Here is a 55,215-nt window from a genome sequence, read left to right as displayed (position 1 = left end):
GCGTTCGGCGGGCGGGAGGACCAGGACGCCGGCCCGGGTGGCGAGGGTGGCCACCAGGGTTTCGGCGGTGCGGAGTTGGCCGTGCGGGAAGCCGGACTGCGCGGCCTCGCCGAAGCGGGCGGGACCGCCGCGCTTCGGGAGGTGCGCGGCGGCGGTGGCGGCGCGCCAGCGGGCGGGGGTGTCGCGGGGGCCGATCACGGCGTCTCCCCCGGCGGCGGCCAGGGCGGCGACCCAGTCGACGCCGTCGTCCAGGGTGTTCCACAGCCCGGCCAGTACGCCGCCGGGGGCGAGCACCCGGGCGATCTCGGGGCCCGCGGTGTCCAGGTCGAACCAGTGCAGGGCGTTGCCCGCGAGCACCGCGTCCACCGACCCGTCGGGCAGCGGGATCTCCTCGGCGCTGCCCGCCAGTGCCCGCACCCCGGGCAGTGCGCGGCGCAGTTCCGCCAGCATCGCCCGGTCCGGCTCGACCGCCGTCACCTGCGCCCCGGCCGCGACCAGCCCGGCCGTCAACTTGCCCGTCCCGGCGCCGAGATCGAGCACCCGCGCGCCGGGGGCCCCGGCCAGCGCCCACGCCGACGCGGCGGGCGCGTAGTCCGGCCGGTGCTCGGCGTACGCCACCGCGGCCGGACCGAACGACGAGGCGTGGCGCTGCTGTTCGTCCTGTTCCATGCCGAGAACGCTAACCGGCGGCCCGCCGACCGTGCCGCCCTCCACCTGTCGTGCACCATCAATTCCCGTTTCCTCCGGGCCGGTTCGCCCGATGGAGTGCCGGGGTGGTGTCAGCGGCGGTCCTCGCGGGGGCGCTCCCAGTCCTCGGGCTCGTCGGGGCCGTACTCGGCCTCGGTCTGCTCGCGGAGCTTGACGGCGCGCTTGTCGGAGGCGGCGCGCTCCTCGGGCGAGAGGTTCTCGGCGGCGGTGCGCATCTCGCCGAGGCGGTCGCCGAGGGCGTGCAGGTAGCGGTCGGACTGGACGACCTCGCGCATGCCGATCCGGCCGGTGAGCACGTCCCGGGCCATCTGCTGGAGTTCGGGGCCGACCGAGTCGTTCTTCGCCAACGTCCGCAGCGCCTTGTGCAGTTCGGCGGCCTGCCGGGGGTTGTCGGCGACGTCGAGCAGTTCGTCGTCGGTGATCTCGGGACCGCCCAGGTCGCCGTCGTCCGCTGCGGCCATGGCCACTCCCTCTGTCTCCGGTACCGGTCCGTACACTTCCGTACGCCTTGCGCGATCATAGACGGACGGCGGCCGCCACCGGCCCCGTACCCCTCAGCCCGCGGCCCGGTGCTCCCCGCCGGCCTCGGCGGCGCTGCCGACCCCGCCGTCGAGCACGTCCCGGGCCATCCGCCGGATGCCGGGGGCGACGGTGTCGCTGGCCGCCAAGGTCCGCAGGGCCTGCTGGAGTTCGGCGACCTGCCGCGGATTGGCGGCGACCTCCACCAGCCCGCCCGGGCCGCCCGGGCCGCCCGCCGGTTCGTCGCCCGGTCCGGGCGTGCCGGTGCGCCGGTGCTGTGCTGCGGCCACGGCCGCTCCCCTCTGCCCTTCCCCCGTCTTCCCCGATGCCCGTTCCCGACCGACATCCCGCGAACGATCTTACGGCCGGGCGGAGTTGACCTGACGATCGTATATCCCGGCCCATTCGGAGGTAATGACTTCCCCAAGACCGGACCATGATCTCCCCTATTCCCGCGCTTTCGGCTCCCCCGGGCCGGGGCCGCTCAGATCGCGCCCCCGAGCCGGGCCGCGGCCTCCGCGCTGGGGGCGCCCCAGCGGGCGGCGCCGGCGGCCAACCGGGCGCGGACACCGCGCAGTTCGTGCCGGACCAGGGCGGGCAGCGGGGCGCCACCGGTGTCGAGCAGCGGGGCGAGGGCGGCCAGGGCGGCCTGCGGGTCGTCGGCGCACAGGTGGCAGTCCGCGACCCGGACGGTCAGCATGGCGCGGGCGGACGGGAGCCGCCCGTCGCCGAGCAGGTCGAGGGCGGCCCGGGCGGCGGTGAGGGCGCGCCGGGCGAGCCGGGGGTCGCCGGTGGCGGCGGCGAGGTCGCGCAGGGCGGCGGCGGAGCCGGACTCGACCCGCAGCCGCAGGGCGGCGGGGGCCAGCCAGGGGACGCCGGACTCGCGCTCGGGGGCGGGCGGCGCGGGGCGGTCGAGGTGGTGGTGGGCGGCGGCGAGGTGCCGGACGGTGGCGCGGACGTCGCCGGACAGGCCGGTGGCGCGGGCCTCGCCGAGCCGGGAGAGCGCGTCGGCCCAGGGCCGGCCGGGGGCGGCCCGGGCGATCTCGCGGGCGTAGTCGCCGGCCGAGACCGGGTCGGCGTCGAGCAGGCCGAGGACGGCCATGTCGCTGAGCGCGGCGACCTGGGTGGCGGAGTCGCCGGCCAGCGCGGCCCAGCCGAGGGCGCGGTCGTAGCAGGCCATCGCGGTGGCGGGGCGGCCGCCGTGCAGGCGGAGGCTGCCGGCGGCGTGCGCGTACTCGGCGGCGAGCCGGGCCAGCACGCGGCGGTGCCGGGCGGGGGCGTCGGCGAGCCGGGCCACGACGGCGCGCAGGGTGCCTTCGAGGACCGCCCCGGGCTCCGGTCCGGGCCCGACCTCCCCGCACCCGCTCTCCTCGTACCGGTCGGCCGCTCCCGTCCCTCCCGCCGCGTCGCGTTCCCGTACGGCGCTTTCGGCGCTGTGCAGTTGGGCGCCGAGGACGGCGGCGAGGGCGTGCACGGTGTCGACGTCGAGCGGCGCGGCGGGGTCGGCGCAGAACGCGGCGTGCAGGGTCGCGGTGGCGTCGGGGGGCGGGAGGCGGCAGCCGGCGGCGGCGTGCAGCGGGCACTGCAGGTCGTGGTCGGGCAGCCGGTCGGGGGCGCCCCGGCCGGGGGCGGGGGCGGGCGGCGCGGGGCGGGTGCCGGCCGGCAGTGGGGGGCGCAGCAGGTGGGCAGGGAGGGCGGGGCGGTCGCCCTCGGCGCTCTCGGCGCGGCCGTAGCTGCGGGTCAACTCGCCGCTGGTGCCGAGGACTTCGTCGAGGTGCCGGACCAGGCGGGGGGTGGCGCGGCGGGCGCCGTGCTCCAGTCGGCTGACGGCGGTGTGGTCGTAGCCGACGGCGGCGCCGAGTTGGGCCTGGGTCCAGCCGGCGTGCCGGCGCCAGCGGCGCAGCAGCGCGCCGAACTCCTGCCAGCTGCCGTCCTCGGCCGCGATCCGGTCGGGCATGCCAAGCATCGCCGACACCTCCCCGAAGGCTCCGGTCCGTCCGTCACTCCGCATCGAGACGGTACCCAACCGAAGTGCGCCCCGTACATGGGGTGGTCTGTACCTCTTCTTTGCCATCTCCCTTGCTCCGGCCCTTGTCGGACCCCTCCCGGGGCCGTTCCGCTCCCTCCCCGCCCCCTTTCTGACGGTCCGCCAAGTCGCTTGGAGATCCAGCTCTTTGACGGAACTTGCCATTCGGCCCCGGGGCCTGTCCGGTCCGTTGACCGGGCCATGGCGACGGTGTGAGGGTTCCGGGCACCCCCACATCCGAGGAGCTGAGGAGCTCTGATGAAACGCAGATTGCTGACCGCCGGCACCACCCTGGCCGTGCTGGGAGGCATGCTCGGTGGTTTCGCCGGCCAGTCGGCCGCCGCCCCCGCGCCGTCCCCGCTCGCACCGTCCCCCCTGGCGGCCGCCGTGTCGGCCGCCGACCTGGCCGCTTCGGCCGGTCTCGACGCACTGGCGAAGGGACCGGACGAGAGCTACGAGCGCCGCTCGGTCACGCCCTTCCTGAACGGCCTGTACTCGGTGTCCTACGAGCGCAGCTACAAGGGCCTGCCGGTGGTCGGCGGCGACGCCGTGGTGCTCGCCGACAGCCAGGGCAAGGTGCGCAGCGTGCAGAACGCGGCCACCGGCCCGGTCGGCGTGCCGACCAAGGCCAAGGTGAGCGCGTCGGCGGCCGAGCGGACGGCCCGCGGGCAGTTGGCGAAGGTCGACTCCGCCGAGGCCCCGCGCCTGGTGGTCCGGGTCAAGGACGGCAGCTCGCGGCTGGCCTGGGAGTCGGTGCTGACCGGCTCCACCGAGAAGGCGCCGAGCCACCTGCACGTCTTCGTGGACGCGGTCACCGGCGAGGTGGCCGACAGCTACGACGACGTGGCGGCCGGCACCATCAACAGCAAGTGGAACGGCCCGGCGGGCCTGACCATCAACACCTCCGGCTCGGCGGGTTCGTACTCGCTGCGCGACAGCACCCGTCCGGGCCTGCAGTGTTCGGACTACTCGTCCGGCCAGGTGTTCACCAAGTCCTCCGACTCCTGGGGCACGGGCAGCCCGTCCTCGAAGGAGACCGGCTGCGCCGACGCGATGTTCGCGGCGCAGAAGGAGTGGGACATGCTCCGCGACTGGCTGGGTCGCAACGGGCACAACGGCAACGGCGGCAGCTGGCCGGTCAAGGTCGGCCTGAGCGACGTCAACGCCTACTGGGACGGCTCGACCATCTCGATCGGCCACAACAACGCGAACGAGTGGATCTCCTCGATCGACGTGGTGGGCCACGAGTTCGGCCACGGCATCGACCAGTACACCCCGGGCGGCGCCAACAACGAGGCGGGCCTCGGCGAGGGCACCGGCGACATCTTCGGCGCGCTGACCGAGGCGTACGCCAACGAGCCGTCGCCGTACGACAACCCGGACTACACCGTCGGCGAGATGATCAACCTGGTCGGCAGCGGTCCGATCCGGGTGATGTACAACCCGTCGCAGGTGTCCGGCAACCCGAACTGCTACTCCTCCTCGATCCCCAGCACCGAGGTGCACGCGGCCGCCGGTCCGCTGAACCACTGGTTCTACCTGCTGGCGGAGGGCTCCAACCCGGGCGGCGGCAAGCCGACCAGCCCGACCTGCAACTCCTCCAGCGTCACGGGCGTCGGCATCCGCGACGCGGGCCGGATCTTCTACGGCGGCATGCTGCTGAAGACCAGCGGCATGACGTACAAGAAGTACCGGACCGCGACCCTGACCGCGGCCAAGAACCTGGACTCCACCTGCAACCTGTTCAACCGCACCAAGGCGGCCTGGGACGCGATCAGCCTGCCCGCGCAGGCCGGTGACCCGACCTGCAGCGGCACCCCGGCGAACGACTACTCGCTGGCGCTGAACCCGTCCTCGGGCAGCGTCCAGGCGGGCAGCTCGACCAGCTCGACGGTCTCCACCGCGGTCACCTCGGGCTCCGCGGCGAGCGTCTCGCTGTCCGTCGGCGGCGCGCCCAGCGGCACCACGGCGACGGTCTCCCCGTCCACCGTGCAGTCCGGCGGTTCGGCGACCCTGAACGTGAACGTCGGCGCGAACACCCCGGCGGGCACCTACACCCTGACCGTGACGGGCTCCGGCCCGGCCACCCACACCGCGCAGTACCAGCTGACGGTGACCGGTGGCGGCGGCAACCCGGGCGGCTCCGCCCCGGACATCAACGTCGCCAACGTGCAGGCGCACCTGAGCCAGCTGTACACCATCGCCCAGCAGAACGGCGGCAACCGCCGGGCCGGCACCGCCGGCTACAGCCAGTCGCTGGCGTACGTCAAGGGCAAGCTGCAGGCGGCGGGCTACACCGTCTCCGAGCAGACCTGCACCTCCTGCACCTACACCTCCAACAACCTGATCGCCGACTGGCCGGGCGGCCCGTCCGACCAGGTCACCATGTTCGGCGCGCACCTGGACTCGGTCTCGGCCGGCCCGGGCATCAACGACAACGGCTCCGGCTCGGCGACCCTGCTGGAGAACGCGCTCGTCCTGGCGCAGCAGAACCCGACCATGAGCCGGCACGTCCGGTTCGCCTGGTGGGCCGGTGAGGAGCAGGGCCTGCAGGGCTCCAACTACTACGTGGGCCAGCTCTCCTCGGCCCAGCGCTCGGCGATCAAGGGCTACTACAACTTCGACATGGTGGCCTCCACCAACGCCGGCTACTTCATCAACAACGTCAACTCGGCGACCTCCGCGCCACTGAAGGCGTACTGGGACTCGCTGAACCTCCAGCCGGAGGAGAACGTCGAGGGCCAGGGCCGTTCCGACGACTACTCCTTCCAGCAGGCCGGCATCCCGACCTCGGGCTACGCGGCGGGCGCCAGCGACACCAAGTCGTCCTCGCAGGCCGCCAAGTGGGGCGGTACGGCGGGTCGTTCCTACGACTCCTGCTACCACTCCGCCTGCGACACCACCTCCAACATCGACGCGACGGTCCTGAACCGCAGCGCCGACGGCGTGGCGTACGCGATCTGGAAGACCTCGGTGACCACGACGGTTCCCACCAACGACTTCAGCGTCTCGGTGAACCCGTCCACCGGCACCGTGCAGGCCGGCGACTCGGCCACCGCGACGGTGTCCACCGCCACCACCTCGGGCAGCGCGCAGTCCGTCTCGTTCTCCGCGAGCGGCGCTCCCGCCGGCGTCACCGTCTCCTTCAGCCCGTCCAGCACCACCAGCGGCGGCAGCACCACCCTGACGGTCGCCACCTCCAGCTCCACCCCGGCCGGGACCTACAGCATCACCGTGACCGGCTCCGGCGCCTCCGCCACCCACACCACCAGCTACAGCCTGGTCGTGAACGGCGGCGGTGGCGGCAACACCACCTGGGCCGCGGGCGTCGCCTACAGCGTCGGCGACCAGGTCACCTACAACGGCGTCAGCTACCGCTGCCTGCAGGCCCACACCTCGCAGAGCACCTGGACGCCGGACGTGGTCCCCGCCCTCTGGCAGCGCCTGTAACCGCCAGGAGCAGGAACCGGATCAACCGCATCACCGATTGAACGACCCGCGGGGCGGGTGCGCAGCGGCAGGTTGGGGGACAGGCCGCCCGCGCACCCGCCCTTCGGCGTGCACCCGCCCCGCCGGCCCCGCCCGACGCCCCGTCGGCTTACGTCGCGCACATGTTCGGTACCCGTACCATGACTGCCGTTCCGGGGGCGGCCGCGCCTCCGGCAGGCCGTCGGGGGGAACCGTTGTCCGCTTCAGCCACCGCCTCGCCGTCCGGGGCCGCGGAGGGCGCGGCCGGGGACCGCCCGCGCCGGGCCCGCTCCCGGGGCCGCTCCCGGGGCCGGGAACTGCTCACGGTCGTGCTGGTCGCGCTGCTGCTGGCCTTCCTGATCAAGACCTTCCTGGTGCAGATGTTCGTGATCCCGTCCGGCTCGATGATGGGCACCCTGCAGAAGGGCGACCGGGTGGCGGTGGACCGGCTCAGCCCCTGGTTCGGCGAACAGCCGCACCGCGGCGAGGTGGTGGTCTTCCGCGACCCGGGCGGCTGGCTGCCCGGGGAACAGCCGTCCGGGGGCTTCGCGGGCGCGGTCCAGGACCTGCTGAGCGGGATCGGCCTGGCCCCGGCCGCCGGCGAGCAGGACCTGATCAAACGGGTGATCGCGGTCGGCGGCGACACCGTGGAGTGCGACGCGGGCCGACCTCTGAAGGTCAACGGGACCGTCCTGGCGGAGCCGTACCTCTACCCGGGCGCGACGCCCTGCGACGACTACCCCGTCGGCACCCTGACCGTCCCGGCCGGCCACCTCTGGGTGATGGGCGACCACCGCAACGACTCCCGGGACTCCCGCTACAACCGGCTCCACAACCCGGCCGGCGGCTTCGTCCCGGTCGACCACGTCGTCGGCCGCGCCCGCTTCGTCGTCTGGCCCCTCCCCCGCTGGGCCTCGCTCCCCGTCCCCGCCGCCTTCGCCCGCCTGGGCTGACGGTCCGTCAGCGCCACCGGTAGGAGTCCCCCACCGGCGGGAGCCGCCGCGTCCCCGGGCCGGGGGTCGCGCCCAGCACCGCCCCGACGTCCGGGTACAGGTGCACGCCCCGCGCCCGCGGCACCGGGAGCCACACCACCTCGGTGCCGCCCGGATCGTCCAGTTCGACCGCCGAGGTCCGATCCGCCGCGTCCGGCGGCAGGTCCACCGCCCACAGCAGGTGCCTGCGCCGGAAGACCCGCCCGTCGACGGGCCGGACGGTCGCCTGCTCCTGCTCGAAGTGCGGCACCGGGGCGAGCACTCCCGCCGCGAGCACCAGCCCCAACTCCTCCCGCAGTTCGCGCAGCAGCGCCGCCCGCTCCCCCTCCCCCGCACCGACCAGCCCGCCGGGCACCGTGTCCTGCTCCCCGCCGCCCCGCCGACGCCGGATCAGGCAGACCCGCCCGCCCGCCACCAGCAACGCCCCGACCCGCACCGGCACCGTCCGCGCGGCCTCCGTCCCCGTCCCCGTCCCCATCCCTCTCCCTTCCCCGGCGGTTCCCCGCCGGTCCCACCGCGGCCTCCCCGGGCGGCCGCCGGCCGTGCCAGGATCACGCCCCATGGACATCATCGACAGCGGACACTTCCGCCCGGCCGCCGACGGTTCCCCCGACTACGCCGAGCACCTGCGGGTGCCCGCGCTCAGTTTCGGCACCTACTCGCTGCCGGCGGGCTCCACCGACGACCAGTCCCCGCACCGGGAGGACGAGGTCTACGTGGTCACCCGGGGCCGGGCCCGCTTCACCTCCGGCGGGCGCACCGTGGACGTCGGCCCCGGCACCTCCCTCTTCGTCCCGGCCCTGGAGGAGCACCGCTTCCACGACATCACCGAGGACCTGGTCGCCCTGGTCCTGTTCGCCCCGGCCTACAGCGGCCCCCGGCCTGAGGGGCGGCGCGCCCGGGGCGGGCGTGGCCGGGGGCGACCACGGCGTGCCCGGCAGCGGATGCGGCCCGCCCCCGCCCGCCCTCGTCGGGTCCGTCATGACGGGCGGTCCGTTCCCCGGCCGCGTTCCTCCGCGCGGGCCAGGGCGTCGAGGAGCAGGTCGAGGCCGAAGGCGAACTCGTCGGCGTAGGAGTAGCCGGGGCGCAGGACGTGGTCGGCGGCGATCTCGGCCAGGTACGGGTACTGGCCGTCGGCGAAGCCCGCCATGATGGATTCGGCCACGGCGGCGGTCTGTTCGGGGGTGTCGAACGGCAGCGCCTTCTCCTGGAGGGCGAAGCCGTGGACGTAGCTGTCGATCAGCGAGACGGCGTGCGCGGTGAGGGCGAGCGGGAGGCCGCCGCGGCGCAGGCAGCCGAGGACGGCGTCGTGGTGGCGCAGGGTGGCGGGGCCGGGGGTCGCGCGGGACTCCATCAGGCCGACCGCCCAGCGGTGCCGGGCCAGGGCCGCCCGCATCGACTCGGCCCGGCGCCGCATCGCGGGCTGCCAGGGCTCGCCGGGTTCGGGGAGGTCGACCTCGGCGAAGACCAGGTCGACCATGCCGTCGAGCAGGTCCTCCTTGTGGGCGATGTGGTTGTAGAGGGACATCGCCTCGATCCCGACGGCTTCGCCGAGCCTGCGCATGGACAGCGCGGCGAGGCCGTCGGTGTCGGCGAGGGCGACGGCGGCGGCGAGCACCTTGGCCCGGTTGACCGGTGGGCGGTTCGCCGCGGGGGTGGTGCGCGGGGGTGGGGTCACGGCCGGTCCGCCGCCTCTCCGTCGGGGGTGCTGGGCGTTGACGAGCTTACGCCGTAAGTGCTGTACTTACGGCGTAAGCGAGAGGCTTACGCCGTAAGCAGGGAGAGGGGTCGGCCGATGCGGGCCACCGGGGAGCCGGCCGTTGCCGCCGGGCACGCCACGATGACCGCCGTGGTGCAGGAGCGCTACGGGGCGCGGGCGGCGGGAGTGCTGCGGACGGGGCCGCTGCCGGTCCCGGCGGCCGGGCCGGGGCGGGTGCTGGTCCGGGTGCACGCGGCCGGGGTCGACCGGGGGACGTGGCACCTGATGGCCGGACTCCCGTACGCGGTGCGGCCGGTGAGCGGTCTGCGCCGCCCCCGGCTGGCCAATCCGGGCCGGTCCTTCGCGGGCGTGGTCGCTGCGGTCGGCCCCGGCGCGACCGGGTTCGCGGTCGGCGACGAGGTGTACGGCACCGGGCCCGCCGCGTTCGCCCCGTACGTCCTGGCCCGGCCGGACCGGATCGCCCCGAAGCCGGCCGGACTCGGCTTCGCGGCGGCGGCGACCGCCCCGATCAGCGGGCTGACGGCCCTTCAGGCGGTCCGCGACCACGGCGCGGCGGGCCCCGGCCGCCGGCTGCTGATCACCGGCGCGGCGGGCGGGGTCGGCAGCTTCGCCGTCCAGATCGCCCGCTCGCTGGGCGCGCACGTCACCGCCGTCGCCTCGACGGCCAAGCTGGACGCCGTCCGGGCGCTCGGCGCGGACCGCGTCCTGGACTACACCCGGGAGGACTTCCTGGCCGGTCCGGAGCGCTACGACACCGTGGTCGACATCGCGGGCAACCGCTCGCTGCGCGACCTGTGCCGGGTGCTGACCCCGCGCGGGCGGCTGGTCATCACCGGCGGGGAGACCTCGGGCCGGCTGCTCGGCGGCACCGACCGGCAACTGCGCGCCCAGCTCCTCTCGCCGTTCCTCCGGCGCACCCTGGGCACCTTCATCGCCTCCGAACACGCCGACGGGCTACGCGAGTTGACGGCGTTGCTGGAGTCCGGCGCGGTCCGCCCGGAGGTGGCCGCCGTCCTCCCGCTGGCCGAGGCGGCCGCCGCGGTGGACCGGCTGCTCGACGGCGGGGTGGTCGGCAAGCTGGCCCTGTCCGTGCCGCCCGCCGACTGACGCCCCTCACTGCTGACTGCTCCTCACTGCTGACCGCTCCTGCTCACCGCGCCGGGTCGAACTGCAGCCAGCGGCCCTCGGAGACGACCTCGACCACGCCGTCGACCACCTTGATCGCGGTGTGCTCGTCGGTGGCGTAGGCGCGGTGCGGCATCCCGGCGGCCCAGCGCTCCGCCTCGGCGGTGGTGTTCTCGGGGCAGGACGGGTGGTCCAGGTGCGGGAAGATCGAGAAGTCGACCAGGCCCAGCGCCAGGTCGTCGTCCGCCCGCGGCTCCCCGCCGTGCGGGCGCCAGTCGACGAAGGCGTCCCCGACCCGGGGCGTGAGGACCATGCTCCCGGCGCTCAGCCCGACGTAGACCGTGTCCGGCAGCGTCGGGAGCAGCTCGGCCAGGCCGGACGCGCGCATCCAGTGCGCCAGGTACATCGGGTCGCCGCCGTTGACCAGCAGGACGTCCGCCTCCCGGACCCAGGAGACCCAGCGCTCCCGGTCGAGGCCGGGCAGCGCGGTCAGCTCCAGCACGCCGACCGACTTCCAGCCGAGCCCGGTCATCAGGTTCTGCGACTGCCCGCTGACGAACCGCCAGGGGCCGGTCGGGCTCCCGTACGGGCCGCCGTACCCCGCGGTGGGGATGCACAGCGCGGTGGACTCGGCGATCGGCTTGCCCAGCAGGTCGACCAGCGCGCCGCGGATGCTCTCGTTCTGGACACCGGCGTCGGTGAGGAGGAGTTTCATCGCCCCACCGTAGCCACCGCCACCGACAGCGCCCGCCGAGCGCACACCGAGCGCACACCGAGCGCCGGCCGCGTACCGGTCCCGTCCCCGTCGGCCGCCGCGGTCAGTCCAGGTCCAGCCCGTACGCCCGGGCCATCGGCCGCCAGTCGAAGCCGAGTTCGTCGGCCAGGTCGAGCCAGCGGCCCGCCTCGGCGGGGGGCTGCTCGCCCTCGCCGGCCGCCGTCATGACGCCCAGCACGGCGGCGGCGCGGCCGTGGCCGGACTCGGCGGCGCGCCGGTACCAGCCCAGCGCGGTCGGCAGGTCGGCGGGCACGCCGTTGCCGGTGGCGTAGAAGCCGCCGAGGTTGGCCATCGCCCGGACGCTGCCGGCCTCGGCGGCGCGGTGGCACCAGTCGACCCCGGCGGCGGGGTCGGCGGGGCCGCCGACTCCGGTGCCGTACAGCACGTACAGCTCGAACATCGCGTCGGCGTCGCCCGCGCGGGCCGCGCTCTCGTGCAGGGCCCGGCTGCGCACCTCGTCGACGGCGCAGCCGTACCCGGCGCCGTGGAAGAGGCCCAGCAGGTAGGCGGCGCGCGGCAGTTCGCCCGCGGCGTGGGCGGCCTCGGCGCAGGCGAGGGCCTCCGCGGCGGCGGCCGGGTCGGCGGCGCCGGGGCCGAAGTAGAGCGTCTCGGCCCGGTCGACCAGGGCGGCGGGCAGCCGGAGTCCGACGGCCCGGGCGACGGCCCGCTCGACCCGCTCGGCCAGCCGGTCGACCGTCGGGGCGTCGACCGGCGGCAGGCCCATCACGGGGTCGGCGGCCCGGAAGTCCAGGGCGGTGCGGGCCCGGCCGACCGCGGCCCAGAGCGCCCCGACGTCGGTTCCGGCGGTGAGGCGGTCGAGTTCGGCGGTCTTGTCGAGGGTGTCGACCGTCCGGGGGTCGGTGGCGGAGGCGGTGCGGGAGTCCATGCGCGGCACCCTACCGGCGGCCGCCCACAGGCCCGGTCCCCGCCCACCGCCGGGCAGTTCGCACACCCGTACGCCCAGGCCCTACAGTGTGGCCGCCACCGCCGCGCACCGGCCTCCGCCCCCTGCCTCGTCCCCTGCCCCGCTCTCCGCCGACCGTCCTGGAGCCCGCCCGATGAGTCCGACCAGCGTCCCCTGCCCCGCCTGCGCGACCTCCGACCGGACCGTGCCGGTGTCGGTCGCGGTACTCGGCGGGGACACGCCGCTCGACCCGGCGGTGCGGGCGCAACTGGACGTGCCGCGCGAGCCGAAGAGCCTCAGCCCGGGGTCGACCGTACTGTTCGTCCTGGCGGGGCTCCAACTCCTGCCGCTGCTGATGGTGCTGGGCGGGATCGGCGACCCCGACCCGACGGTGCGGAACTTCTCGCTGATCGCCACCCTGCTCGTGCTGGCCCTGGGCATCGGCTTCGCCACCGCCGGCCGCCTGGTGCTGAACGCGGCCCGCGCCCGCCGCCGCGCCCAGGGCGGCTGGCCGCTCTCCTACGACCAGTGGACGCTCGTCCACAAGGTCTGGCGCGCCGCCTGGCTCTGCCGGGCCTGCCAGGTCGCCTTCTTCCCCGCCTGGTCCCTCCGCCCGGACTTCCCGGCCTCCCCCGCCCTGCAACTGCCGCACTTCCAGGACTGGCTGACCGAGACCTCCAAGCAGATCGACCTCGCCGGCGGCCTGGCCACCACCGCCCCCTGACCGGGCCTCACCACCCCAGCCGGCCGGGGCGGGTCAGCCGGCCGGGGACCAGACGCGTTCGACCTGTTGGGTGCCGGTGCGGGTGCGGTAGGAGCGGGTCCACTTGGTGGTGGCGTCGGGCTTGGTGCGGTCGGAGAGGACGTAGTAGTCCATCTGGGCGCGGTCGGCGGTGAGGTCGAGGACGCCGTAGCCGTGCGAGTCGAGGTCGGTCCACTTGACGTGGCGGTTGGCGGACTGGATCGCGGCGGCGGCGAGCAGCGACAGGGTGCCGGGGGCGACCTGGAGGATGTCGTCGATGTTGTCGCTGCTGACCGAGGTGACGACGAACTCGGTGGCGGCGCTGCCGGAGGCCGGGTAGGTGGCGGCCTCGAAGGGCACGTCGCAGGCCCAGGCGGAGTGGATGTCGCCGGTGAGGAAGACCGTGTTGGTGATCCGGTGGTCCTTGAGGTGGCCGAGCAGTTCGCGCCGGTCGTGGGTGTAGCCGTCCCACTGGTCGACGTTGACGGCCAGGCCCTCGCCGGGCAGGCCGAGCAGCTGGGTGAGCGGGCGCAGCAGGTGGTCGGGGAGCGCGAGGAAGGCGACGGGCGAGATCATCACCTCGTTGCCGACCAGCCGCCAGGTGGTGTCGGAGGCCGCCAGTCCGGCTTTGAGCCAGTCGAGTTGGGCCCGGCCGGTGAGGGTGCGGTCGGCGGAGTCGACGGCACCGTCGCCGGTCTTCGCCTGCTGGGAGCGGAACGAGCGCAGGTCGAGCAGGTGCAGGTCGGCGAGCCGGCCGTAGCGCAGCCGCCGGTAGGTGGTGCCGGCCACCGAGGGGCGGACCGGCATCCATTCGAAGTAGGCCTGCTTGGCGGCGGCGACCCGGTCCGCCCAGGCGCCCTCGGTGCCGGGGGTGTGGTTCTCGGCACCGCCGGACCAGGCGTCGTTGGCGAACTCGTGGTCGTCCCAGATCGCGACGGTGGGGACGGCGGCGTGCAGCGACTGCAGGTCGGCGTCGGTCTTGTAGCGGCCGTGCCGGGTGCGGTAGTCGGCGAGCGTGACGATCTCGTGGGCGGGGGCGTGCGGGCGCACCACGGTGCCGCGGGTGCCGTAGGCGCCGGAGGCGTACTCGTAGATGTAGTCGCCGAGGAAGAGGAAGGCGTCGAGGTCGCCGCGGGCGGCCAGGTGGCGGTAGGCGGCGAAGTAGCCGGCCTCCCAGTTGGCGCAGGACGCGACGCCCAGCCGCAGCCGGGCGACGGCGGCGTCGGGGGCGGGGGCGGTGCGGGTGCGGCCGACGGGCGAGGCGGTGCCGCCGGCCAGGAAGCGGTACCAGTAGGCGGTGTCGGGGCGCAGCCCGCGGACGTCGGCCTTCAGGGTGTGGTCGGTGGCGGCGGTGGTGGTGACGGTGCCGCTCGCGGCGAGCACGGTGAAGTCGCGGTCGGCGGCGAGCTGCCAGCGGACCTCGGTGTCGGCGCCGAGGCCGGAGCCGGGCAGCGCCTCGGGGGCGGGGGTGACCCTGGTCCACAGCAGGACGCCGTCGGGCAGCGGGTCGCCGGAGGCGACGCCGTGCAGGAACTGCGGGGCGCTCCCGGCGGCGGCGCTGCCCGCCGGTCCGGCCAGCGGCAGGGCGAGGGCGCCCGCGGTGAGGGCGGCGGCCTGGATGACCCGGCGGCGCGCCGGACGGACGGCGGCACCGGACGGGGCGGTGACGGACGGGGCGGTGACGGACGGGGCGGCGGATGCGGATGCGGATGCGGTGGTGCGCGCGGATTCGGTCACGTCACAGGAGACTTACCCATCGGTAACGCCCTGTCCAGGGGGCGTCCTGACTGTTCGTCAGCCCTTCATCCGGTGAAGCGGGGCCCATCGCCGCCCCTCTTCGGAAGTCATCTCATTTGGATGAAATGGGCAGGCCGCGGGTGTGATGCTCGTGGAGCGGCTGGTGCCGGATGAGTGGTGGGAGCTGTTCCAGTTGGTGGTGCCGCCCGAGCCGACACGTCCGCAGGGCGGTGGCCGGCGGCGACACGGGGACCGCGAGGTTCTGGCTGCGATCGTGTTCGTTGCGACGTCGGGGTGCACCCGGGCCCAGGTGCCACCGCGCTTCGGCCCGTCAGGCCCGACGGCCCACCGGCGCTTCACCGAGTGGAGCAAGGCCGGGTGCGGGCCAAGCTCCATCAGGTCCTCCTGGACGAACTCGGCTCCCGCGGCGAGCTGGACCGGTCCCGCTGCGCGGTCGACCCGGTCAACATGCGCGCCCCGGAAAGAGGGAGCCGACGGGTCCGAATCCTGTGGATCGGGGCAAGTACGGCTCGAAGATCCACTTGCTCACCGAACGTACCGGCCCGCCCCTGCCGCTCGCGATCTCTGGCGCCGACGTCCACGACAGCCAGGCCCTGATCCCGCTCACCGAAGTCATCCCGCCGATCCGCTCCAGGCGCGGTCCCCGTCGGCGCAGGCCCGGCAAGCTGCACGGCGACAAGGCCTACGATCACCGCTTCATCCGCACCTACCTGCGGCGACGTCAGATCACCGCCCGCATCGCCGCAGCCGTCATCTGCTACCGCCGACTTTCCAAATGAGATGACTTCTAAGGGGCGGCGGTCAGCATCTCGTGGACATATTTGGCCATGTCCATGCCGCGTGGCTTTGCCAGGGCGGGCGAGGGCGACCCCTGAGTCACCATCTCGTAGACCACCTGCACGAGGAGGTTGTCGACGCGGAACATCACGTGGACGTACCCGAAGTCCTTGCCCGTCGGATTGAACACGCACAACTCGTCGGCGAAGTCGGGCAGTCGCGGAGCGTGCTCGTAGTGGGAGTTGCGCTCCTCCTCGAAGGCGGCCGATCCGTAGGCGCTCGACGAGAATCGGAATGTCGTAACGTACACGCCGGCGGCCCAAGGACGGTCGAACCAGTAGCCCGGCGTGGACCACTGGCATTCGCGCGACTCGTTACTGGCCAAATTGGCGACGCCGATCGCCGCAGGTTCTTCCTTGCCGGAATCCATATCGGGAACGATCGAGCTTGCCCGGCTCCCCACCTTGTCGCAGATCGCCGGGATGCTCTGGAACCGCACAGTCGGCGTCGGGCTCGGCGTCGGGCTCGGCGTCGGGCTCGGGCTCGGGCTCGGGGTCGGGGTGGCGCTGGGAGCAGCAGGAGTCGCGCTCGGGGACACTGCGGGGCCCGCCTTCCACCCACCGTCTCCGCGGGTCTGCGTGAGCAGGTACGGGAAGCCGACGACCGCCGCGAGCAGGAGGGGCGCCGCCACCGCCACGACTGCCCTGCGCCTGAAGATCGACCTGCTCGGCGGGGCAAGCACTTCGGTGGGCAGCGCTTCCGTCCGCGGCGGATCCTCAAGGGGCACGGTCTCGGCTGCGGCGGCTCGCAGTGCGGCGGCGGCACCGGCCGCGTCGAGGCGCAGGCCGGGATCGCGGTTCAGCAGGCCGTTGATCGTCGGTGTCAACGCTCCCGCGCGGGTCATCGGCTCGGGGTCACGCGTCATGACAGCCGCGAGCACGGCCGCCACATGGTCGCCCGCGTAGGCCGGCCGGCCCTCGACGGCGAAGTAGAGCGTGGCGCCCAGAGACCACAGATCCGCGGCCGGCCCCGGCTCGGCCCCGGCCAGCCGCTCCGGGGCCACATAGCCGACGGTGCCGAGCAGCGCCTTCGTCCGGGGTGCGGTGGCATCGGCGACCGCTGCGATCCCGAAGTCGGTGAGCACCGGTCGGCCACTGTCGTTGAGCAGCACGTTCTGCGGCTTGACGTCGAGATGCAGGACACCCTCGGCGTGCGCTGCCGACAGTGCGTCGAGCAACTGTCCACCGACTTCGGCGGCCTGTTGCCGACTCAGCGGTCCGTTGGCCTTGACTTCCTGGGCGAGGGAGCGCCCGGTGATGAAACGCATGACGATCCACGGCTGCCCGTCCTCCTCCAGGACGTCGTACACGGCCACGATGCCGGGGTGCTCCAGGCGGGCGATCGCCCTGGCTTCGCGCATCGCGCGCGACCGCAGCCTGGCCTGCTCCTCGGTGTTGAAGCCATCCGGCAGATGGAGCGCCTTCAGCGCAACCGGGCGGTGCAGCCTCTGGTCGTATCCCCGCCAGACGGTGCCCATCCCGCCCGTACCGATCGGCTCGGGCTCCAGCACGTACCGACCATCGGCGAGGCTCCGTCGTCCGCTCACGGCCACACCTTACAACGGCCATGACAATAGGGTGAGTTGTCGCGGGACTCCCCGATCAGCAACCCTCACATGGGCCGAGCGGCAGAGCTGCACGAAGGTGTCGTTGCACATGTTTCGGGCCGTCCGGGCCGACCGCGCACCGGCGCTTCACCGAGTGGAGCAGGGCCGGGGTGCGGGCCGAGCTCCACCGCGTCGTCCTGGACGAGCTCGGCGCGCGGGGCGAGTCGGACTGGTCGAGGTGCGCGGTGGACTTGGTGGACATGCGGGCCACGTACAAGGGGGATCCGACGGGTCCGAATCCTGTCGATCGGGGCAAGTTCGGGTCGAAGATCCACCTGCTCACCGAACGCGCCGGCCTACCCCTGTCGCTCGCGGTCTGCGGGGCCAACGTCCACGACAGCCAGGCCCCGGTCCTGCTCGTCGAGGCCATCCCGCCGGTCCGCTCCCGCCGCGGACCCGGGCGCCGCAGGCCCGGCAAGCTGCACGCCGACAAAGCCCACGATCACCGCTTCACCCGCTCCTCCCTGCGACGACGACAGATCCCAGCCCGCATCGCCCGCCGAGGCGGCGACTCCTCCCGGCGCCTCGACCGGCACCGCTGGGTGATCGAACGCACCGTGGCCCGGTTCGGCGCCTTTCGCCGACTGCACCGTCGCCACGAACGCAAGGCCGACCACTTCGCCGCATTCGCCGGCATCGCCGCCACCCTTATCCGCACACGCCGACCCCCCAAATGAGATGACTTCTCAGTACCGGTCGGCGTCGAGCACCGCCCGGACGAACTCGCCGGGCGCCTCCTGCGGGAGGTTCTGGCCGATCCCGTCGATGGTGCGGTGCAGGTAGGGCCCGACGAAGCGGTCCCGGTAGCCGCGGCCGCGGCCGGGCGCGGTGAACGGGTCGAGGGCGGGTTCGAGCACCACGGTGGGCACGGTGATCACGGGGCGGCCGGCCAGTCGGCGCTCGTCGGCGTCGTAGCGGCGCTCGCCGCCGGCCAGGCCCAGCCGCCAGCGGTAGTGCTGGACCACGATCTCGGGGTAGTCGGGGTTGTCGAAGGCGGCGGCGCTGCGGTCGAAGACCTCTTCCTCGAACTGCCAGGTCGGCGAGACCGTCTGCCACACCACCCGGCACAGGTCGCGGCGGAGCCGGCGGTCGAGCAGCGCGCGGCGGCCGCGTTCGGTGGCGAAGTAGTACTGGTACCAGAGGGCGTGCTCGGCCTCCGCGTCCAGCGGGTCGGCCTGCCCCTGGACGTCGGTGATCAGGTAGCCGCCGATGGCCACCAGGGCCTTGACCCGGTCGGGCCGCAGCGCGGCGACGATCGCGGCCGTCCGGGCGCCCCAGTCGAACCCGGCCAGCAGGGCGCTGCTGATCCCGAGCGCGTCCAGCAGGGCGACCAGGTCCTGGGCGACGGCGGCCTGCTGGGCGTTGCGGGGGGTGTGCTCGGAGCGGAACCGGGTGCGGCCGTGGCCGCGCAGGTAGGGCACCAGGACCCGGTAGCCGCGCGCCGCCAGCAGCGGGGCCGCCTCGGCGTAGCTGTGGATGTCGTAGGGCCAGCCGTGCAGGCAGATCACCACCGGGCCGTCGACGGGGCCGCACTCCGCGTAGCAGACGTTCAGGTCCCCGGCGGCGATCAGCTTCAGCGTCCACGGCACGGCCAGGCCGTCCGAGAGCACCCCGCCGTACGAGGCCGCGCGCGGCGAGACCACGTACGCCGGCGGCGGCGGGTAGGCCGCCGCCGGGTAGGCGGGCACCATGTAGGCCGGTTCGGCGTAGCCCTGGCCCGCGTACGTCTGGCCCCCGTACGCCTGGGCGCCGTAGGCCGGCGCACCGTAGGCGGGCACCATGTAGGCCGGTGCCGGGTAGCCCTGGGCCCCGTACGCCGCGGCCGCGGGCCCGCCCGCGTGGCCGCCCGCCATGTGCCCGGTTCCCGCGTGGCCCGGGGCCGCGTAGGCCCGCCCGCCCGCCGTGGCCGTGAACAGCCCGGCCCGGTCCGCGACCCCCGTCGAGTGGAAGCTCCGCCTGTCCATTCGTCCGCCCTCCGCCCATGCCCAGCCGTCCGCTGTTCCGTCAGCAAGGATGCCGCAGCGGGGCGTTGACCAGGATGTAGACGCGCCGATCAGGCATTTCGGGCATACATGTACTCAAACGGTCCAAACCGCCCGCACAGCAGCCCCGCACGGACATTCCGGGTCGAACGGCCTTGCGCCCGAAAGCCTTTGGGAACGGCGGGGCCCGCCGGCGCCCGGGACTCGGCGTCCACGGTCCGCGCGGCGGGCCCTGCCCCCGTACGCCTTTCGAACGGCGGTGCGGTCAGCAGCCGTTGAGGACGTTGGTGAGCGCGGTCTTCTCGGCGCTGTCCACGGACAGGTTGTAGTAGTACTTCACCTGCACCCAGGCGCGGACGTACGTGCAGCGGTAGCCGGTGACCGAGGGCAGCCACTCGGCCGGGTCCTTGTCGCCCTTGGCCTGGTTGACGCTGTCGGTGACGGCGATCAACTGGGGGCGGGTCAGGTCGTTGGCGAACGCCTGGCGCTGGACGGTGGTCCAGGCGGAGGCGCCGGAGTCCCAGGCCTCGGCGAGCGGGACCAGGTGGTCGATGTCGAGGTCGGAGGCGGCGTGCCAGGTCGCCCCGTCGTACGGGGAGTACCAACTGCCGGAGGTGGCGGCGCAGTTGGCGTCGGTCACCACGCCGGAGCCGTCGCGCTTGAGGACGGTCTCGCGGGTGTTGCAGGTGCCGGAGACGGTGATCCAGTGCGGGAACAGGGAGCGGTCGTAGCCGGTGCGGTTCTCGGCCTTGACGGTCAACTGGGCCAGGTAGCCCCGGGCGGTGGCGGCGGAGACCGGGGTGGGAAGCGCGGCCTGGGCGGTGCCGGTGCTCGCGGTGACGGCTCCGAGGGCGAGGAGGGAGGTGGCGGCGACGGCGGCGAAACGGCGGAGGGAACGATTCGGCACGGGACGCTCCTGGGCTCGGCGGAGAAACCTGTCGGAAGGACGTGTCGGCGGTGCGCGAGCCAGACTGGCAGCCCCCGGTCTATGCGGGTAGATACCAAGCCGTGAAGATTGCATGACCGTCACATGGCCATGTCAGGAGGCGGCATGAAGGTTCGTCACCGTCCGAAGCCGCTCCCGGCGGGGTCGGACGGGAGGGCGGCGGTCCGCCGGCACCACTCCGCGAGGGCGTCCAGGTCGACGGGGCGCGCGGTGTCGACCCGCCGGGTCCGGGCCAGCGGGAGCGGGGTCGCCCGGGCCCAACGCCCGTACCACTCCTCGACGTCGGGCGACGCGCCGTGCAGCGGGTGCCGGGTCGGGTGCCGGAGTTCGTGGCGCCGCCGGGCGACCTCGACCGGGACCTCGCACCAGATCTGCAGCGGCCGGTCGACCCCGGCCTCCAGCAGCCCGCCGCGGACGTACTCCCAGGTCTCGGCGGCCGGCCAGGTCGAGTCGAGCACCGCGCCACCGGGCGCGTCGGCGAGCAGCGCCCACATCGCGGCGCTCGCGGCCGCGCCGAGCTGCCGGTTCCACTCCCGCTGCGGCCGCCCGTCCGGCGGCTGCGCGCCGAGGACCCCGGCGTGCGCCTCCTTGATGGCGTCCTTGCTGAACAGCGGCAGCCCCAAGCGGCGGCCCAACGCCCTGGCGAGCGTCGTCTTCCCGGCCGCCGGCATGCCGTTGACGAGGACCACGACCCGACCCGCCCCACCGCCGCCCGGCTCCGCCACCGCGCCCTCCCCCGTCGTCCCTGACACCCTTCCCATCCAAGCAGCCCCGCCCCCGCCCGGTGTCCGCGACCACCTCCGGAACCGGCCTTCGAACCCCCGACGCGGCGCCGCAGCCGCCCCGACCCTCCACCAGGAGAAGCCCGTCGGCAGATGCCCTCGGCCGCCGCCCGGCGTCCGCCACCACCACGGAACCAGCCTTCGAACTCCCGCCCCGGCACCGCAGTCCCCGGCCTCCGGCCGGGAGCGGCCCCGCAGTACGTGCTCCCGGCTGCACCACCACCGCCACCGCCTCCGCCCGGTGTCCGTGTCGGCCCCTAGGGTGGGCGCATGAGTTCTTCCCTCAGCGTCTTCCTGCTCGACCCCCTGGCCACCCGTGCGCTCGTCGGCTCCGGCGACGAGGAGTTGCTCCGGCGTCTCACCGAGCACTTCGGCCGCGACCTGGCCGAGTCGGACGACTGGTTCTCGCACGAGATCGGCAACGGCGCGCCCACCGCCGCCGACGCGCTGCGCGCGGTGGTGCACGGCGGGCCGTACGCGGAGGAGCGCGACTACGCGTTCCAGTACGGCTACGCCTACATGCGCCTGTGCCGGTCGACCGGCCGGTTCCTGAACAACTCCAACTTCTCCCCGTTCCGCGGCGCCTGGCTGGACGCCGTCGACGAGGGGCTGAAGGCGCTGGGGGTCACCGAGGTCTCGGTGGCGGAGTTCGGCTACGGCTTCGGCCTGCCCGCGGGCGTGCCCCGGGGTTACGACTACCCGGGCGGCGGCGAGTGGACGAACCGGGCCTGCCTGGCCGCGCTGGCCCAGTTCGAGCAGGCCGAACGCGAGGGCCGCGCGCCGGAGTTGGAGCCCGACGTGGCCGACGCCGTCTCCGACGTGATCGGCTGGCTGCGCCAGGTCGAGCAGCGCCCCGGCTTCGGCGTCATCGGCTTCGTCTCCTGACCGCGGCCGGTCCCCGCCCCGCCGGCGCCCGCCCCGCCGTCATCTCCCCGCCGTCACCCCCTCGCCGTCACCCCCGCCCGGCTCCCGGCACGTCCTGGGCGTGAGCGGCGGCGAGGAGCTGGTAGCCCTCGCCGTTGGCCCGGATGCCGGCCCGCTCCTCCGCGCTGAGTTCGCGCTTGACCTTGGCGGGCACCCCGGCCACCAGCGAGCCGGGCGGCACCTGCATGCCCTGCGGGACGACCGCGCCGGCCGCGACCAGCGAACCCGCGCCGATCCGGGCCCCGTTGAGGACGGTGGCGCTCATCCCGATCAGCACGTCGTCCTCGACGGTGCAGCCGTGCAGGACGGCGTTGTGGCCGACCGAGATCCGCTCGCCGAGGACGGCGGGGAACGACGGGTCGGCGTGCACGGTGCAGTTGTCCTGGATGTTGGTCAGCGCGCCGACCACGATCCGCTCGGCGTCCCCGCGCAGCACCGCGCCGTACCAGACGCTCGCCCCGGGGCCGACCACCACCTCGCCGACCACCACCGCCCCGGGTGCCACGAACGCACTCGGGTCGACCTGCGGCTTCCGCCCGCCCACCGCCGCGATCAAGGGTTCGGCCACAGTCCGCTCCTCCGCTCCGCGCCCGACCCGCTGCCGGACGGCGCGCCCAGTCTCCCCCACCCCCGGCCGACGGGCGGCCCCTACCCCTGCTTCGCGGGCGGCTGCGCGGCCGTGCCCGGGTGCGGGCCGGGGGTGCCGAGCTGCTGGGCCAGCCAGGGCATCGCCTCCGCGAACGCGCCCGCGGCGAACTGCCAGACGTGCCGGCCGGGTTGCACCACCACCCGGCTCTTGAAACCGGCCTTGCGGGCGGCCGCGTCCAACTGCCGGGCCTGGGCGACGTGGGGGGCCTCCTGGTCGCCGATCTCGAACCAGCCGGAGGCGTTCCGGTAGGCGGCGTGGTGCGCCAGCACCGTCAGCGGGTCGTGCGCCGCCCAGGCCGCGGCGTCGCCGCCGTACAGCTTGTCGATGGTCTGCTGCCGGTCCCCGGTGTTGGGGCCGATGTCGCCGGAGATGTCCTCGAAGTGGCTGAACACGTCGGGGTGTTCGACCACCAGGTCGACCGCGCAGGTGCCGCCCATCGACCAGCCGACCACGCCCCACTTGTGCGGGTCGGCGGCCGTGCCGAAGGTCTTCTCGACGTACTTCGGGACGTCCTTCACCAGGTGGTCCTCGGCCCGCCCGTTCGGGCCGTTCACGCATTCGGTGTCCACCCGGAACCCGCCGGTGGCGTCGGCGAAGACCAGCACCGGGGCGAAGCCGCCGTGCCCGGCGGCGTACGCGTCGGCGGTCCGCACGGCGTTGCCGGCCCGCACCCAGTTGTCGGGGGACGAGAACTCGCCGCCGATCATCTCCAGCACCGGCAGCTTGGGCCGGGCCTTGCTGCGGAACCAGGCCGGGGGCAGGTAGACCAGCTCCTGCCGGGGGCTGAACCCGCCGGCGGCGTCCGGGATGTCGACCTGGACGATCCGGCCGGTGCCGGTGCGGCCGGTCAGCGAGCCGAGCTGGTCCAGCGTCACCTGCTGCGGCAGCGGGTCGCCGCCGATCTCCCCGATCGCGTCGTCCAGGGTCGGGTAGTACCCGGTGGCGGCGTTGAGCGCGTTGGCGCCGGCCAGCAGCGCGAGCAGCGCCGCCAGCGGGGCGAGCGCCCGGCGCCACCAGCGCGCCCCGCGCCACCCGGCCACCAGCACGGCGAGCGCCGCCACCGCGGCGCCCAGCCAGCCCCAGAGGGCGGGCGGCAGCGGATCGGTGACGCCGCCCACCGTGACCACCAGCAGGCCGAGCACGGCGGTCAGCGCGGCCGCCGCCGCCAGCGCCAGCGGGGCCCGGCGCAGCCGCCAGCGGCGCTCGCGCCGGCCGATCGCGGCGAGCAGCGCGACGGCCGCCGCGAATTGGACCGTCCACGGGAACCAGCCCGTCAGCAGCTGCACGTTCATGCCGGAGATCGTAATGACCGCCGCACCGGCCGCTCCCCGGGCTTGACCTGCCCAAGGGCGTCCTGGGACGAAGTTGGTACAAGGAGGGGCTGCCGGGGACTGCTAGCGTCCGCGGGCGGCGGTGGGCCAGCGGTCGAGCGGGAGCGGGCCGCGGGAGCGGATGGTGCGGATGGCGAAGGTGGAGCGGGCGTCGCGGACCGGGCCGATGGCGAGGATGTCGTCCAGCAGGACCTGTTCGTAGGCGGCGAGGTCGGGCACCGCGACCTCGACCAGGAAGTCGGCCTCGCCGGAGACCACGTGGCAGGCGACCACGGCGGGGATCGCGCACAGTTTCTCCTCGATGTGCCGCGAGGTCTCCCGGGAGTGCTGCTCGACCCGCAGCGCGATGAACACCGTCAGGCCCAACCCGACGGCGTCCCGGTCGAGTTCGGCCCGGTAGCCGCTGATCACGCCGTCCGCCTCCAGTGCCTTCGTGCGGCGCAGGCAGGAGGACGGGGAGAGCCGGACGGCCTCGGCGAGGTCGACGTTGGCGGTGCGGCCGTGGCGCTGGAGGTGCTCCAGGATGGCACGATCGATGCGGTCGTACGGAGTGCTCGGCATGTTCTGCACCCTAGCCGTCGAATCCTGGTGGAACATGCCGTTCCGGGCCGCTTCCGGGGCGTAATTCGCCAGCGGATGCCGCGCGTTCGGGGCCATGATCACCTCATGACCGACACCGCAGCACCGTCCCGCCCCCGTCCCGGCTCCGCGTCCGCCGCCGCCTCCCACCTGTCCACGGCCGGGGCCTCCGCCCTCTACATCGGGGCCCTGCTCGGCCCCAGCCTGCTGTTGCTCCCGGGCCTGGCCGCCCGCGCCGCGGGCCCGGCCTCGCTGCTCGCCTGGCTGGCGCTGCTCGGCCTCTCCGGCCTGATCGCCGCGGTGTTCTGCGCGCTCGGCACCCGGATCGGCTCGACCGGCGGCGTCGCCGGGTACACCGCCGCCGGGCTCGGCGGCCGGGCGGGGCGGGCCGCCGGCTGGTGCTTCCTGGCGGGCGTGGTGGCGGGTGCGCCGGTGGTCTGCCTGATCGGCGGCAGCTACGCGGCGGCGGCCCTCGGCGCGGACGAGGCGACGGCCGTGCGGGCCGCGCTGGTGCTGCTGGCCCTGGTGCTGGCGGTCCGGCTACTGGGGGTGCGCACCGGCGCGGGCCTCCAACTGGCCCTGGTCTCGGCCCTGGTGGCGCTGGTGCTGTTCGCGGTGCTGGGCTCGGCCCCGGCCGCGAGGGCCGCGCACTGGACGCCGTTCCTGCCGCACGGCTGGACGGGCGTCGCGCAGGCCGCCCCGCCGCTGATGTTCGCCTTCGTCGGCTGGGAGGCCGCCGCCTCCCTCACCACCCGGCTGCGCGACCCGCGCCGCCAGCTGCGCCGGGTGGTGCTGATCGCCTTCGCCGTCACCTCGCTGCTCTGCCTGGCCCTGGCCGCCGCCACCGTCGCCGTGCTCGGCCCCGGCGCGGGCGGCTCCGTTCCGCTCGCCGACCTGATGCGGGCCGCGGTCGGCGCGCCCGGGGCGCTGCTCGCGGCGGGCGCGGCGCTGGTGCTGACGCTGGCCGCCACCAACACCTACCTGACGGGCGCGGCCGCCCTGCTGGACGCCCTGCTGCCCTCGGGTTCGGCCTCCGGCCGGCGCGGCTCGTTCGCGATCGTCGGGGCCACCGCGCTGACCGGCGTCCCACTGGTGGCCCTGGTCGGCACCGGCGTCCTGACCACCTCCCAGCTGGTGTCCGTCCCGACGGCGCTGTTCCTCGCCGTCTACCTCGGCTGCGTCACCTCGGCGGTCCGGGTCCTGGACGGGGCGGCCCGGCTGGCCGCGATCGTCTGCTCGCCCGCCGTGCTGGCCCTGCTGCTCGGCACCGGCTGGCCGGTGCTGGCCGCCGCCGCGGTCGCCCTGCTCGCGGCCTTCACCGGCAATGCCCGCTCCCGACGGGTCGCGACCGCCACCGCCGCGACCGCCACGGACGCCCCTGAAGCCCTTGAAGCACCGTCCGGATCGGTGAACTGACGCCCCGTCATCGACCGTACGTTCCCACCCCGCCCGGGCCGGTTCACCTCCGGGTGGGGTTTGGGTGCGAACCGCCCCGGAACGGCTTCCGACGGCCGTCCGGGCGGTCCGATGATCGGGCAATGGACCATGCCTCCGGCGCATTCCCCCCGCCGCTCCCCTCGCTGCCCCCGATCCCCCTCCTCCCGCCGTTCCCCTGGCCACCGCACCATCACCACCCGCCCTGGCCCTGCCCCCTCCCGACACCCACCCCGTCCCCGTCCCCTTCCTCGATCCCCTCCCCTTCTCCATCCCCCTCCCCGTCCCCGACACCCACCCCGTCCCTTCCTCCGCCCCCGGCTCCCCCCACGGCCCACAGCGCGCCGCCCGCACCGGCGCCGGCCACCGCCCCGCACCCGCCGGCGAGCCGGAAACCCTCCCCCGCGACGACCACGACCACAAGCGCGCCGTCACCGGCCCCCTCCCCCACTGCCGCCCCGCCGTCGGCCACCACCGCGACCGCGGTCGTCGCCGCCCCGCCGCCACCACCGGACGGCCCGGCCGGGCCCGGCGCGCTCGAACCGTCGGTCTGGGCCACCGTCATGATCGTCACCGTCCTGCTGCCGGCCGCGCTCGCCGCGCTCGCGGGGCAGCACTTCGCGTTCTCCAGGAGGAGCCGATGAATCCCGTCCCCCTGATCGGCGCCCTCGCCGCGACGGCCCTGGCCGTCGGTTCGCTCGCGGTGGCGCACCGGCTGCGCCCGGAGGTCCCGGCGGGCGAGCCGCACCCGGAGCCGCACCCGACGCTCGGCGCGATCGGCTCGGGGCTGCTCTCCGGCTTCACCCTGCTGACGGGGTTCCTGATCGCCACGGGGTGGGCGGCCCGCAGCACCGGCATCGTGCCGCCGGACGGGCTCTACCTCGCGGACGTGGCCGCGGGCGGGGCCGTCCTGCTCTACCCGGCGCTGGCGGGACTGCCGTTCACGCCGCGTTACGTCACGGCGGTCTGCCTGTTCGGGCTGCTGGTCGGGTACGTGATGGTGACGGCGGTCCAACTGCGCCCCTGAGCGGGCCCGGTGACGGCCCGGTGACGGCCCGGACCGGCCCGAGGACGGCACCGAACCGTCAATGTCCGCTGTTCACAGGGCTGTTGCAATGTTTCGGGTGGCCGAAGAATCCGCTTTCGGCGGGCGGGCCGCACTAGGGTTGCGCGCATCGCCGGCGCCGGGTCGGCGGTGGTCCATGCCGGCGTCCGCCCGCTCGGGGTGCGGCCCGCGCGGGCCGAGCACGCGTCCTCGGAGGCCAAGCACGTGAGCACCGCACCCACCGCCGCACCCGTCGTCCTGATCACCGGCACCTCGTCCGGCATCGGCCTGGCCGCCGCGGTGGCCGCCGCCGCGGCGGGCTTCCGGGTGGTCGCCACCCTGCGCGACACCGCGAAGTCCGGCCCGCTGCTGGCGGCCGCCGAGAGCGCCGGCGTCGCCGAGCGCGTCCGGGTGCAGCAGTTGGACGTCACCGACCCGGCCTCGGTCGCCGCCGCCGTGGACGAGGTGGTCGCGGAGTACGGTCGGCTGGACGCGGTGGTCAACAACGCGGGCGCGGGCGCGCTCGGCACGGTCGAGCTGGCCGGGACCGAGCTGTTCCGGCGGGCGCTGGAGGTGAACTTCCTCGGCGTGGTCGACCTGACCCGGGTGGCGCTGCCGCACCTGCGGGCCTCCGGCGGGCGGGTGGTCACCGTCTCCAGCGTCGGCGGCGTGGTCGGGCAGCCGTTCAACGAGGCGTACTGCGCGTCGAAGTTCGCCGTCGAGGGTTTCCTGGAGTCGCTCGCGCCGGTCGCGGCGAGCACCGGCGTCACCGTCACGGTCGTCGAACCGGGCGCGGTGGCCAGCGAGTTCGTCGCCAACCTGCAGCTCGACGTCCCCGCGCTGCTGGCCGCCGCCGGACCGTACGAGCCGGCCCTGAAGGCGTACCTCGCCACCACGCTCGCCTCGTTCGACAACGCGCAGAGCTCCGCCGACGCCGCCGCGACGGTCGTGCACGCCCTGACCGCCGAGCGGCCGCCGTTCCGCCTGCAGACCACCGAGTGGGCCACCGGCTTCGTCGCCACCAAGCTCGCCGACACCGACGGCTCCGCCGTCCAGGCCCTCACCTCGTCCTGGGTCGACGCCTCCTGACCGTCGACCCCGTCGGGCCCCGTCGACTCTCGGACGGGGTCGACGGGGCCCGGGGAGGGCGGCTCAACCGGTGGTGCAGGCGGTGCCGTTGACGGTGAAGGCGGTCGGTGCGGTGTTGTTGGAGCCGTAGGTCGCCTGCAGGCCGAAGGCGGTGGACGCGCCGGGTGCGAGCGGGCCGTTGTAGCCGAGGTCGGTCGCGGTCACGGCGGCCCCGTTCTGCACCACCTTGGCGTTCCAGGCGCTGGTGACCTTCTGGTCGCCGGGGTAGGTCCACCCGACCGTCCAGCCGGGGAGCGCCGCGCCGCCGGTGTTCTTCACCGTGACGTCGGCGGTGAAGCCCCCGGCCCAGGAGTTGGCCCGGTACGCCACCGAGCAGGACGCGTTCCCGGTCGGCGGCTGCGACGTCGGCGGCTGGGTGGTCGGGGGCTGGGTGGTCGGAGTCTGCGTCGGGGTCGGGCTCGGGCTCGGCGTGGGCGTCGGTGTGGGCGTGGGCGTGGGGCTCGGGGTCGGCACCGTCGGGTCGGCCGCGTTGACGGCCAACTGGTAGGCGATGTCCGGCACGAAGGTGCCCGCGGCGGCGGCGCAGCCGTCGGCCTCGCCCGGGGGCTTGATCCACAGGTAGGCGTCGATCGCGCTGTCGCCGGTCGCGGCGGTGGGGTAGTTGCCGATCTTCCGGCCGGACGGGTCGCACCAGACGCTGCCCGCGGGGCCGTTGCCGTTGCGGCTGGTGTCGACGACGGCGTGCAGGTTGCCGGGGTTGCCGAGGGCGTTCAGCACGTTGCGGGCGAAGGCGGTCTCGTTGGCGGTGGTGTTGAAGTTGGAGACGTTGGTGAAGAAGCCGTCAGCGTTGAGCACGCCCGCGCCGCGCAGCCGGTTGGCCTGCTCGGTGGCGGTGTTCCAGGCCGAGTGGCCGCCGTCGAGGTAGACCTTGGCGTTCGGGGCGGCCGCGTGGATGGTGCCGACGGCCCGGGCCAGCGAGGCGAAGCGGTCGTTCTGCTGCTGGGCGTTCAGGCAGGTGGTGAGGGCGATCGAGTCCGGCTCCAGCACCACGACCGTCCGCGAACTGCCAAGCCCCGCGGCGAACCTGCCCACCCAGGCGTCGTACGAGGCGAGGTCGGGGGCGCCGCCGGCGGAGGCGCCGCCGCAGTCCCGGTTCGGAATCATGTAGGCGACCACGACCGGCACCCGGCCGGCCTGCGCGGCCGCCGAGGTGATCGTCCGGACGTCCGAAGTGACGTTGTCAGGGCGGTAGTTGGCGAACCAGACGGCCTGCGGCTGGCTGGCGATCCGCCGGGAGACCACCGGGGTGCGGGAGTCCCCGGGGTTGGCGGCGACCCACTTGACCACCTGCGAGGCCGGGTCCTTGTAGAACTGCGTGTCGGCGGGCAGGCTGCCCTGCACGGCCGCTCCGGCGCCGCCCTGGGCGGCCACGACCAGGCCGCCGGCGGCGAGCGCGGCGGAGACGGCGAGTGCGGCGGCGCGGCGGCGCCGGTGGGGGTCGGGCGTGTGCACGGTGTCCTCCGTGGGGTTGCTCTCGGGTGGGAGAGACGGACGGCCGCCGGGTGGGGGGCGGGCTGACCGGGAACGATGCGACCAGCAGAGCGTGGGAGCGCTCCCGCACCGAACCGCGACCGATGCTAGCGCCCCGACCCGCCCCGGCGGCAGCCTCCGCGCACCCCCGGCTCCCCCACCCCGCGGTCCCCGTGCCCGCCCCTGCCCACCCCTCCCCCGCCCCACCAGCATCCGCGCCGCCCCTCCGCGCACGGCCCCCGCCCACCCCGGCCTCCCGAAACTTTCACGCCCGTCCCCGCCAGGGGCCCAGGACCAGCGCCGCCGGTGGGGGCGGTCAGTCGCCTTCGCCGCCGCCGCGGGTTCCCTGGCCGAAGAAGAAGCCGAGGATCAGCAGGAAGGCGTTGCTGACGATGTCCGAGGGGGTGCGGCCCTGGAACATCGTCACGGTGAGGACGGTGCCGAAGCCGAGCAGGAGGAGGGCGCCGACCAGGGCCGCGATGGTCTGCCGGGTGAACCAGCGGTCGCGGCGCCGGTCCGCCAGGTCGGCCTTGAGCCGCATCAGGTCGGAGTCGTGGCGGATCTTCTCGCTCTCCCGGCCCTGCTGCTCGTCGTTGATCTGCTGGGCCGTCTTGAGCCGGCCGACCAGGCGGCGGAGCGATCCGTCCTCGGCGCCGGGGCCGCCGTCGTCGAGCATCTGCTCCAGTTCGGTGGCCACGTCGGCGACGGTCCGGCTGGTCATCCGGGCGACCAGGGCCCGCCGGAGTTCGTCGAGACCGGCGTCGATCGTCACGGTCGCGTAGCTCAAGGTGCCGTCCGGCTCGACCAGTTCGACCCTTCGCCGGCCGAACCGGGCGGACTGCTCGTGGAGCCGGTCGATCCGCTCCAGCAACTGTTCCTGCTCGTGCCGCCCGGCGGGGACGGCGAGCACGCCGGGCAGTCCGCCCTCCTCCAGTTCGCGCCGGAAGGCTTTCCTCGTGACGGCGGCCAACTGGCTCTCCATCAGCGGCATTTCTCCGGTGGTCACGTCGGCTCCTCGGTGGGGGACGGGGCTACCCGCGCGGGTGGCGGCCCGGGAAGTCCCGGTAGGCGCGTTCCAGGTACTCGGCCAGTTCGATGTCGCGCTCGGAGATCCGGTGGCCGATGTCCCAGGTGGTCAGGAAGACCCGGACGGTCTTCCAGACGTTCCCCCAGTCCGGGTGGTGGTTGGCCACGTCGCAGCCGGGCGCGGCGGCGTGCATGAAGGCCACCGCGTCCTGGAAGGTCCGGAAGCCGAACTCGCGGTACAGGCCGATCTGTTCCTGGTCGTCGGGCGCGGTGCCGGCCGCGACCGCGTCGAAGCGGCGGCCACGCACCTCCCAGTGCCGCAGCGAGTCGGCCAGGGCCGCCTCGATCTGCGCGGCGTCCGACTCGGCGGGCACCACCCGGTTCGGACGGGGGTACAGGCTCACCGGGTTCGCCGGACGGGCGGGGGACGCTCCCCCGGCGAGCCGGGCGGCGACCTTCTTCAGGTCCGCGACGCCGCGCAGTTCGACCGCCTCCAGCCGCGCCAGCGGGGCCAACGCCGCGGGCAGCGCCCCCGGCGGGGGCATCCTCGCGCCCTGGACCGTCACCGGCAGCACCGCCTTGCCCGCCGCCAGCGCGTACTCGACCTCCTGGCGCAGCCAGTCCCGCCCGTCACCGGAAGCGGACGCGGAATCGCCCACCTGCCGGAGCCAGTCGGGGTCGATCAGGGCGAGCAGCACGTCCGCCGCCGCCAGCGCCTCCCGCAACCGGTCCGGCCAGGCCGTCTCCCCCGCGACGGGCGCGGTCTCCACCAGCCCCGCCCCGCCGCCCGACAGCTCGCCGAGCCTCCTGAGCAACAACCAGGCATCGGCCCCGGCGCCCTGCCTGTGGTAACCGACGAAGACGCGCCCCACCGTTCCCCCTCCGGCTCCGGTTCCCGCCCGCTTGCGCGCATCGTATTGCCTGCGCCGCGTCCCCCACAGCCGAATGGCTCTGCCCGCCACAACGCCCCGCCCGCAACGGAGTTGGGCGCGGTTCTCCTCCCGTCCCCCTGCCGTCGCCGACTACCGGCGCCAGTGACCCCCGCTGCAGGTGTAGGTCCTCCCGTTCGCCGTGCCGACGGCCCCAGGAGTCGAACAGAACCCACCGGGATTGACGCTTCCGACACTGCCGCTCCCACCGGAGTCCGATCCCCCGCCGGTGGTCGACGTCCCTCCAGCGCCGGAGCCGCCGGTCGAGGAACCGCCACTGGTGGAGCCCCCACTCGATGCACCACCGGTGGTCGAACCGCCGCTCGTCGAACCTCCGCCGCCGGAGCCGCCGTCGGAGGTTCCGCCGGAGGTGCCGGTGCCGTTCTCCGCGGGCGGGGGCGTCGTGGCCGGGGGTGCGGGCGGCGGGGGGAGTTCGGTGTTCTCGGTCGCCGGGCAGGGCGTGCCGGGGGCGGTGACGGCGAGGCGTGCCGCCGTGGCCTTCGGGTCCGGGATCGTGCGGCCCTCCTCCGGGTCCTGGAAGCAGACCGTCCAGTCGTCCACGGCGGCGGGGAGGGCGACGTTCGTGTAGGCGCTGGAGGGCTTGACCGATGGGAGAGAGAGCGGGGCGAGTGCCTGGGCGGCCTTGGCGAAGGGTTGACCGACGAGCCGAGGCATCTTCGCTTCGTGGACCGCCTCGTTGTCGGCGGCGGGGCAGGGCGCCCCGTTCCGGACCACCCCGAAGTCGAGGACGGGCTTCGAGCCGGTCTTCTTCCCGGTCAGGGCCTGGAAGCACACCGTCCAGTTGCCGTCGGCCCACTGCCCGGCGTCCTTCTCGGTGGCGTCGTGCGAGACCGGGTCGTAACCGGCCTTCTGCGCACCGGACTTGGCGTCCTTGAGGTTCTGTCCCACGAAGTTCGGCGGCTGCGCCGTCCCGCCGGCGGCGACGGGCACCGGGTCCTTCGGCGGGGTTCCCGCGAACGGGGCGAGGAACCACAGCGCGGAGAGCACGGTGGCGATCACCTTCGCGGCCCGGTTCCACCGGCCCAGCCAGGTGAGGGCGATGCCCCCGGGCGGGAACAGGATCAGCGCCCCGACCGCGAGCACCGGGTGCTGCCACCACTTCCGCCCCGCCCCGGGCGGCACCGGCGGGTACGGCGGAGGCTGCGGGGGCGGCCAACCGCCGTACTGCGGTATCGACTGCGAAGGGTGCTGGGGCGGCGGTTGGGTCACAGGGGTGTCTCCACGATCGACGAGCGGACGGCGCGCCACGCGCACACGGCATCCGCACTTCTACACCATTCCGCCACCCACGCGCCGAACGGTCCGCCGACGGACCGTCAACTTCCTTCCCTTGCAAGAGATTCAGCCCCTCCATGACCACTGGCAACAGGAAACCCCGCCCCCGGAACACCCGTTACGGAGGAGGCGGGTACTCGGCGAGGAGTTCGCCGCTGTCCGGGTCGTGGAGTTCGGCGGTGCAGCGGTGGCCGGCGCGGTGGAAGGTCCTGATCAGTCCGGTGATCCCGGTGACCGCGATCTCGCCCGTGAAGACCACCGGGTCCAGCGGGAGCACCGAGAGCCGGGCGTAGCTGTGCTCGGCCTCGTACTCGGTCCAGGACTGCTTGCGCACCCGCCAGCCTGCCCCGAACAGGATCTCCGCGACCTGCCGGGCGTCGGCCGCCGTCGGCACGAAGCCGGAGACGTCGACGGCGAGGGCCCGGTCGTCGAACAGCGGGCCGGTGCTCCAGCCGGACGAGAACTCCATGGCCGCAGCGTAGGGCCGGATGCCGCCGGCCGGACATCGGATTGTCCCCGGGCGGCGAGCGGCCCCGCCCCCGGACCGGCGCGGTGCGGTCGGGGGGCGGGGCCGTGGCCGTGGCCGTGAGGGGTGGGGGGTGTCAGCCGATGGGGTTGCCGACCAGTTGCTGCGGGCCGGTGAGGCGGTTCGGGGTGCAGCCGGGGCCGGTGAGGGTGAGGCGGTCGCGGGTGTTGACGATGCTGAGCGGGCCGGTCAAGACCGTGCCGCAGATCTGCACGGTTCCCGCGCCGACGGCCTGCAGGGGGCCGTTCACGTCGGAGCCCTTGACCACCAGGTTGGCGCCCGCGCGGACCACGATCGGGCCGTTCTGCCGGGCGTTCAGCAGGCAGGTGGTGCCGGTGGCGACGGTGAGCGGGCCGTTGTGGGCGCCGGTCACGGTGGTGGTGCAGGCGGGGGTGGCGGGGAGCTTGGCGCGGAAGTCCAGCGCGTAGGCGAGCTTGCCGGGCTTGGCCTCGGTGATCGGGACGCTGAGCTTGCCGAACTCGCCGCCGGTGGGCTTCTTCCCGGCGTTCCAGGGGGTGAGCCGGCCGAGCTGGTCGGCGGTCGCGCCGCCGGAGATCACGGTGTCGCCGGGGACGGCCGACATCGCCTGCGAGGCGGTGCGCACCGCGCCGAGGTAGGAGGCGAGGTCCTTGGCGTCGTAGGAGCCGGGCAGCGCGATGCCCTGGGCCCGGAGCCAGTCGCCCCACTGGAACTCGAGGAACTCGGCGGCGTCGTCGGGCACCGTGTAGCCGATGTCGCGGGTGAAGTAGACCAGGCTGCGGTACGGGTCGTCGTGGAAGTTCGCCAGGCCGAGGCGGGTGGGCAGCTGGTCGACGGTGACGGGGTTGCTGTTCTCGTCGACCAGGCGCACCCACTTGTGCTCCTGCATGGCCTGCCAGAACGCGGCCTTGGAGAGCGTGCTGTAGTTCGCCTGGACGATCAGCCGGATGTGCAGCTGCGGGCCGCCCTCGGCGGTCTCCAGCAGGGAGGTCAGGGTGTGGTGGCCGTCCGTCAGGTAGAGCTCGCCGCCGGGGCCGACCACGACGGTCTTCATCTCGGCGCGGCTGGCCTCGGTCTCCTGGCCGACCGCGAGGGTGCAGGTGAAGCTGTTCGGGTCGGCGAGGGTGGCGCCGGCGGGGGCGGTGGCGACGGCGCCCTGGCCGTTGGTGGCGCACCAGTCGTCGAAGCGCTTGTTGATGCCGCCGTTCAGCTGGTCCTTGTTCGAGGCGTACCGGCCGAGCTTGTAGTAGACCTCGTCGTAGCCGATGGCGCTCTGGGTGGGGTGCAGCTGATCGAGCGTCACGTCCAGCAGGTCGCCGGGCCGGGCGGCGAGCGCGGCGGCCCGGTTGCCGGCCGTCCCGGAGGCAGCGGCGGCATCGGCGGGCGCGGCGGTGGCGGGCGCGGCGACGGCGGTCAGGCCGCCGAGGGCGAGGGCGGACGCGGCGGCGAGCGCGGCCCGGCGGCTCGGGTGGCGGTGGCGCGACGGGGCTGCGGACACGGTGCCGGTCATCATCTGCTCTCCTGCTGATCGGATCGACGGATTTCCGCCACCGCCCATCCAGCCATCCGCACCCGCTCCGCACGCGTCCGCCGGAAGGCCGCGAGGTGACGCCCGGGTGAACCGTCCGGGCGTCGGGCCGTGCTCCGCCTCCCGCCCGGGGAGGTGCCCGAACTACACTCCGCGGCATGAGTGCTCCCAGGTACGAGACCCAGGCCGAACGCGACGCGGGCGCGGCCGAATTGGGGGCCGAACTGGCCCGCCTCGCCGCCGCGGCCGGGGTCGCCCTGCCCGCGCCGAGCGATCTCGCCTGGTGCTGGGCCAAGTTCGAGTCCGACTCCACGCCCGACGCGGCCGGGCCGGGCAGCCGGGCGCACCTCAGGTGGCTCCGGGACGGCTCCGCCCCGCACCTGACACTGAGCCGCGGCCCGGCGGTACTCGCCCAGGGCGGCGCACCGGACCTGACCGCCGCCGTCCGCACCGCCTCCACCTGGCTCGCGGGGGCCGACCTGACGGCGACTCACCGCGCGGCCCCGTTCCTGCACGTCGAGGACTGGGCCTTCGTCCACGAGCGCACACCGCTCGGCCCGGTGGAACTGGAGTGGCGCTTGCTCCTGCAGCGCTTCGAGCACAGCGCCCACCCGTGGCCGGAGTTCCTGAAGCCGCTGTGGGAGGCGGCGTTCGCCGAGCCCCAGCTGCGCCGCCTGTACCCGGTCACCAGTCACTACCTGCTGTGGTTCTCGACCACCACCGACTTCCCCTTCGAGCGGGTGGGCGCGGCCATCCAGCCCTTCTCCGACGGCGGCTACCTGGTCCGGGCCAGGCGTGCCGAACCGGCCGCCGAAACGACCGGGACGACCGTGGCGAGCGTGGGGGAGGCCGTCGCCCTGGCGGTGGCCGCGCTCCCGCCCGAGCTGGGCTGACCCGGGCCGGTCGGGCTCAGAAGTCGGAGCCGAGGACGTGCTGCCAGCTGTCGGTGGCGACGGCCTCGGGATCGATCCCGGGCAGCCGGAGCGCGAGTTCGGCGGCGAGTTCGTCCCGGTCGAGCGCGCCGGAGGTCCGGTCGAGCGCCCGGTACTGCTCCTGGAGGGCGACGGCGGTCAGGAAGCGGGGCAGCGTGGTGCCGATCAGCGGCTCGGCCGGGAAGGAGTCCGCGGGCCAGTGGGCGGGGATCATCCGCAGCACCCGGCCGTCGCTGCCGTCGAGCACCAGGTGGGCGCCGAGCCAGCCGCCGATCAGGTGGAACGGGCCCGCGCCGGGCGGCCGTTCGGCCCCGGGCCGGGGTGCCCAGGGCTGTTCGGGGAGGCCGTCCTCGGGGGTGAGCCAGTAGCCGGCGCCGCTCTCGAAGGAGGGCAGGCCGACGGTGGCGAGCAGGTCCCGGGCCACCGGGTCGGTGACGGTGGCCGGGGCGGGGTCGAAGCGGTGCAGCCGGTGCGGGCCGAAGACCCGGGTGAGCAGGTCGGGCAGCGGCGGCAGGTCGGCGGGGTCGTGGCGGCGCGGGGCGAGCCGGAGGTGCCGGCCGACCCGGTTGCCGGGCGGGCGGGGGCGCGGGTCGAGCAGGTCGGGGTCGACCCGGACGGCGCAGGCGCCGCGCTCGTCGGCGAGGACCAGCAACGCGCCGACGGCGCCGGACTCGTCGGCGTCGGGGTGGCGGAAGGTGCGCGGGGCGCCGGAGCGGTCGGTGAGTTCGGTGGCCCGGCCGCGCGACCGGACCGCCGGGTCGGGGCCGGGGGTGCGCCGCAGGTCCGCGGGGTCGGTGTCGAGCGGGCCGGCCAGCAGGACGCCGGTGGCGGCGGAGCGGACGAACCGGACGTCGTCCTCGTCCTCGGTCAGGACGGCGGGGACGCCCCGGTACTCGGCGGCGGCGACGGTGTGGATCTCGGCGGTGTGCCAGGGGTCGGCGAGTGGGTCGGAGTCACCGTTGGGACGCCAGTGCGCCCAGACGGTGCGGAACGGCAGCGGCTCGGGACAGGCCGCGGCGAGCGCCTCGGCGCGCGCGGACTGCCCCCGCAGGCGGGCGTCGTGGGCGAGCCGGGCGACCCACTCGCCGTGCGGGACGCCGTCCAGGGCGAGGCCGGCCAGGTAGGCGAGCGCGGCGGCGTGGCTGCCGTGCTCGGCGGTGCGGCCCTCGTACGCGGTGTCGAGCGCGTCGAGCAGGGCGTCCTGCGGCACCCGGGCCAGTGCGCGGGGGTCGGCCAGCAGCCCGTCGAGGCGTCCGGCGGCCAGTGCGTGGCCGGGCAGCGAGCGGGCGGCCCACCCGGTCACCGGGCCGGTGGCGGTGAGCAGTCGGTCGGTCATCCGGGCGTGGACGGCGGCGGAGGACGGGCCGGGGCCCTGCCGCAGTTCCTCGACGGGGGCCCGGGCGTGCAGGGCGAAGCCGTCGGGGCGGCGCAGCACCCAGTGGGAGTCGGCGGCGGCCCGCCGCTCGGCGGGGTCGACGTCGGCGGCCCGGCAGAGTTCGTCCCAGCCCTCGGCCGGAACCAGGCGCAGCCGGGCGTGGGCGAGCGCCCGCAGCGCGGCGGCCGCCCCGGCGGGCAACTACCTCTCCGAATCGTCGTCCTGACGGTCCGTCAGCTCCAGCACGTCCGCCCAGACGCCCGACCGGGGCGGGGCGGGCGGTGCGGGGAAGGGCTCCCGTTCGACGACCAGGCGCAGCCAGCGCGGCCGGGAGGACGCGGCCAGGCCGCCGAGGAGCCCCAGCAGCCGGGCGGGGCGGGGCCGTCGACGTACGGGCCGGCCAGGTGCGCGTTGGCCACCAGGACGGTGCGGAACTGCCCGGCGCGCGGGACCGGCCCGGCCGGGCGGCCCGCGGGTCCGCCGAACAGGCCGGCGCGTTCGGCGAGTTCGTCCGCCACCGAGGCGACACCGCGCCCCGCGGCGTCGACCAGGACGGCCCCGGGATCGGCGGCGGCGATCCCGGCGAGCACCGCACTGCGGCCGCTGCCCGCGGGACCGCACACGTACAGCACCCCGCGCCCGGCCTCCCCCAACCGGGCGACACCGGCCTCGACCGCCGCCCGCACCACGTCCCCGCGCCCGTCCGTCTCGCTCACCGCAGCGCCCCCGTGCCACTGTTCCTACCCGCACGATACCGTCACGCCCGTGTACCACCGGTGGTACGACCGGAATCCGTTCGACTGCGCAGCGAGCCGTGCCGAACGCGCTGTCCGTGCTCCGGACATTCCGTGAAGAAGGAGCAGATCCACCGGGAGCCGGGCGTCTCCACCGGGTCCGGCTTCCTGGAGTACCTCGCCGGCGCCGGACGGGGAGTCTGCGCGACGGGAAGAACCGAAAGGGGCGGGAATCATGGCGGAACGAGGCGGCCGGGCGGCCGCGGACGGGTTCCAGTACCAGTACCTGGTGACGCTGGAGGCCCTGCTGGACGCGGCCGACGACGGCGGGAGCGAGGTGGCGGCAGCGCTGATCGAAACCGTTCCCGGGGGTTCCGGCATCCCGTCGGACGGCACGGCGGCGGACGGCACGGCGGCGGACGGCACGGACACGGTCGACCCGGACGCGGTCGACTTCTTCCTGGTGCGCGAGTCGGGCAGCCCGGTGCTCGCGGCCCAGGTGAAGTCCGGCGGGCCCGGGGTCGTGATGTCGGGGCCCGCTGCCTTCGCCGTGCTGCTTCGCATGGTCAGGGCGCATCCGGACGCCGACGCCTATCGGCTCGTCACCAATCTGCGGCTGCACCCCAAGGCTGCCCTGCTGAACCAGGTCCTGTCCCGCACGGAGCCCGAGCGGCTCGGGTCGGACCTGGAGCGGTCGGTCCTCGACCGCAGCCCCCTGCGGTCGACCGTGGCCGGCCTGACGCCCGAGGAGTTGCGGGGGCTGGGGCGTGCCCGGGTCCAGGCCGATTCCCGCGACCGGTACCGGCTGCACGAAGAACTGCGGGAACGGATCCGGGCGGTCCGGTCGCGGCACCGTCACGGCTCGGGGCTGCGCTCGGCCGACCGGATGTCCAACCACCTGGTGAGGGAGATCTTCCGGCGGGCGGGTGGCGAGGGCGGCGGCGTCTTCACGCTGGCGGACTTCCGCGCCGAGGTGCTGACGCCCGGTCAGCTGCTGGCCGAGGATTCCGGCGTCTTCGACTGGGGTCTCATGGTCGGGCGCGTGCCCGCGCCGCCCGATCTTCCACGGCCGGACGTCCTGGAGCGGATCGCGGCGGCCCTCGGCGCCGAAGCGGCCGGGCGGACGGTGTCGAGCTGCGCCCTGCTCGGCCTCTCCGGCATGGGGAAGACCAGCCTCGCCGCCGCCTTCGCCCACGACCGGGCGGACTCGTACGACCGGATCTTCTGGGTCGACGCGGAGAGCGAGGCTGCGCTGCTCGGCGCCTTCCAGCAGGTCCGGACTTCGCTGACCGCCGACAGGAGGCCCGCGCCCGACGGTGGGTCCGGGCTGCGGCAGGAGGTCCACGCCCTGCTGGCCACCACCGCCGAACGCTGGCTGATGGTCTTCGACAACGCCCGGGACCGGCGGCAGCTGCATCCCTGGCTGCCTGCCGCCGGGCGCGGCCATCTGGTCATCACCTCCACCGACCAGGCCGGTTGGGCGACCCATCCGGGCCGGATCGAGGTGGACCGGCTCTCCGTCGAGGAGGCGGCCGAGCTGGTGCGGATGCGGTTGACCACCGGGCCGGACGCCCGCGCGCCGTTGACCGGCGAGGAGCGGCGGAACGCCGACCGCTTGGCCGCCGTCCTGGAGCGCTGGCCGCTCGCCCTCGAACTCGCCTGCGGCTACCTCGCCGGGTGCGAGCGCGGCCTCGCGGAGGTCCCCCGGTACCTGGAGCGGATCCGCGCCCTGGCGCTCGACCATGCCGACTCCGTCCCGTCCGGGTACCCGGACACCCTGGTCGGCGCGATCCGGCTGGCCCTGGGGAGGCTGGCCCGTACGGCCCCGGGCCGGCACCCGGACGTGGCCGCCACCGCCCTGTCGTCGATGGCGGCGGCGGCGTACTTCGCGGCCCCCCGGATCCCGGTCCAACTGCTCCTCGCCACCGTCCTGGTGCCGAGGGAGGAGGTGCTGAGGACGGGCCAGCAGGCGCCGCTGGTCCTGGTGGACAGTCCGGAGAACGATTTCAACGCGGACGACGTGCACCGGGCACTCCGCTCGGAGTCCCTGGTGAAGCGTGACGACCCCCTGTGCACGGAACCTCCGCAGGAGTGGTCCCCGGCCCACACCGAGGGGATCGACGAAACCGTCGGTGTCAACGAGATCGTCCAGCACGTGGTGCGCACGCTGCTGGAGGCCGGGAAGCCCGACGGAGCAGGGCGGACGCAGGCCCGGTTCCACCTCGAACGGGCCGCGCTCCACACCCAGGGATGGCTCTCCGCCTTCGCCGAGCAGGCCGACGAAACCCATCTGCTCGCCGTGCTGCCGCACGCCCAGAGCGTGGCCGACCATGCCCGGCGGCTCGGCATCGCTTCGGACGAGCTGGCTCTGCTCTGGGGAAACCTGGGCGGTGTCCTGTCCGGCCTGGGCGAGTTCGGCGCGGCTCGGACGTGCTTCGAGGCAGAACTCGACCACCTGTTGCAACGCGAGGTGCCCGTACCGCTCCTGGAGCTCAAGACCCGTGGTGCGCTCGCCGATCTCGCGCACCTCCAGCAGGCCCCGGACGCGGAGGTCCTCGCACAACTGGGGCGGGTCCGCGACCTGGCCCGCTCCCTGAAGGCGTCCTGCCCGAACGACGTGGTGAACACCGTCGCCAACGCCCTGACGACCCTTCGGCGGGTGATCGGCAGGCAGTGTCCGGGCCCGGAGGCCGCGGGCCTGCTCGACGACCTGCGGAGTCTGTGCGACGAGCTCCCGGAGACCCCGCAGAGCCGGATCGGCGCCGAACTGCGCCGCCTCACCACCTCGTTGACCACCGAGGCCCTCTCCGCCCGTCAGATCGAGGAGCGCTGCCGTGCGCTCCTCGCCGATCCGAGGCTCCCGCTCCTGCAGCGCACCGACGCGAACGGCCTGCTGGCCGAGTCGCTGGCCCATCAGGACCGCTGGGCCGAGGCAGCCTCGGTGCTCCGCCCGCTGGTCGACGGTGCCCGGGACTCCCCGCTCAACCCCCAGGGCCTCGTCTCCACCGCTCACAACCTCGGCCTCCGGGCCGGGCTCTGCGCGATGCTGCGCGATCCCGAGGCGTACCGGCTGCTCGTACTCGCGATCGAACTGCTCGACCTCGCGAAGGAGGAGCACTTGCGCACCCAGCCCGGCATGTCGGTCAAGCTCGGACTGCTCAGGCTGGCTGCCGCGACCGCCGCTCCGGCCCGCGACCCGGAGCTGATCCGCCGGGCGCGGGCCGGAGTGCCGACGGGGAGCGCCGAACTCTCCGCCCCTCACGAGATCGGCTGGCGGCACCTGTACGAGGTCGCCCTCCTCACCTCGCGGACGATCGCCCCGGACTGACGCCGCCTCGGCGCGGGGCCGGGGCGGCGGGGTCCGCGGACGGTGCCCGGGGCTCAGGCGCGGGGCTCGCGCGGGTCGGCGCGGTGGCGGCCGCGGCGGGCGGGGGCGCGGGTCGCGGTGACGGCCGCGGCGAGGACGAGGGGGGTGAGCAGCAGAAGCATGGTCAGTTGCATGCGGTGCCTCCGGTGGTCCGGTTCCTGCTGGTGCGCGTTCCCGCGATGGGCCCGGTCATGTGGGCGGACCGCCCGGATCACCCGCCCGGACCGCCGGGCGGCCGGGGTTCCGCCCGATCGGTCGTCCACCATCGGTGGATCTTCCCGGGCCGACGATCCGTCAATCTGCTTCCCGGGGGCGCGCGGGCAGCACGATCGGCGCGCCGCCGCGCGGGTGCGCCAGCACCTCCACGGGGTGCCGGTAGACCCGGCTGAGCAGGGCGGCGTCCAGGACGTCGGCGGTGGGGCCGAGGGCGACGGTGCGTCCGGCGTCCAGCAGGGCGATCCGGTCGGCGTGGGCGGCGGCCAGCGTCAAATCGTGCAGGACGACGATCACACCGGCTCCGGCGTCGGCGCGGGCGCGGGCGGTCCGCAGCACGAGTTCCTGGTGGCGCAGGTCGAGCGCGGCGGTGGGTTCGTCGAGCAGCAGCAGCGGGGTGTCCTGGGCGAGGACGCGGGCGAGCGCGACCCGGGCCCGTTCGCCGCCGGAGAGCGCGGTGAACGGGCGGGCGGCGAGGTGCGCGCAGTCGGTGGCGGCGGTGGCGGCGGCCACCGCCCGGTCGTCCTCGGCGGCGGCGGGGGTGCCGGCCCAGGGCGCGCGGCCCATCCGGACCACTTCGCCGGCCGGGAACGGGAACGCCACCTCGTGGTGCTGCGGCAGCAGGGCGCGGCGGCGGGCGAGTTCGAGCGGCCGGTGCGCGGCCAGCGGGCGGCCGTCCAGCCGGACTTCGCCGGTGCTGGGCCTGCGGTCCCCGGCGAGCACCGACAGCAGGGTGGACTTGCCCGCGCCGTTCGGGCCGAGCAGGGCGAGGATCTCCCCCGCCCCGACGGTGAGGCGGACGTCCGCCAGCAGCGGGCGCCCGGCCAGGACGAGGCCGACCTCCTCGGCCTCCAGCAGGTGTCCGGTCATGCCCAGCCTCCCTGGCGGCGTCGGGTGCGGCGCAGCAGCCAGAAGAAGAACGGGCTGCCGATGAGTGCGGTGAGGACGCCGAGCGGGAGTTCGGCGGGGGCGGCGAGGGTGCGGGCGGCGAGGTCGCCGGCGACCAGGACGAGCGCGCCGCCGACGGCGGAGGCGGGCAGCAGGAAGCGGTGGCCGGGGCCGGCCAGCATCCGCAGCAGGTGCGGGACGACCAGGCCGACGAAGCCGATGATGCCGCTGACGGCGACGGCCGCGGCGGTGAGCAGCGCGACCACGGTGATCAGCACGATCCGCATCCGTTCGACGTCGACGCCGAGGTGGCGGGCGGGGCCTTCGCCGAGCGAGAGCAGGTCGAGGCGGCGGGCGTAGCGGGGGGCGACGGCCAGGCCGAGGGCGGCGAACGGCAGGACGGCCAGCACCTTCGTCCAACTGGCCTGGGCGAGCGAGCCGAGCTGCCAGAACGTCACCTGGCTGATCGCGGCGGTGTCGGCGGTGAACAGCAGCAGGCCGATCAGGGCGCCGCAGAAGGCGTTGACGGCGATGCCGGTGAGCAGCAGGGTGACCACTTCGGTGCGTCCGCCGCTGCGCGCCATGGCGTAGACGGCGCCGACGGTGAGCAGGCCGGAGGCGAACGCGGCGGCGGTGACGGTCCAGGAGCCGAGGGCGTCGAGGCCGAGCACGATGCAGGCGACGGCGCCGACCGCGCCGCCGGAGGAGACGCCGATGACGGCGGGTTCGGCCAGCGGGTTGCCGAAGACGCCCTGCATCAGCGTCCCGGCGCAGCCGAGTGCGCCGCCGACCAGCAGGGCGAGCACGACCCGGGGCAGCCGGACGTTCCACAGCACGGATTCGGGCACCCGGTCGAGGGCGTGGCCGCCGAGGTGGGCGCGGTGCGCGAGCGAGGCGAGGATGTCGCCGAGCGGGACGGCGTAGGCGCCGGTGCCGGCGGCGAGCAGCGCGACGGCGAGCAGGGCGGCGGACAGGCCGGCCAGCAGCAGGGGGCGGCGGTCGCGGACGGCCCTGCCCGGCGCGGGCGGCACGGGTTTCGCGGGGTTGCCGAGATTGCCGGGGGTGCCGGGGCTGCCGGGAGCGGTCGCGGGCAGGGTGGCGGTCACGTGGTCCCCCGGTGGAGCTGGGCGGCGAGGTCGCGCAGCACCTCGGGGGTGCGCGGGCCGTAGGAGAGCAGGCGGCCGTCGTCGACGGAGACGATCCGGCGGTCGAGTCCGGCGGGGGTCTGGGCGACGCCGGGGAGTTTCAGCAGGCCGTCGACGCCGCCGACCGAGGCCAGGCCCTTGCTCATCACCAGGATGGCGTCGGGTGCGGCCTGGACCAGGGCTTCGCTGGTGAGCGGGGTGAAGTCGCCGGTGAGGTGGGCGGCGGTGCCGGCGTCCCGGCCGCCGGCGGCCTCGATCAGCGAGGGGGCGCCGGAGTCGGGGCCGCCGAGCAGGAACACCGAGGCGCTGCCGCGCAGGTAGAGGAAGGCGACCTTGGGGCGGTCGGCGGCGGCCGGCAGCCGCTGCTGGACCTCGGCGAGCCGGCGGTCGGTGCGTTCCTTGAGCTCCGTCCCGGCGGCGGGGACGCCGAGCGCGGCGGCGACCCGGTCGATCCGGCTGTCGATGTCCTCGATCCGCTTGGCGTCGTCGAGGACGATCAGCGGGACGCCGGCGGCCCGGATCTGGGCGACGGCCTCGGCAGGGCCGGTGCTGCGGTCGGCGAGCACCACGGTGGGGTGCAGGGACAGGACGCCTTCGGCGGAGACCTCGTGGGCCTGGGTGATGACGGGGAGCGCGGCGGCCTGTTCGAAGGTGGTGGAGACGTCGCGGGCCACGGCGCGGTCGCCGAGGCCGAGGCTGAAGACCAGTTCGGCGAGGCTGCCGTTGAGCGGGATGATCCGGTCGGCGCTGGTGACGGTGACCTGGCGGCCGTCGGCGGACGGGACGGTGACGGGCAGTCGGGGCTGCGGCGGCGGCAGTGGTTCGACCCGGTCGGGGTCGGCGCTGCCCGTGGCGGCGGCGGGGGCGGGGGCGGCTTCGCCGGTGGCGCAGGCGCTCGCGCCGAGCAGGAGTCCGAGGACGGCGAGCAGGACGGCGGGGGCGGTTCTGGTCCTGGATGCGGGGGTGCGGCTCAACCTCGGGCCTTTCTGGGTGCGTTGACGTCCGGTCGGGGTCGGCCGAGGGGCCGCGGACGGGACGCTTGACTCATATATTAGGTTAGCCTTACCTCACTCTGACAGGGGGGCCGCTCCCCCGGTCCCCCGGTCGCCACCTGCCCGCCTCCCCTCCGCCGAGGAGTGATCCGCCATGCCCGTCCCCGGACGGCCCCCCGTACCACCCCGCCGCCCGGCCGGCCCGCCGCGGACCGCCCTCGCGCTCTCCCTGACCCTGCTGCTCGCCCTGCTCTGGCTGCCCGCCCGGGCCGCGGCGGCCGACCCGACGGTCTCCGGGGGCCGGCTCGACTGGGGGCTCAAGCAGTCCTTCCTGACGTACGTCACCGGCCCGATCGCCAACGGCAAGTGGGCGCTGACCGGCGGCGCGGCGACGGTCGGCGGCTCGGTGTTCCGCTTCCACTCCGCGACCGGCAGCTACGACCCGGCCACCGGACGGTTCTCCGCCGCCTTCCAGGGCGGCGTCCGCTTCACCGGCCACCAGGAGAACGGGACCAACGCGCTCGACCTGTCGATCTCCCGACCCACCGTCAAGGCCGGGCCGGACGGCGCCGCCCTCTACGCGGACGTCAGCTCCAAGTCCCGGCAGACCGGACAGACCACCAGCACCAGCCAGACCCGGCTCGCCGACCTCTCGCTGGCCGGCGTCGACCTGAAGAACGCCGGCGGCACGATGACGCTGAGCAGCGTCCCCGCCACCCTGACCGCCGCCGGGGCCACCGCGTTCGGCGGCTTCTACACCGCCGGGACGGCGCTAGACCCGCTGACCTTCTCGGTCACCCTGAAGCCCCCGGCCGCCACCGCGACCGCCCCGGCCACCGCGGAGCCGACCACCGCCGAACCGGCGCCGAGCGACACCGCCCCCGCCGCTCCCGCGCCCACCGCCGCCGCCTTCGACCGGGGCGCGCTCGACTGGGGCGTCCGGCGCACCTTCCGGGACTACGTCACCGGGTCGATCGCGCAGGGCAGTTGGCAGCCCGGCGGCGGCGCGGCGGACGGCGGGGCCTTCTTCCGCTGGACGCCCGCACACGGCACCTGGAACGCCGGGACCCGCGCCCTGGACGCGGCCTTCACCGGCGCCGTCCGCTTCACCGGCCTGCGCCAGGGCGACACCCTCGGCCTGGACCTGACCCTGGCCGCCCCGCACGTCACCACCGACGGCGACCGGGGCACCCTCACCGTCGAGGTCTCCGGCCGCACCCCGGACGGCACCACCCGGACCGCCGCCGCCACCGAACTCGCCACCTTCGACGCCCGCGCCCTGAAGACCGAGAACGGCCTGCTCACCGCGGCCGAGCTCCCGCTCACCCTCACCCCCGCCGGCGCGCGGGCCTTCGGCGCCCTCTACCCGGCCGGCACCGAGATGGACCCGCTCACCTTCGCCGTTGCCCTCACCCCCACCGCCACCCTCCCGCCCCTCCCCGACCTCGGCAGCCCCCCGCCGAGCCCCGGCACCACCCCCCTGGCCACCACCCCGGCCTCCCACCGCAGCACCGCCCCCACCCTCCTCATCACCCTCACTGCCCTGGCCCTCACCACCGCCACCACCACCGTCCTCCTCCGTCGCCGCCGCCGTCACCGCACCTGACGACCCCGCCCAACGGCCCCGCCAGGGGCCCGGGGAACGGCGGCGCCGACCCCGCAGACGACCAGCGGGGCCCGGCAACACCGCCCCGCTCCTGGCCGCCCCCTCCCGCAACCACCCCCTCCTCACCTCCCGGAGCAACACCCATGTCCCGCACCCCCGTTCAGCACCGCAACCGCACCCGCCTCGCCGCCCTCGCCGCCGCCACCGCCGGTCTCGGCCTGACCGCCTTCGGCCTGCCCTCGCTCGCCTTCGGCGCCGGCGCGCCCACCTCCGTCAGCTACGACACCGGCTCGCTCGACTGGGGTGTGAAGGCCGGCTTCCGCAGCTACGTGACCGGCCCGACCGGCGGCGGCAGCGTCGAACTGACCGACGGGGCGAAGGTCAACGCGGACGGGTCCTACCACTTCAACCTCGCCTCGGCCGGCTACGACCTGTCGACCCACCGGCTGAACGCCGCCTTCGACGGCGGGGTCCGCTTCCTCGCCCACGGCGGCGCCCTGGACGTCGCCTTCAGCGACCTGAGGATCACCACCTCGGGCACCACCGGCACGCTGACCGCCGACACCGCATCCAAGGAGACCGTCGGCGCGCCCGCCCCGACGCTCCGCCAGGACGTCCCGCTGGCCACCTTCACCGTCGCCCGCGACACCACCGACGGCGGCGCCACCGCCGCCACCCTGACCGCCGAGGGCGCCAAGGCGTTCGCCGGCTTCTACCCGGCCGGCACCGCCCTCGACCCGCTGTCCATCACCCTCAAGCAGACCCCCGCCCCCAGCACCAGCGCCTCTCCCTCCGCCTCCCCCAGCACGTCCCCCAGCACCTCCGCCTCCCCCTCCACCGCGCCCTCCACCTCCACCTCCCCCTCGGCCTCCACCTCCCCTTCGACCCAGCCGTCCCCGTCCGCCTCCGCCACCTCCACCGCCACCACCCCGGCGAGCAACGAACTCCCGATCGTGGACGGCCGGTTGGAGTGGGGGGTCAAGGAGAAGTTCCGGACCTACGTGACGGGGCCGATCGCGGCGGGCAAGGTCGAGTTCGGCGGCGGCGCGGCCGACTACCGGTTCGGCTCGGGCACCGGCAGCTACCGCACCGACACCCACGCGCTGTCGGCGCACTTCGCGGGGTCGGTGCGCTTCCTCGGCCACCAGGCCGCGGACGGCCACTACGAGTTGGACACCCAGTTGTCGAACCTGGGCATCCGGGTGGACGCCTCGGGGGCGTACCTGGTGGGCGACGCGCACGCCAGGTCGCTCTCGGGCGGCGCGGCGGTCGAGCTGACGGGGGCCCGGCTCGCGAAGCTGGACCTCTCGGGGGCCGACTTCCGCCCGGTGAACGGCGTGGTGACGCTGCGCCAGGTCCCGGCGACGCTGACGGCCGAGGCCGCGCCGCTGTTCGGCCGCTACCCGGAGGGCGAGCAGTTGGACCCGCTGACCGCCGTCCTCTCCTTCGACCGGGACGCGACCCTGCCGTCCACCACCCCGACCACCGGCGGGGGCACCGGCACCGCCCCGACCGGCGGCGGCGACACCGCGGGCTCCACCGTCGGCGGCGCGACCCTGTCGACCTCCGGCGGCGCCGAACTCGCCTCCACCGGCAGCACGGGCGCCGTCCCGATGCTGGCGACGGCGGCGGGCCTGCTGCTGCTGGGCGGGGCGACCACCGTCCTGGTGCGCCGCCGCCCGTCCGCCGAGCAGTCCCGCTGACCGGCGCCGAAACCGGCAGCGCCCCCGAGGGCGCACCCGGCGACTGACCCGAACCGCACCGAGGCCCGTACGGAACTCCCGTACGGGCCTCGGAGGTTGCGGTGGCGGCGGGTCAGCGCTCCCCGGCCAGCACGGCGAGTTCGCGCAGGCGGGTGAAGTAGTCGGCGGCCTCGGGGTCGTCGGCCAGTTCGGGGAGGATCCGGTGGACGGTGGCGATGCCGGTGCGCAGTGCCGCCCGGCGGCGGTCGTCGAGCGCTCCGGCGAGGGCGGCCGAGACGCACCCGGCCAGGTGGCTTTCGAGCAGGACCAGGTCCTCCCCGGCGGGGGACCTGCGGTAGCAGCCCTGTGGGAACGGCAGGCCGAGGAAGTCCTGCCAGAGGTGGGCCAGCCGGTCGTTGCGCGCGTCGCTCATGGCGTCGATGATGCCCGAGCCCGCGCCGGGGCCCGCAGCCGCCCCGGGCCCGGCGGCCTTCCGCCGCCGCACGCGCGGGGGCCCGGCACGGAGGACGACTCCCCGGCCGGGCCCCGGAGCGGAGCGGGTTCAGGCGCTCAGCGGGTAGCGGGCGGCGAGTTCGGTGAAGATCGCACCGTTGAGGACGAAGGCGCGCTTGCACTCCTCGGCGACCCGGCGGCGCTCCATCTCGTCCATCGTCCCGCCGGCGGCGTCCAGCCCGGCGCGGTAGTCGCGCTTGAAGGCGGCGGGGTTGTCGATCTCCTCGAAGACGTAGAAGCGGACGCCGTCGCCCTTGCGCGCGAAGCCCCAGGTGCGTTCGGCGACGCCGCGGATGATCTGGCCGCCGGAGAGGTCGCCGAGGTAGCGGGTGTAGTGGTGGGCGAGGTACCCGGCGGGCCAGGTGCGGGCGAGTTCCTCGATCCGGGCGGCGAGCGCGGCGGTGGCGGGCAGCGGGGTGAGGGTCTCACGCCAGTCGGGGCCGGCCAGGTGGTCGAGGTCGCGTTCGATCGCGGCGGTGCGCAGCAGGGCGGGGTGCAGCAGTGGGCCGACGGCGGGGTGCCCGGCGAGGGTGTCGAGGTGGGATTCGAGGGCACGGTAGACGTAGCGGAGTTGGCCGGTGAGGTCGGTGTAGGCCCGGACGCCGAGTCGGCCGCCGAGCAGGTCGCTCATGAAGGAGGACTGTTCGGCCGCCTGGTGCTCCTCGGCGCTCGCGGTGCGGAGCACGGTGGAGAACGGGGCCGGCTGCTGGGCGGGGTTGGACATCGGGTGTGCCTCCAGAGATCGAATCACCCCGATTATTTAGGTAAGGCTCACCTAAGTCAATCTGTTGCCGACGCCCTGTCGGGAAACCCGCCGGGGCGTCAATTCGTTCGTCCGCGCCGCCTCCCACGTGCTTCGATGGTCGCCATGGACCGATCATTCGACTCCCTGGTCGCGGCGGCCGAGGCCGCTCCCGTCGACGGCTGGGACTTCTCGGCGTTGGACGGGCGGGCCACCGAGCAGCGGCCGTCCTGGGGGTACCAGCGGTTGCTGGGCGGGCGGCTGGCCGGGGCCTCGGCGGCGTTGGACGTGCAGACCGGCGGGGGTGAGGTGCTGGCGGGCGCGGGGGTGGAGAACTTCCCGCGGACGCTGGTCGCCACCGAGGGCTGGCCGCCGAACGCCGCGCGGGCGACCCGACTGCTGCACCCGCTGGGGGCCGTCCTGGTCGCCGTGCCGGAGGACGCGCCGCTGCCGTTCGCGGACGGCGCCTTCGACCTGGTGACGAGCCGTCACCCGGCCCGGGTGGACTTCCCGGAGATCGCCCGGGTGCTCGCCCCGGGCGGCACGTACTTCGCGCAGCATGTGGGCGGCCGGACGAACGTCGAGCTGAGCGCGTTCTTCCTCGGGCCGTTCGAGGTGCCGACCGGCCGGGATCCCGAGGTGGAGGCGGAGCGGGCCCGGGCCGCCGGGCTGGAGGTGGTGCAGTGCCGCAACGAGCGGCTGCGGCTGGAGTTCTTCGACGTCGGCGCGGTGGTCTGGTTCCTGCGCAAGGTGATCTGGACGGTCCCGGACTTCTCCGTCGAGCGGTACCGGGAGCGGCTGCGCGACCTGCACGCGTCGATCGGGCGCGAGGGCGTCTTCGTCTCCACCATGTCCCGCACCCTGTTCGAGGCCCGCCGCCCGGCCTGACGCCCCGTCACTCCCCCACCCGGCGCAACCCGTTCACCTGGGGCGGCGAACCGCCCGCACCCGCCCGCCCCGAACGGCTATGCATCCCGCACCGGGCATCGAGGAACGGGCGGTCGAAGTGGCGGACGGCGGGACGGAACAAGGGCAGGGGCAGGGACAGGAACAGGAGCAGGGCCGGCGGGCGGAGCTGGACCGCAAGGGCGGCCCGGGGCACACGGTGCTGCTGGCGCTGGTCGCGGCGGTGCCGCTGGTGAAGATCGCCTGGACGGTGGGCGGCGGCTCGCACACCCGCGAGGTGGTCACCACCCTGGGGGTGCCCGACCTCGGCGAGGTGCTGGTCGGCATGGTGACGACCACTCCGCTGCTGGGCTGCCTGGCCGCGGTGGTCACCTCCCGGGTGGTGTTCGCGCTGTTCGCGGCACGCGGCGCGGTGCCGCGCGGCCGCTCGGCGGGGGCGGTGGCCCGGACGGTGGCGCTCCTGCTGGTCAACCCGATCGCCATGGGCGTGCTCTGCCTGGTGTTCTACGGGCCCTGGTGGGGGCTGGCGGTGGTGCTGGTCGCGCTGGGGCTGCGCCAGGGGATCGTCTACGAGTACCGGGCGGGCCGCCGCCGGCACCACCACCGGGAGGCCGCGCCGCCGGTCGACCTCCGGCCCTGGCAGGTCCGGTTCGTCGCGGCCGAGCAGTGGACGGCGCTCGCGCTGACGGTGCTGGCGCTGCCGCTGGTGGCGTTCGCCACGGCGCTGGACGGGCGGGCCTGGGACACCGTGCTGCGCTGCGAGGTGCAGGCGGGGGCGCACACCGAGCAGTCCCGGCTGATCGAGCTCGACCGCAAGGGCAACGGCGTGGTCGGCTGGGACGTGCACGCCGAGGAGGTCGTCAACGGGCTGGGCTGCGTCAAGGAGGAGTCGCTGCGGGTCCGCCCGGCCTGGTGGAACTCCTGACGAGCCGTCAGCAATCGACCGTCAGACGGTCGGCCACCGGCGCACGGGGTGCGCGGAGCCGTGGCCGGTCAGCCAGCTGCCGTCGCCGAGCGGCGACAGGTCGTCGCAGTCCTTCAGGTGCGCGTCGAACGGCCCGAGGACCCGGCCGGTGCGGGCGTCGACCCGGTGGGTCCGCAGCCACTCCGCGCCGTCCTCGTCCTCGCCGTACAGCACGACGGCCAGGGTGTCCGCGTCCAGGTGGCCGCCGCTCCACTCGATCACGGCCTCGTGCGCGACGGCCTCGGGGCCGAAGTCCTCGACGGTGACGGTGAACCGGGCCGCGCCGTCGGGGTGGTCGTGCACGGTGAGGTCGGCCTGGCCGTGGTCGACCGTCAGGAAGCGTTCGCCGTCCGGGGAGAGGTCGATCAGGCAGCGGTCGTCCCACGGGTACTCGGTCAGCTCCAGCGCGCCGCCGCGCAGCACGCCCCGGTACACCGTGCTGCCGTCCTGGCCCTCCCCGACGTTCAGCAGCACGCTGCCGTCGGTGGGGTGCGGCAGCAGCACGGCCCCGGCACCGACGGTGGACAGTTCGGCGTCGGCCAGCGGCGCGCCGGTCGCCGCGTCCAGCACCGTCCACCGGTCCGGGCCGCGTCCGGCCGTCGCGTCGGGGCGGTAGACCCAGAGGGCGGCCCCGTCCGCCGAGAGCGCGCACTCGGGCCGGGGGCCGTGCCCGTGCGTCCGCCCGGGTCCGAACACGGCGCGCCACCGCACCGTGCCGTCCGCCGCGAGGCACGCCGCCCCGTCCGCGGTGGTGAACCAGGCCCGGGCGAAGTCCGCCGCGACCGCGCAGGAGCCGACCTCCTCGCCCGCGGGGACCTCGAACTCCGCGACGGGCCGCAGCTCCCCGGCCGGCTCCCCCGCCGTCTGCCCGGCCCTCTCCCCCGTCGGGTCGTAGGCCCGGATCGTCCCGCCCTCGGCCCGCGCCACCACCGGCCGCCACCGCATCCGCTCGTCCATGCCCCGAACCCTAGCCACCGCCCCGGACGGTCGGGCCCCGGGTCAGCGCCGTTCGAAGTCCGCGTCCCGGGGCCGCACGTGCTCGCGCGGGCCCGCCGCCCGCAGGACCACGTCCAGGACGCGGGCCGGGTCGGCGGCGTAGGCGTGCGAGAACCAGGCCATGTTGGCCTCGACCACGGCCCAGCGGTGGCCCGGGCGGTACGGGTCGAGCAGCTGCCCGACGTCCACCACGACGGCGCTCGGCAGGGTGGGGCCGGCCGCGGCGGCCAGCCGGTCGACGAACTCCGCGAGCTGCCCGGCGGGCTCGCGGTCCTCCCGGTCCGCGCGGTCCGTCCCGAGCGGGCGGGGGTCGAGCCGGCCGAACACCGCGTAGCGGCTGGCGGCGGCGATCCGGCCGTCCAGCAGGAACAGCCGGTACTCGGCGGCGAAGGTCACCACCTCGGACAGCAGCACGGGGGTCGCCGGGTCCAGGTCGGCGGGCAGCCGGGAGCCGTCGGTGTGCACCTCGGCGGGGAAGGACTTGTCCCGGGGCGGCTTGACGAACGTCGGCCGGTCGATCGCCCACGCGTCCGCGAGGGTGCCCGCCCGGACCCGACGGCCCGTGAACTCCTCGGGCAGCTCGGCGAGCCAGCCGTCCGTCGGTTCGAGCAGCGCGAACCCGAGCCGCTCCGCCAGCCGCGCCCCCGCGACCGGGCCGCCGTACCAGTACGCGGGGGCGGTCAGGCCGGGTTCCTCCGCCGCCCGGACGGGCATCCCCCGGCCCGCCGCCTCGGCGACCAGCAGCTCCATCGTCGACGTCCGCCGCCCGGGCATGACCAGCACCCCGCACCCCCTGCCTCCCGTGTCCGGCCGGACCGTCCCGGCCGGGCCCGCCTGACGGGCGGTCAAGGGTACCCACCGGTGGGCCATCCCCCGTCGGCCGGGGTGCGGCCGCCCCGGCTTCCTCCCCGGGGACGATACGTGTCCTATCTTTCTCCTCCCGACGATCGATGCCGGGCCCGGCCCGCAGCCGTGAGGCTGGGCGGCGACGAACCCCCGACCGTACAAGTCACTCCCGAACGAGGAGATTCGTGTGAAGCAGTACCGAACGGGTGCCCTGCGGCTGGCCGCCGCGCTGGTCGCGGGCGCGTCGGTGTTCGTCCTGGCGCCGACCGCCGGAGCGGCCGGGGCCACCGGGTCCGCCGAGGCCGCCCGGCCCGGCTCGCCCTGGCCCGGGGCGAAGGTCCGGCCGGAGCAGCTCCAGCAGGGGCTGGACGCGCTGACCGGCAAGGCCGGGGCCAGCGCGGCGACCGGCGAGCTGCGGCAGGACGGCCGGGTGGTGTGGCGGGGGACGTCCGGCGTCGGCGACCTGGCCACCGGCGAACCCGCGCCGGTGGACGGCACGTTCCGGGCCGGCAGCGTCACCAAGCCGTTCCTGGCGACGGTGCTCCTGCAACTGGTCGGCGAGGGCCGGATCGGGCTGGACCGGCCGATCGAGCACTACCTGCCGGGCGTGGTCCCGAACGGTTCGGCGATCACGGTCCGTCAGCTCATGAACCACACCGCCGGGCTGTACGACTTCACCGAGGACCCGCGGTTCGCCTACGACACCGACGCGGACCAGCGCCGCCTGCTCGACCAGGACCGCTGGCGGACCTGGTCGCCCTCCGAGCTGATCGCCGTCGGCGTCTCGCACCCGCCGTACTTCGCGCCCGGCCAGGGCTGGCACTACTCGAACACCGGCTACCTGCTGCTCGGCGAACTGGTGGGCAAGGTCACCGGGCACGACTGGCGCAGCGAGGTCCGCCGCCGGGTGATCCTGCCGCTCGGCCTGTGGCACACCTCGCTGCCGGGCACCGCCACCGGCGTCCCGGGGCCGCACAGCCACGGCTACCTGCAGCTCTCCGACGGCCCCGCGGACGTCACGGACTTCAACCCCTCGGTGGCGGGCTCGGCCGGCGAGCTGATCTCCAGCAACGACGACCTGGCCCGGTTCGACGCGGCGCTGCTCGGCGGGCGCCTGCTCGCCCCGGCACAGCTGGCCGAGATGACCACCACGGTGCCGGGCGACGTGCAGCCGCCGACCGATTACGGGCTGGGCCTGATGGAGCTGAAGCTGTCCTGCGGCAGCGTCTGGGGCCACCCGGGCGGGATCTACGGCTACCTCACCTACGTGTTCGGCGACCGGGCGGGCCGCCGGCAGATCTCGGTCTCGGTGAACCCGTACGACCAGGCGAAGGGCGCCGCGCTGACGCCCACCGCGATCGCGCTGGTGGACCTGGCGTTCTGCGGGCCGACCACCCGGTCCTGAACGACCGCCCGGCCCGGCGGCTCTGCCCGTTCCCGCCCCGTGCCTCAGTGCGTGAGGACGGCGAACACCCAGAGCCGCCGGGCCGGGTGCACGATCGCGTAGTGCGCGACGGCCCGGTCGGTGGTGACCACCCGGACGGTCTCGTCGAGGTCGTAGCGGTCGGCCTGCGGCCAGGCGTACGGGTCGTCGGCGGCGCGCAGCAGGGCGGCCCGCAGTTCGGCCCGGGCGGCGGCGGGGAGTTCGCGGAGGGTGTCGGCGACGGGTTTGGCGATCCGGACGCGGTAGGGGGCGGTCACGGGCCGAAGACCTCGTCCAGGTCGAGGCCGTCCTCGGTGGGGCGGCCGTCGGCGGCCCACCGCAGGTAGGCGGGGGCGGCGAGCCGGGCGGCGCGCTCGGCGGCGGTGGCCAGCCGGTCGGCCTCGACCAGTGCGGCCAGGTACTGGGCGGTGCTCAGCCCGGCCTTGGCGGCGGTGGCCTCCGCCCAGGCCGCGAGGTCGGCTTCCATGAGCACCGGCTCCAGCTGACGCACTGTCATGCCGCGGAGTGTACCCACGCCCCGCCGCCCCCGAACAGGCCCCCGGGGGCGCGCCCCCGTCCCCGCACGCCCTGCCTGTCCGCGTGCCCGCGTGCCGCCGGTCATCGCCCGCCGGCCGCCCGGTCGGGCTTCTCGGCGGTGACCACGTGGACGGTGACGGCGGCCAGGAACGGGCCCCGGGCCAGGTGGTCCAGCCAGTCGGCGGCCTGCCGCTCCGTCAGGTACCCGGCCGCCACGGCCCGCCGGGTGTTGCGGTGGAGTCCGAGCACCCGGTCCGCCTCGACGGCGTCCCGGTAGAGCACGGTGACGGGGGTGACGCCGCGCACGGCGAAGCCGGATTCGGCGGCCAGGCGCGGGAGTTGGCGGCCGATCACGGGGTTGCGGACGATCCGGTCGGCGAGGTGCCGGGTCCAGGCCCGGGCGGTGCCGAGATCGGGGTGGTCGACGGCGAGGGTGTCCCAGTCGGGTTCGGCGGCGGCCAGCCGCCCGCCGGGGCGCAGCACCCGGCGGGCCTCGGCGAGCGCGGCGGGGACGTCGGCGAGGTGCTGGAACAGCCGGTCGGCGCGGATCAGGTCGGCGCACCCGGCGGGCAGCGGGAGGCGGTGCACGTCGGCGCGCA

At 75.1% G+C, this 55,215-nt stretch carries 50 protein-coding genes and 2 pseudogenes (2 of these 52 running past the window's edge); 18 read left to right on the top strand and 34 right to left on the bottom strand.

Going from position 1 to position 55,215, the window contains the following annotated elements; translation table 11 throughout:
- The 4 genes from ACIQBJ_RS15680 to ACIQBJ_RS15665 form a co-directional block, all read right to left on the bottom strand.
- Positions 1–669, bottom strand: the 5' portion of a protein-coding gene (locus ACIQBJ_RS15680) for a class I SAM-dependent methyltransferase (protein WP_400709259.1). 111 nt of this gene lie to the left of the window's left edge; 669 of the gene's 780 nt are visible here — the first part of the coding sequence; the start codon lies at positions 667–669; its stop codon lies off the left edge, out of view.
- Positions 670–779: 110 nt separating this feature from the next.
- Positions 780–1,169: a hypothetical protein gene (locus tag ACIQBJ_RS15675; RefSeq protein WP_400709256.1), complete on the bottom strand. Its 390-nt coding sequence runs from the start codon at positions 1,167–1,169 to the stop codon at positions 780–782.
- Positions 1,170–1,262: 93 nt separating this feature from the next.
- Positions 1,263–1,517 carry a hypothetical protein gene (locus ACIQBJ_RS15670; RefSeq protein ID WP_400709253.1) on the bottom strand — a complete coding sequence of 85 codons (255 nt, stop codon included), beginning with the start codon at positions 1,515–1,517 and terminating at the stop codon, positions 1,263–1,265.
- A gap of 194 nt (positions 1,518–1,711) precedes the next feature.
- Positions 1,712–3,193: a helix-turn-helix domain-containing protein gene (locus ACIQBJ_RS15665; RefSeq protein WP_400709250.1), complete on the bottom strand. Its 1,482-nt coding sequence runs from the start codon at positions 3,191–3,193 to the stop codon at positions 1,712–1,714.
- 318 nt (positions 3,194–3,511) lie between these two features.
- Here ACIQBJ_RS15665 and ACIQBJ_RS15660 point away from each other — a divergent pair, with 318 nt between their 5' ends.
- Both ACIQBJ_RS15660 and lepB read left to right on the top strand, forming a co-directional pair.
- A complete protein-coding gene (locus ACIQBJ_RS15660; RefSeq protein WP_400709247.1) occupies positions 3,512–6,703 on the top strand; it encodes a M28 family peptidase in 3,192 nt (1,063 codons plus the stop codon).
- Positions 6,704–6,936: 233 nt separating this feature from the next.
- Positions 6,937–7,674: a signal peptidase I gene (lepB, locus tag ACIQBJ_RS15655; RefSeq protein ID WP_400709245.1), complete on the top strand. Its 738-nt coding sequence runs from the start codon at positions 6,937–6,939 to the stop codon at positions 7,672–7,674.
- Positions 7,675–7,681: 7 nt separating this feature from the next.
- Here the strand turns inward: lepB and ACIQBJ_RS15650 are convergent, their stop codons facing one another.
- On the bottom strand, positions 7,682–8,191 hold the full coding sequence (locus ACIQBJ_RS15650) for an NUDIX domain-containing protein (RefSeq protein ID WP_400709242.1): 510 nt from the start codon (positions 8,189–8,191) through the stop codon (positions 7,682–7,684).
- Between the two features lie 82 nt (positions 8,192–8,273).
- Between ACIQBJ_RS15650 and ACIQBJ_RS15645 the strand changes: the two genes are divergently transcribed.
- A complete protein-coding gene (locus ACIQBJ_RS15645; protein WP_400709239.1) occupies positions 8,274–8,786 on the top strand; it encodes a cupin domain-containing protein in 513 nt (170 codons plus the stop codon).
- Here the strand turns inward: ACIQBJ_RS15645 and ACIQBJ_RS15640 are convergent.
- Positions 8,693–9,391 (bottom strand): TetR/AcrR family transcriptional regulator C-terminal domain-containing protein, encoded by a 699-nt coding sequence (locus tag ACIQBJ_RS15640; RefSeq protein ID WP_400709236.1) that lies wholly within the window; start codon positions 9,389–9,391, stop codon positions 8,693–8,695. The genes ACIQBJ_RS15645 and ACIQBJ_RS15640 overlap by 94 nt on opposite strands.
- Before the next feature lie 117 nt (positions 9,392–9,508).
- Between ACIQBJ_RS15640 and ACIQBJ_RS15635 the strand changes: the two genes are divergently transcribed.
- Positions 9,509–10,540 carry an NAD(P)-dependent alcohol dehydrogenase gene (locus tag ACIQBJ_RS15635; protein WP_400709233.1) on the top strand — a complete coding sequence of 344 codons (1,032 nt, stop codon included), beginning with the start codon at positions 9,509–9,511 and terminating at the stop codon, positions 10,538–10,540.
- A 43-nt stretch (positions 10,541–10,583) separates the two neighbouring features.
- Here the strand turns inward: ACIQBJ_RS15635 and ACIQBJ_RS15630 are convergent, their stop codons facing one another.
- Both ACIQBJ_RS15630 and ACIQBJ_RS15625 read right to left on the bottom strand, forming a co-directional pair.
- Complete coding sequence (locus tag ACIQBJ_RS15630) at positions 10,584–11,273, bottom strand: Type 1 glutamine amidotransferase-like domain-containing protein (protein WP_400709230.1); 690 nt, start codon at positions 11,271–11,273, stop codon at positions 10,584–10,586.
- 103 nt (positions 11,274–11,376) lie between these two features.
- Positions 11,377–12,219 carry a tetratricopeptide repeat protein gene (locus ACIQBJ_RS15625; RefSeq protein WP_400709227.1) on the bottom strand — a complete coding sequence of 281 codons (843 nt, stop codon included), beginning with the start codon at positions 12,217–12,219 and terminating at the stop codon, positions 11,377–11,379.
- Between the two features lie 172 nt (positions 12,220–12,391).
- Between ACIQBJ_RS15625 and ACIQBJ_RS15620 the strand changes: the two genes are divergently transcribed.
- Positions 12,392–12,961 (top strand): hypothetical protein, encoded by a 570-nt coding sequence (locus ACIQBJ_RS15620; RefSeq protein WP_400709224.1) that lies wholly within the window; start codon positions 12,392–12,394, stop codon positions 12,959–12,961.
- Between the two features lie 33 nt (positions 12,962–12,994).
- Here ACIQBJ_RS15620 and ACIQBJ_RS15615 read toward each other — a convergent pair whose 3' ends face one another.
- A complete protein-coding gene (locus ACIQBJ_RS15615) occupies positions 12,995–14,599 on the bottom strand; it encodes an alkaline phosphatase D family protein (protein ID WP_400709794.1) in 1,605 nt (534 codons plus the stop codon).
- Positions 14,600–14,861: 262 nt separating this feature from the next.
- Here ACIQBJ_RS15615 and ACIQBJ_RS15610 point away from each other — a divergent pair.
- Positions 14,862–15,480, top strand: a pseudogene (locus ACIQBJ_RS15610) (IS5 family transposase); the annotation flags it as partial.
- Positions 15,481–15,524: 44 nt separating this feature from the next.
- On the opposite strand, the gene ACIQBJ_RS15605 reads toward ACIQBJ_RS15610, so the two are convergent.
- Positions 15,525–17,084: a serine/threonine-protein kinase gene (locus ACIQBJ_RS15605; protein WP_400709221.1), complete on the bottom strand. Its 1,560-nt coding sequence runs from the start codon at positions 17,082–17,084 to the stop codon at positions 15,525–15,527.
- 149 nt (positions 17,085–17,233) lie between these two features.
- Between ACIQBJ_RS15605 and ACIQBJ_RS15600 the strand changes: the two are divergent.
- Positions 17,234–17,857 (top strand): annotated as a pseudogene (locus tag ACIQBJ_RS15600) (IS5 family transposase); the annotation flags it as partial.
- Positions 17,858–17,866: 9 nt separating this feature from the next.
- Here ACIQBJ_RS15600 and ACIQBJ_RS15595 read toward each other — a convergent pair.
- The 3 genes from ACIQBJ_RS15595 to ACIQBJ_RS15585 form a co-directional block, all read right to left on the bottom strand.
- Entirely contained in the window at positions 17,867–19,144 is a 1,278-nt protein-coding gene (locus tag ACIQBJ_RS15595; protein ID WP_400709218.1) for an alpha/beta fold hydrolase, read from the bottom strand.
- Between the two features lie 283 nt (positions 19,145–19,427).
- Positions 19,428–20,069, bottom strand: a complete 642-nt coding sequence (locus tag ACIQBJ_RS15590) for an HNH endonuclease family protein (protein ID WP_400709215.1) — start codon at positions 20,067–20,069, stop codon at positions 19,428–19,430.
- A 155-nt stretch (positions 20,070–20,224) separates the two neighbouring features.
- Complete coding sequence (locus ACIQBJ_RS15585; RefSeq protein WP_400709212.1) at positions 20,225–20,860, bottom strand: AAA family ATPase; 636 nt, start codon at positions 20,858–20,860, stop codon at positions 20,225–20,227.
- A gap of 300 nt (positions 20,861–21,160) precedes the next feature.
- Between ACIQBJ_RS15585 and ACIQBJ_RS15580 the strand changes: the two genes are divergently transcribed.
- The gene (locus ACIQBJ_RS15580; RefSeq protein WP_400709209.1) at positions 21,161–21,775 is read left to right on the top strand and encodes a hypothetical protein; all 615 of its coding nucleotides are present in this window, start codon (positions 21,161–21,163) and stop codon (positions 21,773–21,775) included.
- Positions 21,776–21,842: 67 nt separating this feature from the next.
- Here ACIQBJ_RS15580 and ACIQBJ_RS15575 read toward each other — a convergent pair whose 3' ends face one another.
- The 3 genes from ACIQBJ_RS15575 to ACIQBJ_RS15565 all read right to left on the bottom strand — a co-directional run bounded on the left by ACIQBJ_RS15575 (position 21,843) and on the right by ACIQBJ_RS15565 (position 24,355).
- Positions 21,843–22,382, bottom strand: coding sequence for a gamma carbonic anhydrase family protein (locus tag ACIQBJ_RS15575; RefSeq protein WP_400709207.1), 540 nt, complete (start codon positions 22,380–22,382; stop codon positions 21,843–21,845).
- Between the two features lie 80 nt (positions 22,383–22,462).
- Entirely contained in the window at positions 22,463–23,755 is a 1,293-nt protein-coding gene (locus ACIQBJ_RS15570; protein WP_400709204.1) for an alpha/beta hydrolase, read from the bottom strand.
- 102 nt (positions 23,756–23,857) lie between these two features.
- Positions 23,858–24,355, bottom strand: a complete 498-nt coding sequence (locus tag ACIQBJ_RS15565) for an Lrp/AsnC family transcriptional regulator (protein ID WP_400709201.1) — start codon at positions 24,353–24,355, stop codon at positions 23,858–23,860.
- Positions 24,356–24,460: 105 nt separating this feature from the next.
- On the opposite strand from ACIQBJ_RS15565, the gene ACIQBJ_RS15560 reads away from it, so the two are divergent.
- The 3 genes from ACIQBJ_RS15560 to ACIQBJ_RS15550 all read left to right on the top strand — a co-directional run bounded on the left by ACIQBJ_RS15560 (position 24,461) and on the right by ACIQBJ_RS15550 (position 27,941).
- Complete coding sequence (locus tag ACIQBJ_RS15560) at positions 24,461–25,789, top strand: amino acid permease (RefSeq protein WP_400709198.1); 1,329 nt, start codon at positions 24,461–24,463, stop codon at positions 25,787–25,789.
- A 658-nt stretch (positions 25,790–26,447) separates the two neighbouring features.
- Entirely contained in the window at positions 26,448–26,834 is a 387-nt protein-coding gene (locus ACIQBJ_RS15555; protein WP_400709195.1) for a hypothetical protein, read from the top strand.
- Between the two features lie 243 nt (positions 26,835–27,077).
- Entirely contained in the window at positions 27,078–27,941 is an 864-nt protein-coding gene (locus ACIQBJ_RS15550; RefSeq protein ID WP_400709192.1) for an SDR family NAD(P)-dependent oxidoreductase, read from the top strand.
- A 63-nt stretch (positions 27,942–28,004) separates the two neighbouring features.
- Here ACIQBJ_RS15550 and ACIQBJ_RS15545 read toward each other — a convergent pair whose 3' ends face one another.
- The 6 genes from ACIQBJ_RS15545 to ACIQBJ_RS15520 form a co-directional block, all read right to left on the bottom strand.
- Positions 28,005–29,453, bottom strand: a complete 1,449-nt coding sequence (locus ACIQBJ_RS15545; RefSeq protein ID WP_400709189.1) for a glycoside hydrolase family 6 protein — start codon at positions 29,451–29,453, stop codon at positions 28,005–28,007.
- A 334-nt stretch (positions 29,454–29,787) separates the two neighbouring features.
- Positions 29,788–30,477, bottom strand: coding sequence for a hypothetical protein (locus ACIQBJ_RS15540; protein WP_400709186.1), 690 nt, complete (start codon positions 30,475–30,477; stop codon positions 29,788–29,790).
- 25 nt (positions 30,478–30,502) lie between these two features.
- Complete coding sequence (locus tag ACIQBJ_RS15535; protein WP_400709183.1) at positions 30,503–31,315, bottom strand: 4a-hydroxytetrahydrobiopterin dehydratase; 813 nt, start codon at positions 31,313–31,315, stop codon at positions 30,503–30,505.
- Between the two features lie 204 nt (positions 31,316–31,519).
- Complete coding sequence (locus tag ACIQBJ_RS15530; protein WP_400709180.1) at positions 31,520–32,656, bottom strand: hypothetical protein; 1,137 nt, start codon at positions 32,654–32,656, stop codon at positions 31,520–31,522.
- A 184-nt stretch (positions 32,657–32,840) separates the two neighbouring features.
- Positions 32,841–33,191 (bottom strand): hypothetical protein, encoded by a 351-nt coding sequence (locus tag ACIQBJ_RS15525; RefSeq protein ID WP_400709177.1) that lies wholly within the window; start codon positions 33,189–33,191, stop codon positions 32,841–32,843.
- Between the two features lie 133 nt (positions 33,192–33,324).
- Positions 33,325–34,740, bottom strand: coding sequence for a ParB/Srx family N-terminal domain-containing protein (locus ACIQBJ_RS15520; RefSeq protein ID WP_400709174.1), 1,416 nt, complete (start codon positions 34,738–34,740; stop codon positions 33,325–33,327).
- 173 nt (positions 34,741–34,913) lie between these two features.
- Here ACIQBJ_RS15520 and ACIQBJ_RS15515 point away from each other — a divergent pair, with 173 nt between their 5' ends.
- Positions 34,914–35,648 (top strand): DUF6193 family natural product biosynthesis protein, encoded by a 735-nt coding sequence (locus ACIQBJ_RS15515; RefSeq protein ID WP_400709171.1) that lies wholly within the window; start codon positions 34,914–34,916, stop codon positions 35,646–35,648.
- Between the two features lie 16 nt (positions 35,649–35,664).
- Here ACIQBJ_RS15515 and ACIQBJ_RS15510 read toward each other — a convergent pair whose 3' ends face one another.
- Both ACIQBJ_RS15510 and ACIQBJ_RS15505 read right to left on the bottom strand, forming a co-directional pair.
- On the bottom strand, positions 35,665–37,263 hold the full coding sequence (locus ACIQBJ_RS15510) for an SUKH-4 family immunity protein (protein WP_400709168.1): 1,599 nt from the start codon (positions 37,261–37,263) through the stop codon (positions 35,665–35,667).
- 32 nt (positions 37,264–37,295) lie between these two features.
- Entirely contained in the window at positions 37,296–37,778 is a 483-nt protein-coding gene (locus tag ACIQBJ_RS15505; RefSeq protein WP_400709165.1) for a hypothetical protein, read from the bottom strand.
- 253 nt (positions 37,779–38,031) lie between these two features.
- On the opposite strand from ACIQBJ_RS15505, the gene ACIQBJ_RS15500 reads away from it, so the two are divergent.
- Positions 38,032–41,124 (top strand): hypothetical protein, encoded by a 3,093-nt coding sequence (locus tag ACIQBJ_RS15500; RefSeq protein ID WP_400709162.1) that lies wholly within the window; start codon positions 38,032–38,034, stop codon positions 41,122–41,124.
- A 333-nt stretch (positions 41,125–41,457) separates the two neighbouring features.
- Here the strand turns inward: ACIQBJ_RS15500 and ACIQBJ_RS15495 are convergent, their stop codons facing one another.
- From ACIQBJ_RS15495 to ACIQBJ_RS15485, 3 genes are all read right to left on the bottom strand, one after another.
- Positions 41,458–42,246, bottom strand: a complete 789-nt coding sequence (locus ACIQBJ_RS15495; protein WP_400709159.1) for a heme ABC transporter ATP-binding protein — start codon at positions 42,244–42,246, stop codon at positions 41,458–41,460.
- Complete coding sequence (locus ACIQBJ_RS15490) at positions 42,243–43,295, bottom strand: FecCD family ABC transporter permease (RefSeq protein ID WP_400709791.1); 1,053 nt, start codon at positions 43,293–43,295, stop codon at positions 42,243–42,245. Before ACIQBJ_RS15490 ends, ACIQBJ_RS15495 begins: the two co-directional genes overlap by 4 nt.
- Positions 43,296–43,366: 71 nt before the next feature.
- Positions 43,367–44,383, bottom strand: a complete 1,017-nt coding sequence (locus tag ACIQBJ_RS15485; RefSeq protein WP_400709156.1) for a hemin ABC transporter substrate-binding protein — start codon at positions 44,381–44,383, stop codon at positions 43,367–43,369.
- A 172-nt stretch (positions 44,384–44,555) separates the two neighbouring features.
- On the opposite strand from ACIQBJ_RS15485, the gene ACIQBJ_RS15480 reads away from it, so the two are divergent.
- Together ACIQBJ_RS15480 and ACIQBJ_RS15475 are read left to right on the top strand one after the other, a co-directional pair.
- The gene (locus tag ACIQBJ_RS15480; RefSeq protein WP_400709153.1) at positions 44,556–46,007 is read left to right on the top strand and encodes an HtaA domain-containing protein; all 1,452 of its coding nucleotides are present in this window, start codon (positions 44,556–44,558) and stop codon (positions 46,005–46,007) included.
- Positions 46,008–46,150: 143 nt separating this feature from the next.
- Positions 46,151–47,710 carry an HtaA domain-containing protein gene (locus ACIQBJ_RS15475; protein WP_400709150.1) on the top strand — a complete coding sequence of 520 codons (1,560 nt, stop codon included), beginning with the start codon at positions 46,151–46,153 and terminating at the stop codon, positions 47,708–47,710.
- Between the two features lie 112 nt (positions 47,711–47,822).
- On the opposite strand, the gene ACIQBJ_RS15470 is transcribed toward ACIQBJ_RS15475, so the two are convergent.
- Together ACIQBJ_RS15470 and ACIQBJ_RS15465 are read right to left on the bottom strand one after the other, a co-directional pair.
- On the bottom strand, positions 47,823–48,122 hold the full coding sequence (locus tag ACIQBJ_RS15470) for a hypothetical protein (protein ID WP_400709147.1): 300 nt from the start codon (positions 48,120–48,122) through the stop codon (positions 47,823–47,825).
- A gap of 129 nt (positions 48,123–48,251) precedes the next feature.
- Positions 48,252–48,926 (bottom strand): heme oxygenase (biliverdin-producing), encoded by a 675-nt coding sequence (locus ACIQBJ_RS15465; RefSeq protein WP_400709144.1) that lies wholly within the window; start codon positions 48,924–48,926, stop codon positions 48,252–48,254.
- A gap of 144 nt (positions 48,927–49,070) precedes the next feature.
- On the opposite strand from ACIQBJ_RS15465, the gene ACIQBJ_RS15460 reads away from it, so the two are divergent.
- Both ACIQBJ_RS15460 and ACIQBJ_RS15455 read left to right on the top strand, forming a co-directional pair.
- Complete coding sequence (locus ACIQBJ_RS15460) at positions 49,071–49,832, top strand: methyltransferase domain-containing protein (RefSeq protein ID WP_400709141.1); 762 nt, start codon at positions 49,071–49,073, stop codon at positions 49,830–49,832.
- Between the two features lie 79 nt (positions 49,833–49,911).
- Positions 49,912–50,775: a hypothetical protein gene (locus ACIQBJ_RS15455; RefSeq protein ID WP_400709138.1), complete on the top strand. Its 864-nt coding sequence runs from the start codon at positions 49,912–49,914 to the stop codon at positions 50,773–50,775.
- Positions 50,776–50,796: 21 nt separating this feature from the next.
- Here the strand turns inward: ACIQBJ_RS15455 and ACIQBJ_RS15450 are convergent, their stop codons facing one another.
- Positions 50,797–51,771, bottom strand: coding sequence for a hypothetical protein (locus tag ACIQBJ_RS15450; RefSeq protein ID WP_400709135.1), 975 nt, complete (start codon positions 51,769–51,771; stop codon positions 50,797–50,799).
- 42 nt (positions 51,772–51,813) lie between these two features.
- The gene (locus ACIQBJ_RS15445) at positions 51,814–52,560 is read right to left on the bottom strand and encodes an ATP-grasp domain-containing protein (protein ID WP_400709788.1); all 747 of its coding nucleotides are present in this window, start codon (positions 52,558–52,560) and stop codon (positions 51,814–51,816) included.
- Positions 52,561–52,843: 283 nt separating this feature from the next.
- On the opposite strand from ACIQBJ_RS15445, the gene ACIQBJ_RS15440 reads away from it, so the two are divergent.
- The gene (locus ACIQBJ_RS15440) at positions 52,844–54,061 is read left to right on the top strand and encodes a serine hydrolase domain-containing protein (protein ID WP_400709132.1); all 1,218 of its coding nucleotides are present in this window, start codon (positions 52,844–52,846) and stop codon (positions 54,059–54,061) included.
- A 44-nt stretch (positions 54,062–54,105) separates the two neighbouring features.
- Here ACIQBJ_RS15440 and ACIQBJ_RS15435 read toward each other — a convergent pair whose 3' ends face one another.
- The 3 genes from ACIQBJ_RS15435 to ACIQBJ_RS15425 all read right to left on the bottom strand — a co-directional run.
- Positions 54,106–54,357, bottom strand: coding sequence for a hypothetical protein (locus tag ACIQBJ_RS15435; protein ID WP_400709129.1), 252 nt, complete (start codon positions 54,355–54,357; stop codon positions 54,106–54,108).
- Positions 54,354–54,596 (bottom strand): hypothetical protein, encoded by a 243-nt coding sequence (locus ACIQBJ_RS15430; protein ID WP_400709126.1) that lies wholly within the window; start codon positions 54,594–54,596, stop codon positions 54,354–54,356. Before ACIQBJ_RS15430 ends, ACIQBJ_RS15435 begins: the two co-directional genes overlap by 4 nt.
- A gap of 101 nt (positions 54,597–54,697) precedes the next feature.
- A protein-coding gene (locus tag ACIQBJ_RS15425) for a methyltransferase domain-containing protein (RefSeq protein ID WP_400709123.1) crosses the window boundary here: on the bottom strand, positions 54,698–55,215 show its 3' portion. Its footprint extends 538 nt past the window's final position; the window shows 518 of its 1,056 coding nt (coding positions 539–1,056); its start codon lies beyond the right edge, outside the window; it ends in the stop codon at positions 54,698–54,700.

This window comes from Kitasatospora sp. NPDC088391, assembly GCF_044753345.1.
GTDB lineage: Bacteria > Actinomycetota > Actinomycetes > Streptomycetales > Streptomycetaceae > Kitasatospora.
Note: the sequence above shows the minus strand (reverse complement) of the source record. Positions and strands in the feature narration are given on the sequence as shown.

Coding starts and splice junctions, on each gene's coding strand:
- ACIQBJ_RS15675 (WP_400709256.1), bottom strand. CDS start 1,169: ATGGCCGCAGCGGACGACGGCGACCTGGGCGGTCCCGAGATCACCGAC.
- ACIQBJ_RS15665 (WP_400709250.1), bottom strand. CDS start 3,193: ATGCTTGGCATGCCCGACCGGATCGCGGCCGAGGACGGCAGCTGGCAG.
- ACIQBJ_RS15660 (WP_400709247.1), top strand. CDS start 3,512: ATGAAACGCAGATTGCTGACCGCCGGCACCACCCTGGCCGTGCTGGGA.
- ACIQBJ_RS15650 (WP_400709242.1), bottom strand. CDS start 8,191: ATGGGGACGGGGACGGGGACGGAGGCCGCGCGGACGGTGCCGGTGCGG.
- ACIQBJ_RS15645 (WP_400709239.1), top strand. CDS start 8,274: ATGGACATCATCGACAGCGGACACTTCCGCCCGGCCGCCGACGGTTCC.
- ACIQBJ_RS15635 (WP_400709233.1), top strand. CDS start 9,509: ATGCGGGCCACCGGGGAGCCGGCCGTTGCCGCCGGGCACGCCACGATG.
- ACIQBJ_RS15630 (WP_400709230.1), bottom strand. CDS start 11,273: ATGAAACTCCTCCTCACCGACGCCGGTGTCCAGAACGAGAGCATCCGC.
- ACIQBJ_RS15625 (WP_400709227.1), bottom strand. CDS start 12,219: ATGGACTCCCGCACCGCCTCCGCCACCGACCCCCGGACGGTCGACACC.
- ACIQBJ_RS15620 (WP_400709224.1), top strand. CDS start 12,392: ATGAGTCCGACCAGCGTCCCCTGCCCCGCCTGCGCGACCTCCGACCGG.
- ACIQBJ_RS15595 (WP_400709218.1), bottom strand. CDS start 19,144: ATGGACAGGCGGAGCTTCCACTCGACGGGGGTCGCGGACCGGGCCGGG.
- ACIQBJ_RS15580 (WP_400709209.1), top strand. CDS start 21,161: ATGAGTTCTTCCCTCAGCGTCTTCCTGCTCGACCCCCTGGCCACCCGT.
- ACIQBJ_RS15570 (WP_400709204.1), bottom strand. CDS start 23,755: ATGAACGTGCAGCTGCTGACGGGCTGGTTCCCGTGGACGGTCCAATTC.
- ACIQBJ_RS15565 (WP_400709201.1), bottom strand. CDS start 24,355: ATGCCGAGCACTCCGTACGACCGCATCGATCGTGCCATCCTGGAGCAC.
- ACIQBJ_RS15560 (WP_400709198.1), top strand. CDS start 24,461: ATGACCGACACCGCAGCACCGTCCCGCCCCCGTCCCGGCTCCGCGTCC.
- ACIQBJ_RS15555 (WP_400709195.1), top strand. CDS start 26,448: ATGAATCCCGTCCCCCTGATCGGCGCCCTCGCCGCGACGGCCCTGGCC.
- ACIQBJ_RS15525 (WP_400709177.1), bottom strand. CDS start 33,191: ATGGAGTTCTCGTCCGGCTGGAGCACCGGCCCGCTGTTCGACGACCGG.
- ACIQBJ_RS15520 (WP_400709174.1), bottom strand. CDS start 34,740: ATGATGACCGGCACCGTGTCCGCAGCCCCGTCGCGCCACCGCCACCCG.
- ACIQBJ_RS15515 (WP_400709171.1), top strand. CDS start 34,914: ATGAGTGCTCCCAGGTACGAGACCCAGGCCGAACGCGACGCGGGCGCG.
- ACIQBJ_RS15500 (WP_400709162.1), top strand. CDS start 38,032: ATGGCGGAACGAGGCGGCCGGGCGGCCGCGGACGGGTTCCAGTACCAG.
- ACIQBJ_RS15495 (WP_400709159.1), bottom strand. CDS start 42,246: ATGACCGGACACCTGCTGGAGGCCGAGGAGGTCGGCCTCGTCCTGGCC.
- ACIQBJ_RS15480 (WP_400709153.1), top strand. CDS start 44,556: ATGCCCGTCCCCGGACGGCCCCCCGTACCACCCCGCCGCCCGGCCGGC.
- ACIQBJ_RS15475 (WP_400709150.1), top strand. CDS start 46,151: ATGTCCCGCACCCCCGTTCAGCACCGCAACCGCACCCGCCTCGCCGCC.
- ACIQBJ_RS15470 (WP_400709147.1), bottom strand. CDS start 48,122: ATGAGCGACGCGCGCAACGACCGGCTGGCCCACCTCTGGCAGGACTTC.
- ACIQBJ_RS15465 (WP_400709144.1), bottom strand. CDS start 48,926: ATGTCCAACCCCGCCCAGCAGCCGGCCCCGTTCTCCACCGTGCTCCGC.
- ACIQBJ_RS15460 (WP_400709141.1), top strand. CDS start 49,071: ATGGACCGATCATTCGACTCCCTGGTCGCGGCGGCCGAGGCCGCTCCC.
- ACIQBJ_RS15455 (WP_400709138.1), top strand. CDS start 49,912: ATGCATCCCGCACCGGGCATCGAGGAACGGGCGGTCGAAGTGGCGGAC.
- ACIQBJ_RS15450 (WP_400709135.1), bottom strand. CDS start 51,771: ATGGACGAGCGGATGCGGTGGCGGCCGGTGGTGGCGCGGGCCGAGGGC.
- ACIQBJ_RS15445 (WP_400709788.1), bottom strand. CDS start 52,560: ATGGAGCTGCTGGTCGCCGAGGCGGCGGGCCGGGGGATGCCCGTCCGG.
- ACIQBJ_RS15430 (WP_400709126.1), bottom strand. CDS start 54,596: ATGACAGTGCGTCAGCTGGAGCCGGTGCTCATGGAAGCCGACCTCGCG.